The 57225-nt window shown below is 66.6% G+C and carries 57 protein-coding genes, 1 pseudogene and 1 CRISPR repeat array (1 of these 59 only partly in view); of the genes and pseudogenes, 45 read left to right on the plus strand and 13 right to left on the minus strand.

The features are described from left to right. A pseudogene (locus tag ABD333_RS27605) lies at nucleotides 1–257 on the plus strand (hypothetical protein); the annotation flags it as partial. A 59-nt stretch (nucleotides 258–316) separates the two neighbouring features. Here the strand turns inward: ABD333_RS27605 and ABD333_RS27610 are convergent. The 3 genes from ABD333_RS27610 to ABD333_RS27620 all read right to left on the minus strand — a co-directional run bounded on the left by ABD333_RS27610 (nucleotide 317) and on the right by ABD333_RS27620 (nucleotide 3834). Then, nucleotides 317–451, minus strand: coding sequence for a hypothetical protein (locus tag ABD333_RS27610; RefSeq protein ID WP_344545419.1), 135 nt, complete (start codon nucleotides 449–451; stop codon nucleotides 317–319). A 1308-nt stretch (nucleotides 452–1759) separates the two neighbouring features. Then, a complete protein-coding gene (locus ABD333_RS27615; protein ID WP_344545420.1) occupies nucleotides 1760–2680 on the minus strand; it encodes a phosphotransferase in 921 nt (306 codons plus the stop codon). 20 nt (nucleotides 2681–2700) lie between these two features. Then, a complete protein-coding gene (locus ABD333_RS27620; protein ID WP_344545421.1) occupies nucleotides 2701–3834 on the minus strand; it encodes an NsdA family TPR-like regulatory protein in 1134 nt (377 codons plus the stop codon). A gap of 1051 nt (nucleotides 3835–4885) precedes the next feature. Here ABD333_RS27620 and ABD333_RS27625 point away from each other — a divergent pair. The 7 genes from ABD333_RS27625 to ABD333_RS27655 all read left to right on the plus strand — a co-directional run bounded on the left by ABD333_RS27625 (nucleotide 4886) and on the right by ABD333_RS27655 (nucleotide 9451). Beyond that, entirely contained in the window at nucleotides 4886–5797 is a 912-nt protein-coding gene (locus ABD333_RS27625) for an SAM-dependent methyltransferase (RefSeq protein ID WP_344545422.1), read from the plus strand. Then, nucleotides 5794–6624, plus strand: a complete 831-nt coding sequence (locus tag ABD333_RS27630; RefSeq protein ID WP_344545423.1) for an SAM-dependent methyltransferase — start codon at nucleotides 5794–5796, stop codon at nucleotides 6622–6624. Before ABD333_RS27625 ends, ABD333_RS27630 begins: the two co-directional genes overlap by 4 nt. A 38-nt stretch (nucleotides 6625–6662) precedes the next feature. Then, nucleotides 6663–7217, plus strand: a complete 555-nt coding sequence (locus tag ABD333_RS27635; RefSeq protein WP_344545424.1) for a hypothetical protein — start codon at nucleotides 6663–6665, stop codon at nucleotides 7215–7217. Next, a complete protein-coding gene (locus ABD333_RS27640) occupies nucleotides 7183–7512 on the plus strand; it encodes a hypothetical protein (protein WP_344545425.1) in 330 nt (109 codons plus the stop codon). Before ABD333_RS27635 ends, ABD333_RS27640 begins: the two co-directional genes overlap by 35 nt. 142 nt (nucleotides 7513–7654) lie before the next feature. Beyond that, on the plus strand, nucleotides 7655–8200 hold the full coding sequence (locus ABD333_RS27645; RefSeq protein ID WP_344545426.1) for a glycine-rich domain-containing protein: 546 nt from the start codon (nucleotides 7655–7657) through the stop codon (nucleotides 8198–8200). Nucleotides 8201–8225: 25 nt separating this feature from the next. Further along, on the plus strand, nucleotides 8226–9029 hold the full coding sequence (locus ABD333_RS27650; RefSeq protein ID WP_344545427.1) for a phosphotransferase: 804 nt from the start codon (nucleotides 8226–8228) through the stop codon (nucleotides 9027–9029). Nucleotides 9030–9034: 5 nt separating this feature from the next. Then, a complete protein-coding gene (locus tag ABD333_RS27655; protein ID WP_344545428.1) occupies nucleotides 9035–9451 on the plus strand; it encodes a hypothetical protein in 417 nt (138 codons plus the stop codon). A gap of 106 nt (nucleotides 9452–9557) precedes the next feature. Here ABD333_RS27655 and ABD333_RS27660 read toward each other — a convergent pair whose 3' ends face one another. Then, nucleotides 9558–10199: a hypothetical protein gene (locus tag ABD333_RS27660; RefSeq protein WP_344545429.1), complete on the minus strand. Its 642-nt coding sequence runs from the start codon at nucleotides 10197–10199 to the stop codon at nucleotides 9558–9560. 273 nt (nucleotides 10200–10472) lie between these two features. On the opposite strand from ABD333_RS27660, the gene ABD333_RS27665 reads away from it, so the two are divergent. From ABD333_RS27665 to cas7c, 7 genes are all read left to right on the plus strand, one after another. Next, nucleotides 10473–11468, plus strand: a complete 996-nt coding sequence (locus ABD333_RS27665; RefSeq protein ID WP_344545430.1) for a LuxR C-terminal-related transcriptional regulator — start codon at nucleotides 10473–10475, stop codon at nucleotides 11466–11468. 28 nt (nucleotides 11469–11496) lie between these two features. Next, nucleotides 11497–13299: a S9 family peptidase gene (locus ABD333_RS27670; protein WP_344545431.1), complete on the plus strand. Its 1803-nt coding sequence runs from the start codon at nucleotides 11497–11499 to the stop codon at nucleotides 13297–13299. Next, nucleotides 13296–14495 (plus strand): MFS transporter, encoded by a 1200-nt coding sequence (locus ABD333_RS27675; RefSeq protein ID WP_344545432.1) that lies wholly within the window; start codon nucleotides 13296–13298, stop codon nucleotides 14493–14495. Before ABD333_RS27670 ends, ABD333_RS27675 begins: the two co-directional genes overlap by 4 nt. A gap of 1662 nt (nucleotides 14496–16157) precedes the next feature. Next, on the plus strand, nucleotides 16158–18359 hold the full coding sequence (gene cas3, locus ABD333_RS27680; RefSeq protein ID WP_344545433.1) for a CRISPR-associated helicase Cas3': 2202 nt from the start codon (nucleotides 16158–16160) through the stop codon (nucleotides 18357–18359). A gap of 32 nt (nucleotides 18360–18391) precedes the next feature. Next, entirely contained in the window at nucleotides 18392–19057 is a 666-nt protein-coding gene (gene cas5c, locus ABD333_RS27685) for a type I-C CRISPR-associated protein Cas5c (RefSeq protein WP_344545434.1), read from the plus strand. Nucleotides 19058–19061: 4 nt separating this feature from the next. Beyond that, the gene (cas8c, locus tag ABD333_RS27690) at nucleotides 19062–20837 is read left to right on the plus strand and encodes a type I-C CRISPR-associated protein Cas8c/Csd1 (RefSeq protein ID WP_344545435.1); all 1776 of its coding nucleotides are present in this window, start codon (nucleotides 19062–19064) and stop codon (nucleotides 20835–20837) included. A 25-nt stretch (nucleotides 20838–20862) separates the two neighbouring features. Next, nucleotides 20863–21738 carry a type I-C CRISPR-associated protein Cas7/Csd2 gene (gene cas7c / locus ABD333_RS27695; RefSeq protein ID WP_344545436.1) on the plus strand — a complete coding sequence of 292 codons (876 nt, stop codon included), beginning with the start codon at nucleotides 20863–20865 and terminating at the stop codon, nucleotides 21736–21738. A gap of 157 nt (nucleotides 21739–21895) precedes the next feature. Next, nucleotides 21896–22747: a CRISPR direct-repeat array (repeat unit 37 nt; unit sequence GTGGCGCCCGCCCTCACCGGCGAGCGAGGATCGCAAC). Nucleotides 22748–22921: 174 nt separating this feature from the next. On the opposite strand, the gene ABD333_RS27700 is transcribed toward cas7c, so the two are convergent. Both ABD333_RS27700 and ABD333_RS27705 read right to left on the minus strand, forming a co-directional pair. After that, a complete protein-coding gene (locus ABD333_RS27700) occupies nucleotides 22922–24139 on the minus strand; it encodes a damage-control phosphatase ARMT1 family protein (RefSeq protein WP_344545835.1) in 1218 nt (405 codons plus the stop codon). 11 nt (nucleotides 24140–24150) lie between these two features. After that, nucleotides 24151–27582 carry an NB-ARC domain-containing protein gene (locus ABD333_RS27705; RefSeq protein WP_344545437.1) on the minus strand — a complete coding sequence of 1144 codons (3432 nt, stop codon included), beginning with the start codon at nucleotides 27580–27582 and terminating at the stop codon, nucleotides 24151–24153. Between the two features lie 505 nt (nucleotides 27583–28087). Here ABD333_RS27705 and ABD333_RS27710 point away from each other — a divergent pair. The 6 genes from ABD333_RS27710 to ABD333_RS27735 are packed head-to-tail and all read left to right on the plus strand — an operon-like array spanning nucleotide 28088 to nucleotide 32712. Further along, complete coding sequence (locus ABD333_RS27710) at nucleotides 28088–28834, plus strand: AAA family ATPase (protein ID WP_344545438.1); 747 nt, start codon at nucleotides 28088–28090, stop codon at nucleotides 28832–28834. 4 nt (nucleotides 28835–28838) lie between these two features. Next, the gene (locus ABD333_RS27715; protein ID WP_344545439.1) at nucleotides 28839–30149 is read left to right on the plus strand and encodes a diaminopimelate decarboxylase family protein; all 1311 of its coding nucleotides are present in this window, start codon (nucleotides 28839–28841) and stop codon (nucleotides 30147–30149) included. Continuing rightward, nucleotides 30146–30541: a hypothetical protein gene (locus ABD333_RS27720; RefSeq protein ID WP_344545440.1), complete on the plus strand. Its 396-nt coding sequence runs from the start codon at nucleotides 30146–30148 to the stop codon at nucleotides 30539–30541. The genes ABD333_RS27715 and ABD333_RS27720 overlap by 4 nt, the downstream gene beginning before the upstream one ends. Further along, nucleotides 30532–31479, plus strand: coding sequence for a radical SAM protein (locus tag ABD333_RS27725; RefSeq protein WP_344545441.1), 948 nt, complete (start codon nucleotides 30532–30534; stop codon nucleotides 31477–31479). Before ABD333_RS27720 ends, ABD333_RS27725 begins: the two co-directional genes overlap by 10 nt. Before the next feature lie 28 nt (nucleotides 31480–31507). Further along, a complete protein-coding gene (locus tag ABD333_RS27730; RefSeq protein ID WP_344545442.1) occupies nucleotides 31508–32152 on the plus strand; it encodes a class I SAM-dependent methyltransferase in 645 nt (214 codons plus the stop codon). Then, nucleotides 32152–32712 carry a class IV adenylate cyclase gene (locus ABD333_RS27735; RefSeq protein ID WP_344545443.1) on the plus strand — a complete coding sequence of 187 codons (561 nt, stop codon included), beginning with the start codon at nucleotides 32152–32154 and terminating at the stop codon, nucleotides 32710–32712. Before ABD333_RS27730 ends, ABD333_RS27735 begins: the two co-directional genes overlap by 1 nt. Nucleotides 32713–33391: 679 nt before the next feature. Here ABD333_RS27735 and ABD333_RS27740 read toward each other — a convergent pair. Continuing rightward, entirely contained in the window at nucleotides 33392–33589 is a 198-nt protein-coding gene (locus ABD333_RS27740) for a hypothetical protein (RefSeq protein ID WP_344545444.1), read from the minus strand. A 4-nt stretch (nucleotides 33590–33593) separates the two neighbouring features. Further along, nucleotides 33594–33896 (minus strand): ATP-binding protein, encoded by a 303-nt coding sequence (locus ABD333_RS47600; RefSeq protein WP_410557507.1) that lies wholly within the window; start codon nucleotides 33894–33896, stop codon nucleotides 33594–33596. A gap of 198 nt (nucleotides 33897–34094) precedes the next feature. Between ABD333_RS47600 and ABD333_RS27745 the strand changes: the two genes are divergently transcribed. The 4 genes from ABD333_RS27745 (at nucleotide 34095) to ABD333_RS27760 (ending at nucleotide 36057) form a co-directional block, all read left to right on the plus strand. After that, nucleotides 34095–34898 (plus strand): helix-turn-helix domain-containing protein, encoded by an 804-nt coding sequence (locus ABD333_RS27745; RefSeq protein WP_344545445.1) that lies wholly within the window; start codon nucleotides 34095–34097, stop codon nucleotides 34896–34898. Next, a complete protein-coding gene (locus ABD333_RS27750) occupies nucleotides 34895–35080 on the plus strand; it encodes a DUF397 domain-containing protein (RefSeq protein ID WP_344545446.1) in 186 nt (61 codons plus the stop codon). The genes ABD333_RS27745 and ABD333_RS27750 overlap by 4 nt, the downstream gene beginning before the upstream one ends. Nucleotides 35081–35194: 114 nt before the next feature. Beyond that, nucleotides 35195–35380, plus strand: a complete 186-nt coding sequence (locus ABD333_RS27755; protein ID WP_344545447.1) for a hypothetical protein — start codon at nucleotides 35195–35197, stop codon at nucleotides 35378–35380. Then, nucleotides 35377–36057 (plus strand): RibD family protein, encoded by a 681-nt coding sequence (locus tag ABD333_RS27760; RefSeq protein WP_344545448.1) that lies wholly within the window; start codon nucleotides 35377–35379, stop codon nucleotides 36055–36057. The genes ABD333_RS27755 and ABD333_RS27760 overlap by 4 nt, the downstream gene beginning before the upstream one ends. 266 nt (nucleotides 36058–36323) lie before the next feature. Here ABD333_RS27760 and ABD333_RS27765 read toward each other — a convergent pair whose 3' ends face one another. From ABD333_RS27765 to ABD333_RS27780, 4 genes are all read right to left on the minus strand, one after another. After that, a complete protein-coding gene (locus ABD333_RS27765) occupies nucleotides 36324–36545 on the minus strand; it encodes a helix-turn-helix domain-containing protein (protein WP_344545449.1) in 222 nt (73 codons plus the stop codon). Between the two features lie 75 nt (nucleotides 36546–36620). Next, nucleotides 36621–37514, minus strand: a complete 894-nt coding sequence (locus ABD333_RS27770; protein ID WP_344545450.1) for a phosphoadenosine phosphosulfate reductase — start codon at nucleotides 37512–37514, stop codon at nucleotides 36621–36623. Next, nucleotides 37515–38504 carry a C40 family peptidase gene (locus ABD333_RS27775; protein WP_344545451.1) on the minus strand — a complete coding sequence of 330 codons (990 nt, stop codon included), beginning with the start codon at nucleotides 38502–38504 and terminating at the stop codon, nucleotides 37515–37517. It abuts the gene before it with no gap. Between the two features lie 30 nt (nucleotides 38505–38534). Next, a complete protein-coding gene (locus tag ABD333_RS27780; protein ID WP_344545452.1) occupies nucleotides 38535–38897 on the minus strand; it encodes a helix-turn-helix domain-containing protein in 363 nt (120 codons plus the stop codon). Between the two features lie 213 nt (nucleotides 38898–39110). On the opposite strand from ABD333_RS27780, the gene ABD333_RS27785 reads away from it, so the two are divergent. The 17 genes from ABD333_RS27785 (at nucleotide 39111) to ABD333_RS27865 (ending at nucleotide 55019) form a co-directional block, all read left to right on the plus strand. Beyond that, nucleotides 39111–39581: a hypothetical protein gene (locus tag ABD333_RS27785; protein ID WP_344545453.1), complete on the plus strand. Its 471-nt coding sequence runs from the start codon at nucleotides 39111–39113 to the stop codon at nucleotides 39579–39581. Nucleotides 39582–39779: 198 nt separating this feature from the next. After that, nucleotides 39780–39998: a hypothetical protein gene (locus ABD333_RS27790; RefSeq protein ID WP_344545454.1), complete on the plus strand. Its 219-nt coding sequence runs from the start codon at nucleotides 39780–39782 to the stop codon at nucleotides 39996–39998. 53 nt (nucleotides 39999–40051) lie between these two features. Beyond that, the gene (locus ABD333_RS27795) at nucleotides 40052–40771 is read left to right on the plus strand and encodes a DUF8175 domain-containg protein (protein ID WP_344545455.1); all 720 of its coding nucleotides are present in this window, start codon (nucleotides 40052–40054) and stop codon (nucleotides 40769–40771) included. A gap of 5 nt (nucleotides 40772–40776) precedes the next feature. Then, nucleotides 40777–42207, plus strand: a complete 1431-nt coding sequence (locus ABD333_RS27800) for a hypothetical protein (protein WP_344545456.1) — start codon at nucleotides 40777–40779, stop codon at nucleotides 42205–42207. After that, entirely contained in the window at nucleotides 42197–43672 is a 1476-nt protein-coding gene (locus tag ABD333_RS27805) for an SCO6880 family protein (protein ID WP_344545457.1), read from the plus strand. The genes ABD333_RS27800 and ABD333_RS27805 overlap by 11 nt, the downstream gene beginning before the upstream one ends. A gap of 80 nt (nucleotides 43673–43752) precedes the next feature. Further along, nucleotides 43753–45174, plus strand: coding sequence for a hypothetical protein (locus ABD333_RS27810; RefSeq protein ID WP_344545458.1), 1422 nt, complete (start codon nucleotides 43753–43755; stop codon nucleotides 45172–45174). 349 nt (nucleotides 45175–45523) lie between these two features. Then, on the plus strand, nucleotides 45524–46297 hold the full coding sequence (locus ABD333_RS27815; protein WP_344545459.1) for a hypothetical protein: 774 nt from the start codon (nucleotides 45524–45526) through the stop codon (nucleotides 46295–46297). 81 nt (nucleotides 46298–46378) lie between these two features. Beyond that, on the plus strand, nucleotides 46379–47203 hold the full coding sequence (locus ABD333_RS27820; protein ID WP_344545460.1) for a hypothetical protein: 825 nt from the start codon (nucleotides 46379–46381) through the stop codon (nucleotides 47201–47203). Next, nucleotides 47200–49041: a type IV secretory system conjugative DNA transfer family protein gene (locus tag ABD333_RS27825; RefSeq protein WP_344545461.1), complete on the plus strand. Its 1842-nt coding sequence runs from the start codon at nucleotides 47200–47202 to the stop codon at nucleotides 49039–49041. The genes ABD333_RS27820 and ABD333_RS27825 overlap by 4 nt, the downstream gene beginning before the upstream one ends. A gap of 106 nt (nucleotides 49042–49147) precedes the next feature. Next, nucleotides 49148–49681, plus strand: coding sequence for a DUF4913 domain-containing protein (locus tag ABD333_RS27830; RefSeq protein WP_344545462.1), 534 nt, complete (start codon nucleotides 49148–49150; stop codon nucleotides 49679–49681). After that, the gene (locus tag ABD333_RS27835; protein ID WP_344545463.1) at nucleotides 49678–50097 is read left to right on the plus strand and encodes a hypothetical protein; all 420 of its coding nucleotides are present in this window, start codon (nucleotides 49678–49680) and stop codon (nucleotides 50095–50097) included. Before ABD333_RS27830 ends, ABD333_RS27835 begins: the two co-directional genes overlap by 4 nt. Nucleotides 50098–50195: 98 nt before the next feature. Then, a complete protein-coding gene (locus ABD333_RS27840) occupies nucleotides 50196–51092 on the plus strand; it encodes a hypothetical protein (RefSeq protein ID WP_344545464.1) in 897 nt (298 codons plus the stop codon). Between the two features lie 48 nt (nucleotides 51093–51140). Continuing rightward, nucleotides 51141–51602 carry a hypothetical protein gene (locus ABD333_RS27845; protein WP_344545465.1) on the plus strand — a complete coding sequence of 154 codons (462 nt, stop codon included), beginning with the start codon at nucleotides 51141–51143 and terminating at the stop codon, nucleotides 51600–51602. A gap of 158 nt (nucleotides 51603–51760) precedes the next feature. Beyond that, the gene (locus tag ABD333_RS27850) at nucleotides 51761–52633 is read left to right on the plus strand and encodes a hypothetical protein (RefSeq protein WP_344545466.1); all 873 of its coding nucleotides are present in this window, start codon (nucleotides 51761–51763) and stop codon (nucleotides 52631–52633) included. 28 nt (nucleotides 52634–52661) lie between these two features. After that, entirely contained in the window at nucleotides 52662–53069 is a 408-nt protein-coding gene (locus tag ABD333_RS27855) for a hypothetical protein (protein ID WP_344545467.1), read from the plus strand. 7 nt (nucleotides 53070–53076) lie between these two features. Beyond that, the gene (locus tag ABD333_RS27860; protein WP_344545468.1) at nucleotides 53077–54642 is read left to right on the plus strand and encodes a hypothetical protein; all 1566 of its coding nucleotides are present in this window, start codon (nucleotides 53077–53079) and stop codon (nucleotides 54640–54642) included. A gap of 17 nt (nucleotides 54643–54659) precedes the next feature. Beyond that, nucleotides 54660–55019, plus strand: a complete 360-nt coding sequence (locus ABD333_RS27865) for a hypothetical protein (protein WP_344545469.1) — start codon at nucleotides 54660–54662, stop codon at nucleotides 55017–55019. A gap of 53 nt (nucleotides 55020–55072) precedes the next feature. Here ABD333_RS27865 and ABD333_RS27870 read toward each other — a convergent pair whose 3' ends face one another. Then, on the minus strand, nucleotides 55073–55555 hold the full coding sequence (locus ABD333_RS27870; protein WP_344545470.1) for a hypothetical protein: 483 nt from the start codon (nucleotides 55553–55555) through the stop codon (nucleotides 55073–55075). Nucleotides 55556–55694: 139 nt separating this feature from the next. On the opposite strand from ABD333_RS27870, the gene ABD333_RS27875 reads away from it, so the two are divergent. The 3 genes in view from ABD333_RS27875 to ABD333_RS27885 are tightly spaced (at most 4 nt apart) and all read left to right on the plus strand, a layout consistent with a single transcriptional unit that may run on beyond the window. Further along, a complete protein-coding gene (locus ABD333_RS27875; protein WP_344545471.1) occupies nucleotides 55695–56051 on the plus strand; it encodes a hypothetical protein in 357 nt (118 codons plus the stop codon). Beyond that, a complete protein-coding gene (locus tag ABD333_RS27880; protein ID WP_344545472.1) occupies nucleotides 56048–57133 on the plus strand; it encodes a DUF2637 domain-containing protein in 1086 nt (361 codons plus the stop codon). Before ABD333_RS27875 ends, ABD333_RS27880 begins: the two co-directional genes overlap by 4 nt. A 4-nt stretch (nucleotides 57134–57137) precedes the next feature. After that, nucleotides 57138–57225, plus strand: partial view of a toprim domain-containing protein gene (locus ABD333_RS27885; RefSeq protein ID WP_344545473.1) — the 5' portion only. 1967 nt of this gene lie beyond the right edge of the window; 88 of the gene's 2055 nt are visible here — the first part of the coding sequence; it begins with the start codon at nucleotides 57138–57140; its stop codon lies off the right edge, out of view.

The following is a 57225-nucleotide window of genomic DNA, read 5'->3' on the forward strand; positions in this document are numbered from 1 at the left end:
ACTCTGACATCCACCGCAGCCGACCCAACCCCGACGGTCGACTCTTCGGACAAGTCACTTCCCAGACCCGCCACGGCCGACACTACGACATGCACTACGGCGCCTTGACAAACACAGAGGCACCCAAGAACGCCGATCTTTCCGCGTTCACGCCCGAAGACCTCGTGCGGGTGGAGGACCTTCTCAACCATCGTCCCCGGCGCGTTCTCGACTGGGAAACACCCGCCGACTACTTCGCCAGTCGCATGCCATCATGAGCCGTCAGCGTTGCGACGATCACGCGAAACCACCCTTGAACCCACCCGACCTCAGGGGGTCAGGATTGGCGCGCCGTTGACACCTGCCCCTCCGCCTGCAGAATGATCTGCTCGTCGGTGTAGATCGGCTTACCTTGACCAGGGTTGTTCTGGTTCTCGCGCCGCTGGGCCTCATTGCCAAATGAGCTGCTCATGGCGCGGTGGGATGTGAGCTTCTGGAGTGACCAGATCGCTCTGGGGAACGCCGAAGCAGTCCGCGGCTCAATCTGCGATTGACGAGGCGGTCACTACCAGGGCGCATCATCCCGCAGGTGCGGAGCCGACCCCGGCGAGTGCTTGGGGTGGGCGTTTGTTGAGGAAACCATCCCCGCGCGTGCCGGGCCGACAAGCGCTCAGCCAACGTGACCGGCACCTCTCCCGGACCATCCCGCGCGTGCGGGGCCGACGAGGCATAACGTGCGGCAGATCTCGACACCTGGGGACCATCCCCGCGCGTGCGGGGGCGACACGTCCAGACGTCTAGGCGTCGCGTGTCGCTGAGGACCATCCCCGCGCGTGCGGGGTCGACCCGGCCGTGGGGCGGGCGTACATGTACATCGCCGGACCATCCCCGCGCGTGCGGGGCCGACTCTCGAGTCTGGAGGCGGCCAGGCCGTCCTGGAGGACCATCCCGCGCGGGGATGGTCCGATCCCCGGCTACCCGCACGACGGCCTGGGCTAGTCGGCCCCGCACGCGCGGGGATGGTCCCACCCGGGCCGCCTCCTCGTGGCAGCCGCCACCGTCGGCCCCGCAGGCGCGGGGATGGTCCTTCGCCACGGCGGGATGGCGGGAGAACCGGTGCGTCGGCCCCGCACGCGCGGGGACGGGCCGCGGTGACCGCATGAGCACCGTGTTGGAGCTGCGTCGGCCTCGCACGCGCGGGGATGGTTCGCTGTGTGGATGACCCTTGGCTGAGGTCTCACCCTCCATGAGGCGAGCATCAGCTCGGCCAGGCATGGGAGGAACTGGACGGCGAGGCCAGAAAGGGCGAACCATAGTTCACCTTGACTCCGGGGTGTTGTGTCCGCTCCTAACCAGCTGCTTGTAGCAGAGCGATCGAGTGGTTCACCGGTTGGGTGGTCAGATTTGGGTGCGGCGCAACGGGCGATGGGAGGCTGCGGTTAGGGTTGGATCCGTAAGGCCACGTTCCGCGGAGGAGGCCGATCAGTCGAAGGTCGGCCAAGAATTCGATCGTCTGGTGGACTGCGTCCGCGTCGTTCCCGGGATGGCGAACCAGACGGTCCGGTCCGGTCTGGCCTGAACGGCGACGGCCCTGGTCTCGAGGGGCTCGATGGCGTCCCCCACGCCTTCGAACACCTGAAGGCGTCCGTCGAAGTCGTTGAGGAAAACGTGGCTGGCCTGGTCATAGAACGCGACGTCGAGGTCGCGGCGCGTGGTGACGATATCGGGCAGGCGCGGGACGCTGCCCCAGGAGAGTCAACGGAGCCGCGAGACCCGCAAATCATGCGGTTGTTTGTCGTCTTGGTGGGGAGTGCCAGTGTGTCGATGTGTCCGCGTCTTTTAGGGTCTGGAGGCGATGTGTGACCTCGTCGCGTGCCCATTCGTCTTGGTTTGATTTGCGTATGTAGGGGCTGAGGCCGCTTATCTCCCGTATTTCGATGAGGAGGGGGAAGCCGTCCCAGGTGCGTACGTCCCATCCGTAGGTCGTGGTGAAGTCGGCGATCTCTTGTTCGGTGTGGCGGTTGAATCGTCTCTTCATGTAGTGCGGTTGGATGAGATCCCATTCGCGGGGGCCGAGCGCTGTATGGTCCCAGTCGCCCAGCAGCGCTGTGCCGGAGTGGTTGCGGATGATGTTGTTGGAGTGGGCGTCGCCGTGGATGAGACCGGTTGGCAGGGCTGGGGTGAGGCGGGTCCATTGCTGGCGGAGCTGGTTGATGCGGTGCCGCAGCCAGTGGCGGTCATCGTCGGCTAGGCCATGGGCTGCGTTGTCGACCGCGCGGGCGACGCTGCGCAGCGGGTCGTCAAGGGTGGCCAGCGGGAATGGCGGTTTGGGCTGATCGTGCAGCTGTCGCAGCAGCCGGCCGAGCTCGGCTCCGTTGCCTGGTGGACCGTCGGCGACGTCGATCAGTTGCCAGAGCGACACCACCCGTCCGGCGGAGATGAACGGTTCGATGTCGGCCGGGGCTACGCATGGATATCGGCGGGCCGCTAGCCATCGGGTGACCGCCACCGACGCCGTCACCGCCTCAAGCGCGTCGGGGTTGCCTGCGATCCGGACGAGCAGGCCGGACGAGGGCAGCGCGATCGCGGTGTTGCTGTGCTGGTGCAGCAGGTGCGCGCCGCTGACGTCGATGTGGTGCAGCTCGGCCAGCTGCTCAAGGATCTCGGCGGTGCCATCGCGATGCTGACTTCGGTCGGGCATGGTGGCGATGTCCCCGCAGATCAGGCGGGAGAACCTTCGAGGACGGGGGTGGCGGCTTCCCGCACGTCAGCGACGGCCGGCTGGTTCTGGTAGGGCTTGAGGGCTTCTAGCACCTCGACCAGCCGAACGGTGACCCGGCGGGATGAGATCTGGCCGGCGAGCGTGATCATTTGGTGGGCCGTGGTGCAGGCTTCGTCGACCTCGAGGGTCTGAGCGCGTGCGATGGCGAGCAGGCCCAATGAGAACACTCGCGGCCGGGCGGCGGTGCGTACGCTCAGTGCCTCCTCGACGGCGTTGGCGGCATCGCGTCCCATGCCGAGATTGACGTAACAGTGGGCTTCTTCATGGCGCAGGTGGCCCCAGTGATAGGCGCCCATCCAGTCCGGCTCGTTCGTCGATCCCGCCTGATCGTAGGCGTCCCACACCTTGCCTAGGGTTCGCTGCGTTTTGGCACGGTCGCCCGTCATTGAGCAGGCGAGTGCCTGCTTGGTGGTCAGGAATGCTCGGCTGATCGGCGGTGCGGCCCGCGCTACGCCCACCGCGCCCTCGGTATAGGCCAGGGCCTGTTCAAGGTGTGCGCGCCGCTGTGTGCTGTTGGCGCAGAGTGCCGCTCGGTGCATCTCGTGTTCGCCGCGGCGTGACAGTACCCAGGCCGTAAGGCTGATATCGCCGCTCTCATTGGCCAGACCGGCGGCCCGGCCGAGTAGTCCCAACGCGTCTTTGATCCGGTCGGTATCCAGATGCATCGCCGCCAGCCGCATGACGTACTCGGTGGAGATGGCAAAAAGATCACGGCGCAGCGCATCCGGTGCGTGGCCGCGCAGGCGTGGTTCGATGACCTGTCCGAGGTAGGCGGCCGCCTGCTGGCGGATCCGCTCACCGCCGAACTGACGATCCGACAGCATGAAGCCGGTCAGCATCGCTCGGATCGCCTGCACATCACCCTCGCGGGCTTCTGGAGGCGGCGCAGGGGTGTCGTCTGGATCGAACAGTTCATGCTCAGTCATGTTCATGGCCCGGGCGTACAGCAGCCGGTATTCCTCACGAATCCGCGTGACCTCGCCCGATTCCCACCGTTCGATGTTGCGGACCAGGCTGGCCAGCTTGGGCATGGTGTGCGGCTGCTCGGCTGCGTCGCGCAGCTCGCGCGCCATGCGCGGAATGTCCCACCCTCGCGCCCTGCGCTCCGAGCGGAGCCGCTCGCGCACTACTTCCGTCGTCTCATATGCCATGAGCGTGCACCTTCGCGTCATTGGCGTTGTGTCCCGACAACGCGATGTCGGGGTCTGTCGGTCCTTGTCGGCTAGAGGGCGCCTCCTCCCAAGGTATCGACTGGTCGTAGGCAATCAGCAGTATTAAGCGACCCAAGGGCGGCCATGGTGCACGCGTCTCTGCGGAATGAATACCCACTAAAGCACGCACAGGCACCATCCCTCAGGCCCCTACCTAGCGACCACAGGGTGGGTGTGCCGCGCCGTTATCCCAGCACCCACCTCCCACTCGCCGCACAACGGCGAGCCGCGCCGTCTCCCTTCGCATCGGCGGGGAGTCGGCGGGGGCCGTACGGCCGGACCAGGCTGCCGCTGCGGTCCGGCCGTACGGTGCGCCCCTTCAAGTACGCATGCGGCGGCGCGGTGTGCTGCGTAGCCCCGCCCGCCGCATGCCACCACCCTTGGATTTCGCGTGTGGAAAGGCCTGTGATGGCATCCGGCCCTCGTTCCCCGCAACTGCCGATGTCCTGTACATGGGATACTCCGGTCCCTCTGGCTCTGCGGCCTGTTCAGATATCCAGCCTGTCAGGCACCAACGCCAATCCGACCGGACCGCCGAACCCAGGACCTTGGCGGGCTCGGCGCCGCCGACTGCGCTCAGTTGCGCACACGTCAGCGGCGGCGAATGGAGTTACGGCGTGCTGCAGCAGCGGTCGCGGGCCCGGCACACCGAGTGGCGCTTCTGCCCGTGCCTGGATGGTTGGATCGCCCGCCGTGTCGTCGGCTGCCAGATCACGGCAGCCGATCCGCGCCATTTGGAACAGCTCCTCAACGCACCGACATCGCGAGCGTCGATCAACACGAGCGTACGGAACGGGAACTGCTGGTGCGCCCTCCGTCGATCAGCGTCCCTAGCGGCACGGCCGCCATCCAAGGCCTGCGGCGATCCCCAGCCGCTTCGTCGACTCCCCGCTCCCAGAAAGGCCATCTTCGAATGCCCCGGTTCGACGATCTTCCGCCTGACGTTCCCCGGCTCCTGGTGACACCGCGGGCGCTCAGCACGAAGGAGAAGGACGGGCCGGTTGCCGATCCCGCCCGGATGTACAACTTCTACCTGCGGGGCAAGGACAACTACGAGGTCGACCGCGTCGCCGGCCAGAAGGTGATCGACGCAACCGATGGCGAAGCGATCCCGATGGCCGAGGAGAACCTGAGGTTCGCCAGCCGCGCCGCCGCCTACGTGGTGGGCGAGCGCGGGATGCGGCAGGTGCTGGATATCGGCATGGGCATCGTCAACGACCTGCCCGCCGACCTGCCGACGGTGGAACGGGCAATCCGCGCCGCTGCGGACGGGGTGGTGTTGGTCGGGTTCGACCACAGCCCCATCGTGCTGGCCCACAGCCGTGCCCTGCGCAGCGCTCCGGACGACGGTTATGACGCGGTCATCGGAGCCGACCTGCGCGACCTGGACAGCTTGTTCGCTTCTGCGGAACTGGAGGATCTCATCGACCTCGGCCAGCCGGTAGGCGTCGTGTTGGCGGCGGTGCTGCACTTCATCACCGATGATGAGGACCCTGCCGGGCTGCTGGCCGACCTGCACGGACGGCTGGCGCCCGGTTCTTGCTTGGTGCTCTCCCATGCCTGCTCCACCGGCATCCCCCAGCAGGCAGTCTGCGGCATGACCGACGGCTACCGGCGAGCGTCCAGCCAGCTCACCTTCCGCACTGAAGAAGACATCCTCGCCCTGGTCCAAGACGCGGGCTGGGAACCCGTCGATCCAGACATCCCGTTGGATGACGTGCAGTCCTGGGCGCCGCCCGGCCAGGTGCACCAATACACGGGCAAGGCGTTTGGGAAGGTGCGTGTGGTCGGCATGGTCGCGCTCTCCTCCAAGGGGGCGGGATGAGCCTCGTCACCGCCTCGCCCGCCCGGCATCACAAGCTCGACACCACCCGGCCGCATTCGGCGCGGGTGTGGAACTACTGGCTGGACGGCAAGGACCACTACCCCATCGACCGGCAGGCCGGTGATGCCATCGCCGCGATGATGCCCGACATCGTCGATGTGGCCCGGCATAGCCGCGCGTTCCTGGCCCGGGCGGTGCGTCACATGGCCGGTGAGGCGGGGATACGGCAGTTCCTGGACATCGGGACCGGGCTGCCGACCGTGGACAACACCCACGAGGTCGCCCAACGTGTCCACCCCGACGCCCGCATCGTCTACGTCGACAACGACCCGCTGGTACTCGTCCACGCCCACGCACTGCTCACCAGCAACCCCAAAGGAGTCACCGCCTACATCGACGCTGACATATGCGAGCCCGAACAGATCGTCGCCCAAGCCGCCAACACCCTGGACTTCGACCAGCCGGTCGGGTTGATGTTGCTGGGCATCCTGCACCACGTGGTTGATGACGCTCAAGCCCGCACGATCGTCAACACGCTCATCAACGGACTGCCTTGCGGCAGCATGATCGCCATAGCCTGGGCCACCGCCGAGGTCCACGGCGAGCGGATGCACCAGGCGATGAACACCTGGGCACAGATGGGCGGCACGCCGATCGTCGCCCGCCCCGCAGACGAGTTGGAGCGCTACTTCGACGGCCTGGAGTCGCTGGAGCTGCTGGAGCCGGGCGTGGTGTCCTGCTCGCACTGGCGCCCCGACCCGACGCCGTTCGGCCAGGCGCCCCGGGTGTCGCAGTACTGCGGCGTCGCACGCAAGGCACGGCCATGACCGGCGCAGACACTGGCCTGGCGCGTGGCGTCAGCGAGATGAGCAACCATCCCACCCACCCGTTCCACCTCGCCCCAGCCCAGGAACAGATCGCCGGCGAATACGCGCTGCGGCTGGTGGCCCGGCTCACCGCCTACCAGGGCGTGACGGCCACGGTGGCGCGCCAGTGGCGTGGTCTGCCGGAGGTGTCGGTCGGCGCCCGGATCATGCCTGGCGCGGTCGGGTTGCGGATGTATGTGTGGCCGCGGCACCTCAGTGGCGATCTGTCGTGGCACCGCGGCCGGCCAGCCCGTGGCGCGTTCCGCTACTGCGACACGTCGCTCAGGGGCCCGATCTACTTCCAGTACGTGCGACCTGTCGCCGAACTCGACCCTCTCGCCGCAGACCTGGTCGCCAGCCTCCAGCGCCGCGCCGCGGCCAGCGACTTGCTCGAGGGCGCCGCACCGGACGCCCCTGGAACAGCAGGTCACCGACGTACCCACACGATCACAGCATCGCCACACCCCCACGATCCACCCACAGCCCGTGGGCCAAAAGACCACGACGACGGAGCAGTCAATGACGCACGCCGACCAGCTGAACGCACTCCCTGACGCCACTCCTGACGGGCCGCTGGACGCCCTGTGGGCCGCCATCCGCCGCCGTGTCCCCCAGGTCAGCGCCGACCGTGTGCATCAGCTCCTGCCCGGCCTGCAATTGCCCGACGTGCCCGAGGCGTTCATTCGTGCCTCCTACAACAACGGCGAACCCCGCCGCGTCGTGTGGGACGACCAGACCGCGGCGTTCGCCTGGAACAGCGGACCCGACGCCGACGCTGTCATCGGCACCCTCGACGACGTCGACCGGGTCGCCGACACCATCGGCCGCGCCCTGGGCGCAAACCTCTAGCCGTCTGCGCCAGTGCCGACGCCGGGTCCGCTAACTGTGGCTTACCAGCGCCACGAAAAGAGGTGGTCGCTACCCCACTCCGAACCACGCCCATCGGGACTCAACACGGCGAGAACGTCGTGCCACCAGCACGGGAGAAGACATGACCGTCACGTTGGACAACCTCACCCAGACCGGCAGGGACCCGCGCGAGCTGATCCCCACCAAAGCGTTCACGCTCCTAGTGGAGGACTTCCGCAAGGCCACCCATGCCAGCCACGACTACTGCACGCGCGTGGTCGGGCAAAACCTGGTGTTCCTCAAGGCGGTGGGCAACATCCGCCAGGCCGAACGCCGAGACCCCCGCAACTACGTCCGGATCGTGCCGACCCCGCCGGTGGACCAGGCGTGGCATCTGAGCCTGCAACGGACCGAGGTGTACGTTCCGATGAGCTACGTCTTCGCTGAATCGTTCATCCACCACCGCCCTGTCATGGACGATGACATCGCCTCGGGCGCAGCCCTGGCCCGCACCATCCCGCAGCTCCACGCCACGGGCTACTTCGTGGACCCGCAGTTCTGGGACGGCGAGGCCGGCACCAGCTGTTGCCCGCCCGAATGCAACGACCAAGGCGGCCGGGATTGGCGTTCCCTGGTGGACTGGAACGGCTACCTGCCGCCGGACATCCCGCTCACCATCCGCATCTGACCAAGCGACCCGGGAAAGGCCTCACGTGCGTACCGACTGGAGCGACCTGCCTGAGGAACTCCGCAAGCAGATCCAGGCCCAGACCGGCCCGATCTCCGGCATCGTTCCAGCTGCCACGGGCAACCACGCCGACATCGCGGCCACACTGCTCACCAGCCACGGTCGGGTCTTTGTCAAAGCCGCCCGCAAGCTGGCCGACAGGGACGGCCCGGAGGTCATGTCGCTGCGCCGTGAAGCCGCCATCAACCCCGCCGTGGCAGAGTTCGCCCCCGGCCTCCGCTGGACAGCCGAGGCCGGGGGGTGGCTCGCTCTCGGATTCGACTACGTGCAGGGCCGCCGCGCCGACTTCACCCCAGGCTCACCGGACCTGGAGATCTTGGCCAAGACCATCCACGCCATCCACAACACTCCCTGTCCCGACGTCGCGATGCTGTCGGCCGAACGCCGCTGGCACAAATACACCGACAACCCGGCCATGTTCGCCGGCAACGCACTGATCCACACCGACCTCAACGAGGACAACCTGATCATCACCGGCGACGGGCGCGCCTTCGTGGTGGACTGGGCCTTCGTCACCCGCGGCGCGCCCTGGCTAGAGCAGATGATGCTGATCCCGTGGCTGATCGGGGCGAACCACACACCGCACCAAGCCGACGAGTGGATCAGTCAGTTCCCCGCATGGACCAACGCGCAACCCGCCGCCGTCGACGCCTTCACCGCCGGGTTCGCCGCGCAGTGGCGCAACGCCGCCCAAGCCCGGCCCGAAGAGTGGATCACACGCCACGCCGACCTGACCAGCCAATGGGCGGCGTACCGGCTCAAGGAGTAACCCGAGTGACCGACTGGACCCAACACCACCCAACCCAGCAACTCACGACCCCCGACGGCCACCAGGTCGCGATCGACGTCGAGATGGCGCCGCTGGTGACCGAACTGTGGCGGCTCGGGTTCCAGACCAAGGTCGCCTGCCAGGACGCCGGAGAAGCCATCAAACAGGGAGGCACCCGCGCAACCCAAGCCGAACAGGCACGCCTTGCCGCGCGGCTAACGGGCCGGGCATGGCTGGTCATCCGCACCCAACAGGCCCAGCAACTCCTCGACATCTGCGCCGGGCTCACCGAGCCGCAAGCCTGGCTGCTGCGCCCGGTCAAGAAGGACAGCCAACCCCAAGACTGGGCCTCGCTCACCTTCCCCCGCACACTCATCGGCCCCGCTACACGACACCTCCGCTCGATGCCCCACCCTGGCTGATCGACTCAGCGTCATGTCCCGCATCCCGTTGACCGATCTTGCCGATCCCTCATCTGCTGACGAATCTCTGCGCGCATGGGAGATACGCCCGGCGCCCGGCGCAACCCTAGGCGCCTTCCTGAAGGAGGGCGATCGAGTCGTTCACCGGTTGGGCGATGAATACCTGGGTGCGGTGCATCGAACGGTGAACGGGTTGCGGGTGGCGGTTGGGCCCGTATGGCCACGGGCCGCGAAGGAGGGCGATCATGTCCAGGCCGGCCCAGAACTCGATCGTCTGGTTGACCACGTCCGCGTCATTGCCCGGGGTGGCGAACCAGACGGTGGTCGGTCCGGGCTGGCCTGAGCGAACGGCGACTGCTCTGGTTTCGAGGTGCTCGATGGCGTCCTCCAGGCATTCGAACACGCGAAGGCGTTCGTTGAAGTCGTCGAGGAAGGCGTCACTGGCCCGGCCACAGAACATGACGTCCAGGTCGCGGCGTGTGGTGACGATGTCGGGCAGGCGCTCGTCGCTGACGAGCGCCTCGACGAAGGCGACCCGAAGCCAGTCGTTGGCGTACGCGCCCAAGATCCCGCTGTGCACCGGGCGTGTGACGTCGTAGAGCAGCCGTGTCCCAGTCGGCGCCGAAGGAACGATGCGGGGGGCGTCGGCGGACGCTCGCGAGATGTCGGAGCCGAGGCGACTGCAGGTGGTCGAGGTTGGCGAGGAGTGCTCTTGGTTGGAGGGGAATCCTTGGGGGCGGCTGGTCACTGTGGCTCCTGGTGCTCGCTCGTTCACTGGCCCCATGGAACCTGAAACGCCTGGTCGGTGGACCGTCCAAACTGGCCAAGACAAGAAGTGACCCGAGGGCGCGGGTCGCGTGCGCAAGCTGGCGTAAAGAGGCGCCTGGTGAGAGGCCCCGAAGAGCCGTCGTTCTGGCGCTGCGCGTGAGTGGCGACTTCTTGTCACTGGCGATGAGCCGTCACCGCATTGGCAAGACTGTTACAGTCGGTAGCCACTCATTGCTGTCTGTTAGGGGAGTATGTGGCGGAGCCTGACGACGCTTCTGCAGCGCAACTCCTGGACGGGATCGTTCCTGATGAGGTCTATCACGCGTACCGGTCGCTGGTGGAAACACAAGGCTGCGCCCCGGACGAAGCCGCCGATCTCCTCGGCGGCATAGGCGTCGTCACTGCTCTGCTCGAACGTGGCATGGCCTACCGGCGTCCGGAAGCGGGAGGCTCGCCCAGACTGATCCCGGCGCCGCCCGACCTGGCACTGCAAGGCGTGCTGACCGAGATGAATCAGCGGCTGGCAGAGGAGAACGAGCGCTTCCTGACTGGTCGCCGACGGCTCATTGAGGCATCTCCTGCACCGGTTGCCGGTGGGTCCGGTTCGGCGGGAGGGCTCATCCAGGTCGTCACCGAGCCGAACGAGATCACGCAGTTGTCCGGTGTGCTGGTCAACGCGGCCAGGCACGACTGGCTGACGCTAGAGAACTATCTCGCGGAGCGTCCCATCGACGAAACCGCCATCGTCGCCGCGCCACCGGCTCTACGCAACGGCGTGCGCCGGCGCACCATCTACGAGAGCCGTTGCGCCGAGCACCCGGTCGCCGCCAAGCACATCGCGAGTGCCGCTGAACTGGGTGAAGAGGCGCGCCTGCTAGCCAGTATCGGGATGAAGATGAAGCTGGCCGACGGCAGCGTGGCGATGCTTCCACTCGGGCCGACCGGCATGACCGGCGCGGTCCTGGTGCGGTCACCGGTCATCGTTGCGGCGCTCCGTGAGTACTTCGAACTGCTGTGGGAACGGGCGACGCCGATCGGTGCCGTACAACCCGACAGCCCACTGACGGACGAACTGCGCGCGATCTTGGAGCTACTGGCGCAGGGTGCCGACGACGAAGGCATCGCGCGACGGCTGAAGATCAGCGCTACCACCGTGCGCCGACGCATCACCGCCATCCGCGAGGAGCTCGGCGCTCCGTCGCGCTTCGCCGCAGGAGCCGCCGCCGTCAGGCGCGGCTGGATCAAATAGCCACCCACGCGGAAGGGTCTGCCGCTCCATGCCTCCATACGAGGACTTCGTTCCCCGTCAGCGCTTTCAACCCAGCCTCGCGTTCTCGCCCGACTCCGAGTTCGTTGCCTACTCCAGCAACGCCGGCGGCCGGTCCGCGCTCTGGGTGGTGCCCACCGCAGGCGGTGCGCCGCGCAAACTCGCGCAACAGCCCGGCCGCATCGTCAGGCAGGTCGCCTGGTCCCCGGACGGGAAGAGCGTGGTGTTCACCGCTGATCACGAGGGCGACGAACAGTACGAGATCTTCCGCGTTGACCGCGACGGAGGCGAGCCGACGCAGCTCACTACGGGACCAGAGTGCCAGCGCGTGTTGGCGGCGAACCCGTTTGACTCGACCGGCCGTTATCTCGTCTACGCGGCCAACGATCGTGATCGCACCGTTCAAGACTTGCTTGTTCGCGACCTGACCGGGGCGGCCGGAGACGAAAGGCGCATCCAGCCTGAGGAGGGTGTGGCGTTCACACCGACCGGGATCTCACCGGATGACCGCTGGCTGCTGGCTGCTGGCTTTCGTTCGAACACCGAGATCGGCGTCTATCTGATCGATCTCGTTGAGCCGGCGGCCAAGCCGCAATGCATGACCGACCGGTACGGCGTGGCCCTGTTCGAGCCGCAGGCATGGTCACCTGATTCGTCGGGCTTCTACTTGCTCACCGATCTGTGGGGATTCACCGCTGCGGCTTTCTACGACCTCGCCGACGAGGTGTTGAGCCCGGTCGTGCAGCAAGACTGGGACGTCGAACGCCTGGACACAGCCGACGGAACCCTCGCCTGGACCGTCAACGAGGCGGGCCGCTCGATCCTTTACACGCGGCGCAACGACGTCACCATCGCTTGCCCGGACATATCCAACGGTGTGATCTCCACGCTGACTCTCGCGGACGACGGAACCAAAGCAGCGGTGCTGCTGGACACCCCCGGACGCCCTGAGGAGATCGGCGTCCTCGACTTGAACGACGGCGAACTGCGTTACCTCACCGACGCTCGGCCTTCTGCCCTTCACGCGATCGAGCCCATCGCGCCGGAGTCGGTCTCCTACCCCACGGTGGACGAGCGCAGCGTGCACGCGTTCCTTTACCGGCCACGCAACCCCGGCCCCCATCCAGTCCTGCTGTCGGTCCACGGTGGCCCTGAGATGCAGGAACGCCCTCGCTACGCGGCGCTCTACCAGCACCTGCTGAACCACGGCATCGCCGTGTTCGCACCGAACATCGCCGGCTCCACCGGCTACGGCAGTACGTACCAGAAGCTGATCTACCGCGACTGGGGAGGCATCGACCTGACCGACCTGGACCACGCCATGCGCTACCTCGGCACGCACCCCGAGTTCGACACCGAACGCATCGCGGTCTACGGCGGCTCCTACGGCGGCTTCGCCGCACTGTCCTGCCTCGCACGCCTGCCCTACAACTGGGCAGCCGGAGTGTCGATCTGCGGCCCCACCAACCTCGTCACACTCTCCCAAGACGCCCCACCCACATGGCGAAACTACGTCGACACCGTCCTGGGCAACCCCGAGACCGATGCCGAGCTCCTCCTCAGCAGGTCCCCGATCACCCACGCCGACGCGATCAACACACCACTGCTGGTCCTGCAAGGCGCCCGTGACCCGCGCGTACCGCGCGAAGAAGCCGATCGCCTGACCGAACGGCTACGCGCCCGCGGGATCGAGGTGCGCTATGAGGTGTTCCCCGACGAAGGACACGGCTTCACGATCCAAGCCAACGAGATCCGCGCCTACTCCCAAACCGCCGCGTTCCTCATCGCCCACCTCGGCGACAACAGTCAATGACAACGCTTGGCCTCGCCACCAGCCCCACCGTCGCACCACTGCTGGCAGCCCGCCTCATCTCATCGGCCGGCGTCGGCTTCGGACAGGTCGCGCTCGTCTGGGGCCTGAAGGAACTCGGCTACAGCCCCAGCGAGATCGCGATCGTGGTCGCCTGCAAAGGACTGCCAGCCGTGCTCATCCTCGCCGGAGGCGTTCTCGGAGACCGCTTCAAACGCCACCACATCCTGGCCATCGCTGAACTCGCAGCAGGCGCCTCCTGGCTCGGGCTTGCCGCATGCCTGCTGAACGGCCGCGCGCCGCTGGCGATGCTGTGCCTGCTCACACTGCTGTCTGGAACCGCCTACTTCATCTTCCTTCCCACCGTCCGCAGCGTGACCGCCGACCTTCTGCCTCCCGACCGCCGTCATGCGGGGAACGCCCTCGTCGGCCAGACCGAAGCCGTCGGACTACTCACCGGCCTCGCATCAGCCGGCGTAGTGGTCACCACGATGGGTCCAGCTTTTGCCGCCGGCCTGAAAAGCGCCATGTGCGGACTGAGCATGGTGCTTCTCCTGCGGCTCGACACCTCCGTGCGCCGGACAGTGACGCCAGGACCAATCGCCGACCTTGCCGCAGGTTGGCGGTACTTCATCGCGCATCGATGGATGTGGGCCATGACGCTGCAGTTCACGACCGTCGTGATCGCCACCGCGACCTTCGCCGAAATCATCGGTCCGCTCTACATGTCCCAACACCGACATGGCGCCGATGCATGGGGCATGGTCGCGGCATCTGAAGCCCTTGGCGCACTGGTCGGAGCCGCCCTGGTCCTTCGCCTCAAACCACGCCGCCCGATCCCCCTCGCGGTCGGCCTGCTGACTCTGACGGCGCTCCCGATGCTGCTCATCGGCAGCGGCGCGGCGGTGGCGACCATCGCGCTAGGGATGCTCGTCTCAGGCACCGTCAAGGCGATGTACCTCGTCCTCTGGATCACCGAACTTCAGAAGACCCTGCCTATCGAGGCCCTCGCACGGGTCAACGGCTGGAGCATCCTCCCTGCCTACTTCCTCACACCGATCGCCCTCGCCTTCGCCGGACCACTCGTCGAACTCAACGGCCCCGCCACCGCCGCCATCGCGATCGGGACCAACATCCCCATCGCATCCGCAATCGTCTTGCTGTCTAGATCCTGGCACCCAAGACCACGACTAGCCTGACTGCAGTTCCGTGCTCTCGCCTCGCAATGCGGAGACGCCAGTTCTGGCGCAGGAAGTTCGTCCAGAGTCTCGCGGCCGGCAGTGGTCACGGTGCGCGGTCGTGCGCCAGCAACCAATGGCGTGTGGTTCGTGGCTGTGGCCTGAAGATCGCCGCCGTCTGTAGCTGTGTTCGACTCCACCATGTGACGAGTGGCCGTGCCCAGCATGGTGATAACGGACAGGAAGGGCTGCACTCGCCGACGGTTGATCGACAAACTTCCGCTTCGGAACCCCCAGCAGACACCGAATCCGTAGGAGGTTCCGAAGAAGGTATCGACATCAAACAATGACTATGACCGTTTCGAATTGGTGTGGTACCGGTAGCGTAAAGTGAAACCTGCAGATCAACTGCTGTGGCGCCCGCCTTCACCGGCGGGCGAGGATCGCAACCGTGGCGGCGGCGGCTTCATGATGCTGCGATCACAGCGCGTGGCGCCCGCCTTCACCGGCGGGCGAGGATCGCAACATCGACTACGTCAAGCAGAACCTTCCGGCGCTGTCGTGGCGCCCGCCTTCGCCGGCGGGCGAGGATCGCAACCTGTTCCAAGTCACTCCGAACCCCGCGGTCCGGCCCGTGGCGCCCGCCTTCACTGGCGGGCGAGGATCGCAACTACAGCAACCGCTGACCAACCGACTGACCACTCTTTGTGGCGCCCGCCCTCACCGGCGAGCGAGGATCGCAACAACGTCACGACGCAGTTGCGGGAGGGGTACCGGCGGCTGTGGCGCCCGACTTCACCGGCGGGCGAGGATCGCAACATCGAAGACGAACTGCGCAAGCGCCGCCACGGCTGAGTGGCGCCCGCCTTCACCGGCGGGCGAGGATCGCAACCAGTTCTGGGTCGAGTTCAACCTCGCCCACGGCACAGTGGCGCCCGCCTTCACCGGCGGGCGAGGATCGCAACACCTCAGTCCTGGCCCCCTCGTCCTGCTACTCATCGGGTGGCGCCCGCCTTCACCAGCGGGCGAGGATCGCAACACCGAGCAGATCCGCAAGGGCGCCTTCCGCAAGACGTGGCGCCCGCCTTCACCGGCGGGCGAGGATCGCAACGACACCCAGGGTGGCGCGGCCCTGTGGGAGCGCCTGGTGGCGCCTGCCTTCACCGGCGGGCGAGGATCGCAACACCTGCTCGGCCAAGCGTTTCCAGTCGGGCATCAGGTGGCGCCCGCCTTCACCGGCGGGCGAGGATCGCAACTCCTTGGCAACCTCCACCTCGCGAGCTGGCCCGGGTGGCGCCCGCCTTCACCGGCGGGCGAGGATCGCAACCCGTTCGAGGACTGGCTCGGCCATCACGCCACCGTCACGTGGTACATCACCACCCGCCTGCACGGTGAGATTTGCCATGTCCACCCGACGAGTACGAGCCCCTCCACTACTCCCACAACCAGGCAGAATCCCAGGCCACAGCCACAACCTATAGCTGCTACCAAAAACCGGAGTGCTTCAGTCTGGTGGTCAAGGAATCCCGTGGGTCGAGTCTGCTTCTGCTGGTTCGCAACTGATTTGGGATGGTTGGCCGTACTCGGTCACTTCGCCGTGGTGAGTAGGTGATCGGCCCGGCTCTGTCGTACCCAGGTCATATTGTCGGCTCCTGACTGTCGGTATTGCGGCGGGAGCGGGCTGTGATTGATGGGTTGTGGGCCCATAGCGTGAATCCTTCGGAGCAACGTCATGGACTTGAAGATCACCTTCGGGGAACCGCTGCGCTGGCCACGCGCTTTGCCTCGGTGTTTGGGGTTGGCGAGTTGGCCGGTTATCTGGGACTTGTGCATGACGTTGGTAAGGGGGCGTGTTGTTGGCAGGAAGGTCTGCTTCGCGCTGAGGCCAGTGGTGGTCGGGTTGTCGATGCCGGTGGGCGCAGCATCGATCATAAAGAAGCGGGCGCATGGTTGGCTGCGCGTAAGGGGCGGGTCGGGCTGTTCGCGTTGCTGGTGCTGGGGCACCACGGTGGGCTTGCTGCACGGCGTGCGATCAAGGACATGCTGGCGTCAGCGGAAGGTGATGCCGCGGATCGGGTCCAGGAGGCGGTCCAGCGGGTAGCGGAGCTGGTGCCGGAAATCTTGGCGGATCATGGGGCGGCGGTTCCGGGGTGGGCAAGGTCGGCAGATGATCCGTATGCGGCGGAGTTGCTGCTGCGGATGGCGTTCAGTGCTCTGGTCGATGCCGACTTCTTGGATACCGAGTCCCATTTCAAGGGGGTTCGTCGGCCGTCTGGTCCGTCGTTGTCATCGATGGTGCAGGTATTCGAGGGCGCGCGAGAGGACTACCTCCGCAGTCCGGGAGTATCGCCGATTGATGCCGTCCGTACTGAGATTTATGAGCAGGCGGTTGCGGCGGCCGATCAGCCCATCGGGGTTTTCCCTTTTCCCGCGCCGACGGGCGCGGGTAAGACAATCGCCTCGGGTGGTTTCGCGGTCCATCATGCGGCGCGTCATGGGTTGCGACGTGTGATCTTCGCGGTGCCGTTTCTGTCGATCACGGAGCAGAACGCGCGGGTTTATGGTCGCTTGTTCGGGCCGAAGAATGTGCTTGAGCACCACAGTGGTGTGGATCTGCACGATCTTCCTGTGGATCGGCGGTGGCAGCGCCTGGCTGCGGAGAACTGGGATGCGCCGGTGGTGGTGACCACAACGGTGCGGTTGTTTGAGTCACTGTTCAGTCGTCGGCCTTCGGCGATGCGCAGGCTGCACCGTCTGGCCGGGGCGGTGGTCGTGCTGGACGAGGTGCAGTCGTTGCCGGATGCGATGCTGCCGCCGATCCTGTCGGCGCTGCGGCACCTGACGGAGCGGTTCGGGACAAGTGTGGTGCTCGCGTCGGCGACTCAGCCAGAGTTCTTCTCCCTTGAGGTATTCAAGGGCTTGCGGCCGCGGCCGTTGCTTGCTGAGCCGAAGCCGTACTACCGCAGGCTACGGCGTGTGCGGTACGAGTGGCGCTGCGATCCGAAGCCGACGCTGCAAGCGATCGCGCTGGAGGTGGCGGGGCAGGAGCAGGCTCTGACGATCGTGAACACGACCAAGGACGCGGGCACTGTCCACCGGCATCTTGAGGAGGCCGCCCACGGGGATGTGCCGGTGATGCACTTGTCGACACGTATGGCGGGTGGTCATCGCAGAGCTGTGCTGATGGACGTGCGGCAGCGGCTGGAGCGGGGACTGCCGGTCTTGGTCGTCAGCACTCAGCTGGTCGAGGCCGGGGTCGATCTGGATTTCCCGATGGTGTTTCGGGCGTTCGCGCCGGCTGAGGCGTTGCAGCAGGCGGCCGGCCGTGCGAACCGCAACGGGCGCCTAGAGCACGGCCGGGTAGTTGTGTTCGATCCGGCGGACGGGAGCGTGACCGGTACCCGGCTGGTGTATGGGGCGGCGCTGGACAGCACCCGCGCGTTCTTTGGTCCAGACCGTGCCGACCCTGACGACGTGGACGCGTTGAGCGCCTACTACCAGGCCCGTTACGCGGTGAAGGATCTGGAGCGTGCCGGTCCCGGCGCGGAGATCCAGCGGTACCGGGCCGACTTTGATTTTCCCGAGGTGGCCGCGCGGTTCAAACTGATCGACGAGCAAACCGTTGCGGTGCTCGTCCCCTACGGCGACAGCGGTGAGCGCGAGCACCTGCGCAGTCTGTTGATCAGCCCAGCGGGGGCCGACCCGTGGGTGTTCCGCAAGCTGCAGCCCTACCTGGCGACGCTGCCGCGGCGTCTGGCCGCCCGGGCGGTCGGTGACGGCTTGGCCACGCCCCTGCTGGGCGACCTGATCGAGTGGGACGGCGAATACCACCAGGTCCGCGGCCTGGAACTCGCCGACCCGAGTGGAGAGGACTTCGTCTGGTGAGATCGCATCCCCGATATCCGCATCCTCCGCTGGTGGTGGAGGTCAGCGGAGAGTTCGCCTGCTTCACGCGACCAGAGCTGAAGGCCGAGCGGTTCAGCTACGAGGTGATGACGCCGTCAGCCGCCCGCGGCATCTTGGAGGCGATCTTCTGGCGACCCGAGTTCGCGTACGTGATCGTCAAGATCGAGGTGCTCAAGCCGATCCGCTGGTTCTCCATCCGCCGCAACGAGGTCAAATCGATGACGTCTGAGGACTGGGCCCGACGAATGATGTCCAACCCCGCGCTGCGGTACGACGTCGAAACCGACCGTGACCAGCGCAACACTGTCGCTCTGCGTGATGTTGCCTACCGTATCTATGCGCAGGTGCGACTGCGCAAGCAGGTGGCCGAGGGAGAGGCCAAGTACCGCGAGCAGTTCCGCCGCCGGGTCGATAAGGGCGCCTGCTTCTCCCAGCCCTTCCTAGGGACCCGCGAATTCTCCGCTCGTTTCGGCAAGGCCACCGCACTCCAGCCGATCTCCGAGACACGGCCTTTGGGGCCAATGCTGCACACCATCCACTACAGCGACGGCCGCGAAACCTACGAGTGGTTCATGGCCGAGCTGGTGGACGGCGTCCTTGAGGTGACACCCCGCGGCATCGAGCTTCCCTCGGCAAGCGCCGGTAGGCCGGCGAGCGCCGCCAGGTCGAGGAGATGACCGGATGCCCCTCCGACAGTTGGTTGAGCACGCCAAGAACGAAGCGGCCGGTGAGACACCGCGGTATTACCGGAGCCGCGCCGTCCAGTGGGCCATCAGCATCGACCGCAACGGCGATGGAACGCTCATCGATCGGACCGACCCCGGCACCAGAGCCGCAGCTCAGCAGGCGGCACCATATGTGACACGGACCAGTGGGATCGCCGCGATGCTGCTGGTCGACACGCTGGAATACGTCTTCGGCGTGGCCAAGGACGACACTGACCGGGCGCAGACAGCCGCCGATCGCCGCAACGACGCCTACCTCGCGCTTCTGCACGACTGGCGGGCGGCCAGCGGCGACCCGGTCGCAAGCATCGTCTGCGACTTCTTCGACCAAGAAAAGCATCTGCGACTCCCGTTGCCGGACGACGTGGCCTCCTCGGAGATCGTCGGGATCCTGGTCGACAACGAGTGGGCACACAGGCGCCCCTCGGCCATCGAGTTCTGGGCGAGCGAATCACGTAAACGCAAGAGCTCCGGTGCTGAGGGCATCTGCCTGTCCTGCGGCGACCCGGGGCCGTTGCTCAAGACCGTCCCGTACATGATCAAGAGCTCGCTCGTGCCGGTCGGTGTCGACGGCAAGGGACGCCCCAAACGCGGACGTGACGCCGCGCTGGTATCGATCAACACCAGCGCCCAAGGGCGCGGCGGGAACCTGCAACTGGGCAACACACCCTTGTGTGAAGAATGCGGCGCCCAGGCGATGGCCGCCCTCAACCGGCTGCTGTCGGATGAACGGCACCGTCGACGCGGCGAGGACAGCGTGGTGACCTGGTGGCTGCGCGAGGCCGGCGACCTCGACCTCATGGTGATCGACCAGCCCGAACCCGAGGACGTGAACGCGCTGCTGGACCAGGTCCACAAGGGCACCCACCGGACGGCCATCGACACCAACGCCTTCTACGCGCTGACACTGTCGGCCAACCAGAGCCGCATCGTGGTGCGTGACTGGGTGGAGGTTCCCGTCGCCGAGATCAAGGAACGCCTGGCGGCATGGTTCGACGATCACTGCGCGACCGACCGCTGGAGCGACGGTGCCCATTACGTTCCGTTGTGGGCGATGGTACGAGCCAGCGGCCGCTGGGACCGGACAAAGAAGCAGTACGTGGCCGGCAGCACCGTCCACGGCCTCGAACGAGACCTGCTGCGGGCCGCCCTGCACGCAGTCCCGCCGCCATCGAGCCTGGTCTCGCAGTTGCTGCACCGCATCCGCAACGACCACAACATCGACCTGCCCCGGGTCGCCATGCTCCGGCTCACGCTGACCCGCCCTCCTTTCAAGGAGAAGATCATGCCCGGCCTGGACGAGACGGCCACCAACCCTGCCTACGTGTGGGGACGCATCTTCGCCGTGCTGGAAGCGATCCAGCGACGCGCCCTACCCGACGTCAACGCCACAATCCGCGACCGCTACTTCGGGCTGGCCATGACCCAGCCCGAAGCCACCATGCGGATGCTGCGCACCAACGCCAACGGGCACCTGAAGAAACTCATCGGCAAAGACGCAACCCGCGGAGCGGGCCTGGCACTGGACGGACGCCTGGCCAGCCTCAGCCTCCTCTTGGACCCAGACGCCGGACTGCCTGCCCACCTCGACGCACGCGGCCAGATGCACTTCATCCTTGGCTACGACCAACAGCGCGCCACCGACATGGCCGCCGCCCGGGCAGCCAACGCGACCAAACAGGCCAAACAGGCCAACGGTGCCAACACGACTGCCGAGACCGCCCAGATCTGACATCCGAACGACAACGGAGTCCCTCATGACCGAAGCGCCGCATCTCGATCCCGCACGCAAGCACGACTTCGTCTTCCTCTTCGACGTCAAGGACGGCAACCCCAACGGTGACCCCGACGCCGGCGGCATGCCCCGCACCGACCCCGAAACCATGCAGGGCCTGGTCACCGACGTGGCCATCAAGCGGAAAATCCGCAACATGGTCACCCTGCTCGGGGAAGGAAAGCCCGGCTACGACATCTACGTCGAGGCTGGCGTCTCGCTGAACTCCCAGCACGAACGCGCCTACACCGCACTGGGCATCGCCAAGACCAAGGACAAGAACACCGACACCGCCGTCCAGTCCCAGGCACGCGACTGGATGTGCCAAACCTTCTTTGACGTGCGCGCCTTCGGAGCCGTCATGACAACGGGCAAACAGCACGCTGGCCGAGTGCAGGGCCCCGTGCAGTTCACCTTCTCCCGCTCCATCGACTCCGTCGTCCCCCAGGAGCACGGCATCACCCGCGTCACCCGCACCAAGGAAGAAGACACCAAGGAGACCGAGATGGGCGGCAAACACGCCGTCCCCTACGGCCTCTACCGCGGGTTCGGACACTTCAGCGCCCCGCTGGCCCGCCGCACCGGCGTCACCTCCAACGACCTGGCGATGCTCTGGCGTGCGATGGAGCTCATGTTCGAACACGACCGCGCCTCGACCCGCGGCGAGATGGCCCTGCGAGGGCTCTACGTCTTCAGCCACCACGACGCCTTCGGCTCGGCACCTGCCCACGCCCTTTTCGACCTGATCAGCGTCGACCCCCAGGTCGATGGCCCGGCACGGGCCTTCCAGGACTACTCGGTGAAGATCAACGACGGAGGCATCCCCGATGGGGTGACGCTCACCCGGATCGTTGGGTGAACACGGAGCCGGGATCCATCCAGATCCCGCTGTCTGCGCTGGAGCACTACGCGTACTGCCCCCGTCAAGCCGGCCTCATCCTGCTCGAAGCCAGCTACGCCGACGACGCCAGCACCGTCCGAGGCACTATGTCCTGCCCGCGCTGTACGGCAGCCGGGTGGCGCCCGCCCTCACCGGCGAGCGAGGATCGCAACGATCTCGGCCCGGTCCCTGGTGTAAAGATCGATCGAGTGGCGCCCGCCCTCACCGGCGAGCGAGGATCGCAACCACGTCGCATAGCTGTTCGCTGAGGCATCCGCCGCCGGTGGCGCCCGCCCTCACCGGCGAGCGAGGATCGCAACACGGTGGCGCCCGGGTGGGTGTGTGCTCACGGCGATGGTGGCGCCCGCCCTCACCGGCGAGCGAGGATCGCAACGAATGGCGAGCAGCACTACGTGCGGCTACGGTGAACGGTGGCGCCCGCCCTCACCGGCGAGCGAGGATCGCAACGGTTTGCCCGCGCGCCACCAGCGGAAGTAGCAGGCCCGTGGCGCCCGCCCTCACCGGCGAGCGAGGATCGCAACCCGATCGACGTCGTCTACGCCGCCGTGTCCCACATCCGTGGCGCCCGCCCCCACCGGCGAGCGAGGATCGCAACACGCTGCTGAACGTCGGCAATGATCCCGACGTCGTCGTGGCGCCCGCCCTCACCGGCGAGCGAGGATCGCAACTGGAAGGCCGCTGACGCGCTGCGGGAGGCCGAGGAGTGGCGCCCGCCCTCACCGGCGAGCGAGGATCGCAACGCCCTCCCCGTGACGGCGGCCCGGGACCTCATGGCCCGGTGGCGCCCGCCTTCACCGGCGAGCGAGGATCACAACCCACCGCGAACAGGTGCTGACCGACACCCCGACGCGTGGCGCCCGCCTTCACCGGCGAGCGAAGATCGCAACGAGGTCTCCCGCAACACCGTGCGCGCCGCCGTCCGCGTGGCGCGTGGCGCGCGCCTTCACCGGCGAGCGAGGATCGCAACTTTACCGGCGTCCACGGTGGCGCCGGACCAGCACGTGGCGCTCAGCTCGCCATTTTAAAAGCGTCTAATGGCAGGTCCGTGCGTAGGTGATTGGCCACCTGCCAGACCACGTTCGCGGTGATGGAGTCTCCAGCACAGACTCCAGATACTGAACTTCCCAGCCTTGCCGCAGAGTCAGGCGCGGAACTGGATGAGGCCGTGGGTTCCGTTTGTTCGCCAGGCTGGGTCTGTGTTGTCTAGGGCGTTCAGGTCGTCGGGGCGGACGCCTGTGACGATGTCGGACTTGAGGGTTCGGAGTACGGCGACGGGGCTGGGGAAGTAGGCGGCGGTGGTGTTGAAGGGGGTGGTCGGTGGCCAGTGGCGATCGCCGACGAGGCGGCGGTAGTTGAGGTCGCCTTTCATGATCGTGAGTGTGGCGTGTTCGTATGCGCGGGCGAGGTCTGCGGGCATGTGGTGGAAGGACCAAGGGGCGTTGTAGAACCAGTGGGTGTAGAGGCTGAGGCGTCCGTCTGCTAGGGCCTCTGTGAGTCGTTGGGAGATCTTTGTGGCTTCGCCGGGGCAGGCGGCTAGGCGGCGGAGGCAGGCGATGACGTCGGCGGTGACGGCGTCGGAGACGTAGTACGGGTGGGGCTTGACGTGCAGGGTCACCTGGGCTGCGTTGTCGTGGTTGAGCAGGTGGTCGGTGAGGACCAGGTCGGCGAGGAGCTCTCTGCCGGCGTTGTCAGCCACGATGCAGACCCTTGGTGAAGGGCTGCGTTCCAGTCCTGTCCACAGGTCCGCGCTGTCGTCGGCGACAAGGCCTTCTTGCTCTGGGTGTTCGGATCCGGGGGCCATGCCGACGCGGAACCCGAGGTCGGCTCGGTTGCCCCAGAGTGCGGCGAGGAGCTTGGTCTGGGCCTGCTCGTGGATTGGGAGTTGGGCGCCGTGATCGAGTGCGGCTAGGTCGGTGTTGAGGGTGGGATCGCGCAGCTCGGCGGTCTTGAGGTGTTCGAAGGGGTCTACCCAGAACCAGGGGCCGGGGGTGAAGAAGCCGACGGCGTGCAGGAGGCGCCGGTAGAAGTAGCTTTCGGACCACAGGAACGGGGTGTCGGCCCAGGGGAGTCCGTAGTAGTCGGCACCCCATGAATCCCATGCGGCTTTGTCATGGCTGTCTTGGGGGAGCGGTTGCATCGTGCCGTTGGCGATCTCGTCCAGGAGGTCGTTGAGGGCCTGGCGCTGGTGCGGCTCGTAGGGGTGTGCGTCGCGGATCTGGTTGATGAGTTTGGGGGTGCGGTCGTGCAGGACGCCCCAGGCGAAGGAGCCTGGTTCGTTGTTGAGGAGTTCTGGGACGTTGGGTGTCGGTACGGGGCGCTCGTCGGCCAGGAGGCGGGCGTTGGCGTCGGGTACGAGCATCTGCACGTTGGTTACTCCTCGGGCGGCGCCGCGGGGACGGGGACTTTGATCGCCACGCTACCGGCGGGGCTGCCGGCCAGGGCACTGTGGCTGGTGGGGTCGTAGGCGGCGCATTGCAGGGAGGCGTCCACGCGGACTTCGGCGATCTGCTGTTGGAGGGAGATCGACCAGGTGCGCACGGTTCCGTCGGCTGCGGCGGAGATGATGCGGTCGGGATCGGGGGTGAAGCCGAGCATCAGGATCCGGCCGCTGTGGCCGAGCAGTGGGGCGGCGACTTTGCCGTTGCTGAGGTCGTGGACGTAGATGTCTCCGGGGCCGCAGCCGATGGCCAGTTTGGTCCCGGAGGGGTCGAGGGCGACGGTGCGCACCCAGTTGGTCGTGTGAGCGATCTCGATGACTTGTTCACCGGCGGGGATGTTCCAGACACGGGCGGTGCCTTCCCCGCCTCCGGTGGCGAGAAGGTCTCCCGTGGCGTCGAACGTCAGGGACCGGATCCTGCCCTGGTGCGCGTTCTGGCGTTCCCACAACAGCCGTCCGGAGGGTAGTTCCCACACTCGTACGGTGCCGTCGGCCGCGCTTGCGGCCAGCCGTGTCCCGGGATGGTTCATTGTGACGGCCCAGGTGCGAGCCTCGGCCTGGTTGAGGCGGAGCGTCCAGTCGTTATCGAGCGACCAGAGGCGGATGCTGCCGTCTCCACAGGCCGCCGCGAGGCGGTTGGAGGTAGCGGCAAGGTCCCACACGCGGCCTTCGCCTGCCTGCAGATTGCGGACGAGGACGCCGGTGGTGGAATCTCGTACTTCGATGGTGCCGTCACCCCGGCCGAGGAGAGCCAGGTCGGAACCGCCGGCGAAGGCGGCGGACCAGATGGCGTTGGACCCGCTCGCCAGTACGGACGCGGGGGTCTGCTCTGACGCGGTCCATAGGCGGATGCTGCCGTCCTCACAGCCCGCGATCACTGTGCGGTCTGCGGTCAGGGTGAGCGCCCTGATCCATTCCACCGAGGGAGGCATCGGTTGCTCGCCTGCGGGTGCGTCAGCGGTGAATGCGCGAATCGTGGCGTCCTGTCCGGCTGCGACGATCAGATCGCCGGGGACAGAGACGGCAACGGATCGGACGGGAGAGCCGGTGTCGTCGTGTCGGACGGCGGTCAACCGCTTGTCCGCGGTGCTCCACACCCGCACTGACCCGTCGCCGGAACCTGTGGCGAGCAGTGGTGTTTCGGCGGCGAAGGCAACGGATCGGATCCAGTCGCGATGCGCGGCTTTCTCTGCCAGCAGGTCGCCGGTCTGCAGGTCGTACAGGCGTAGGAACTCGTCTTCGCCGGCTGCGGCGATGAGCGAGTCGGAGGCGTCGACTGCGACCGACCACACTGGGCTGCCCGGCGTACGCATGGCGCGGATCAGGCTTGACCGTTCGGTGTCCCACAGGCATATCTGTCCGTCCTCCGCCCCTGATATCAGGAGGGCGCTTTGCCGGGCGAAGGTCAGCGTGCGGATGCGGCGGGCATGTCCGATCAGGACGCCCGAGAGTTCTCCAGTGCTTGTGTGCCAGAGTCGGATGACGCCGTCGTCGCCAGCGGAGGCGATGAGGCGTCCGTCCGGTGAGATCGCGGTGACGAAGACCCAGCCGGTGTGACCGCGCTGGGTGCGTACCAGGGATCGTGAGGATAGGTCCCAGAGTCGTACGGTGCCGTCCTCTCCGCACGAAACGACCCGGTCGCCGTGAGCCGCGACGCTCGTGACCGCCCCCACGTGTCCGGCGACAGCCTCGCCCGGAACGGCAGGGACGTCAGCGGTGGCCCAGCGGATGCCGAGGCCGTCCGGCTCCTCGTAGCTGCGGAGCTGCTCGACGACTTCTGCGCCGCCTTCGGATCGGATCATCGTGGCGAGGAGCGTCGCCGCGATGTCACGTTGCGAGGTCAGGCCGCTCAGCAGGTAACCACTGCCGGTGAGCGCGAGCGCTGCTCGCCACCGCTCGGAGGTCGGGCGGTCCAGGGCTCGGATAGCCAGCTGATCGATTACTAGGGCCTCGTGGCCGAAGCTCGCGGCCTTGTTGACGACGTAGGCAGGAGTGGCGAGCACGTCGACTAGTTCGTCACCCAGGTCTGCTTGGTGGAGGTGGTACGACAGGTAGCGCCACATGTACTCGTGCTCGACGCCGAGTTCAGACCAACCGCCATCCGAGGTCGGCCGGTAGGTGTCGATCAGTGATCGGTGCAGGTGGGGCCAGTCCTCACCGACCAAGTGACGCAGGTGCGAGCGGAACACGTCGTGGAGCAGGATCGCGTCCCGGTCGGCGAGGTAGGCGTCGATCAGCGACCTGTCGGCCAGCACGCGGCAGAGTTGACGTACGGCACTGGCCGTCCAGCCGAAGGCCTCGCCCCACCAAGCCGACAACACCGACAACGGAATCGGCGTCGCCGCTGGAAAGACGGCGAGGGAGAGATATCTGTCGCGTAGGCCATGGCCGCCGCTGATCTCGACGTGTGCTTCCAGGCTGCGGAGGCTGGAGGTGATCGCGTGTCCGATGGCGTCCTTGCGCTGGTCGGAGTCCCAGACGTCGAAGGCGTGTGGTCCGAGCGTGTCCAGCACCTGGCCTGCTTCAGAGACCGCCCTTTCCGGTGGTGCGCCGGCTGCGACGTCCTGGCCGACCGCGGAGCTCACGACTGTTGCAAGAAGAGGCCAGCCGCCGCACAGCTCGGCTAGCCGCATCGTTTCGGCCTGCGCCAACCGGGGCACGCTGCGGCGCAGCAACTCGCGGATCTCGCCTGGAGACATGGGTCCCAGCCGAAGCTGTGTCGTGCGCGACGGGCAGACCCGTGCGTTCCGCGTCGTGACGAGGCGGACGCAGCCTGGTCCGCCCAGGAGGAATGGAGCCAGGTCGGTCGCGGACCACACGTTGTCGATGATCAGCAGAACGCGCCGATCGCCCAGCACCCTGGCAAGGTGGAAGCCCGCCTGCTCGGCGTCGGCGAGGGTCGGACGTGTCCCTTCCAAATGCACGCACAGGTCCGAGATCAGCTGAACGACCCGTGCGGGTGTGCACTGCTCCCCGGTCTCGACCCACAGGATCTCGGGGAACAGCTCGGTGACGCGCGAGTCGTGGCATGCCTGCGTGGCCAATGTCGTCTTCCCGAACCCGCCTGGGCCCGAGACGGCAACGACTCGGCCAGCCGCGGACGCTTCCGCGGTGTCGGCCAGGAATGAGACCAGCGCGTCGAGATCGGATCGTTCGACCATTCCTGGCTCCAGTGGGGGGACGAGCATTGCCCAGGATGCCAGGTCCGTGGGTCTTGCTGGCGCACTGGTCGTGCTGGGCGCCGGGGTCGTATCAGCTTGGGTAGCGACCAGGTCGTGGTAGGCGTCGCGCTCGTCGGCGGGCATCTGGGACAGGTCGGTGAGATCAACCAGCCTGTCCCAGCTGGTGCCGTAGATCTGCGCCAAGACGCGCAGAGTCTTAAGTGTGGGACGTATACCCGCTGTTGGCCATCGCTCGTAGTCCCAGATCCTCCCCTTGCGCATCGGTGCCTTCGGACTTCCCAGCGTGGCGTTGAAGCGCATCGCCGCCTCATCCAGCGACAGCTCGTTCGCCAGCCGCCATGCTTCGCGAGGGCGCCGGCCGCAGTGCTGGATCAGGTCCGCGCTGACTTGCTCGATGATCCGGCCATCATCGAACCCGAGGCCCCGCAGACGTGTCCTCAGCCGATCCCGATAGGCCTTGCTGCCCGGCCTGGGTTCCGCGCTCACAACGACCCCTCAGTTGATCAAGCGCATTTGGCCGAAATCCTAACTCGATCTGACACATGTGGATCAACTTGAGTACGCATTGTGCGGGCTCCTGAGTACATTTCGGCCCGCCGGTCGGGATCAGTGCTGGTCAGCTGACTACAGGCTGCGGACAAATCTTTCGCTTGAGAGGTGACGCCCTGTCGGCCCCTCCAACGTGACCATGGAGATCACGCGGGCGACGCGCCACTTCGATCTCCGTTTCGTCCCGCTGACTTCGTTCGCCGTGCGATCCGACCACCCGAAAGGTTGCTGCGCGCAGATGACACCGCTCGCTCACAGCCGTGACGACCACCGGTTCGCGCAGGCGCCGGGGCCCGCGACCAACGACCCGACACCGCGCTTCATCGTGCTGGAAGGGCTCAGCTGCACTGGGAAGAGCACCATCGCGCCGCTGCTCGCCGAGAGGTTGGGAGCGGTACAGCTGGACACCTTGGTCCCCGACTACGAGCCCGTCCGCAGACACATCGACGCGACCGGGTCCGTGCCTGAGCGCCTGCATTTCTGGCTCATGGCCAACTACGCCATCTCCCGCAAGGTCCGGGACCTGTTGGCCTCCGGTTGGAGCGTGGTCATCGAGAGCTACTTCCACCGCACGCTCGCCACCCATGGCGCGCTCGGAGTACAGGACCTTCCGACGATCGACTGGAGCGAGGCCCAGCGCCCGGATGCCGCGGTGCAACTGACAGTCTCCGAGGAACAGCGTCGGCGCCGCTATCAAGAGCGTGATCTGCACAACGGGGTGAGCCTCTGGTCTCGCCGGATCGAGGCCAATGTTGAGCAGGTTCGCCGTATCTACCTCTCCTTCGGCCTGACCGCCTTCGACACCGACGGGCTAGGGCCGATGCAGGTCGTAGACGGGCTGCAGCAACTCCTGCGGACGAAATTGTGCGGCAGGCACCATGCGTAGCGCCTTGTACGACCGGGCCCTTGAACTTGCCGACATCCACCAGACACCCGTGTTCCTGTTCTCCAGCGAACGCCTTGACCGCGCCGTCGCGGAGTTTGCTGCCTTCACTGCGCGACTACCGTTCCCATCCGAGGTCTACTACTCCTACAAGACCAACTACCTGCCGGCATTGTGCGAGCACCTGTCCTTGCGGGGGTTCGGCGCGGAAGTCACATCGCCCCTGGAATGGGACCTGGCGACCAGCATGCTCACCCCTTCAGAGATCGTGGTGAACGGCATCGGCAAACAAGCCGGACTCCTGGACACCGTGCTCGCCGGCGGCACTCCGCGTCTGATCAACCTCGAAACCGACACTGAGATCGAGCACCTCACAGCCAGGGGGCCAGCCGCCCACGTGGTTCCGGTGGGCCTGCGCGTGACCATCCCAGAGATCTCTGGTGAAGCTGGCCGTGATCCTTCCCTCCACAGGCGTCGTGGAGTCTCGAAGTTCGGCTGGTCCGCGGACGGGACCCCGATCATCCGGGCTGCACGTCGACTTGCCGAACACCCCGCCGTGCGACTGGGCGCACTGCACATTCATCTCGGCGGGCAACTCGTCTCAGCTGCCGTCTACCGGACGGCGATGCTCTCCATCTGCCGCCTTCTGGAACGGCTGCGCGCCGCCGGGGTTTCGATCGGCAGCCTGGATATGGGCGGGGGCCTGGCATCGGGATGGGTGGACAAACGACGAGTCGGCCCGCTCTTCGAGCTGTTGCGCGTCATGGGCCTTCCGGTTCGCGGACGTCCGCAACGAGCACCGGACTTGGATGGCATCGCGGAGGAGTTCGTGCGGTTCGCGCCGCGTCTCCGGAGCTTGGGTATCCGGCAGCTGCTGTTCGAACCCGGAAGGTTCCTCGCCGAACCTTCTCTCATGGCGGTCGCGTCCGTCATCGCCGTGCGCCACGACGGACACCGGCGCCACGCCGTCCTCGACCTGGGGACCAACGCGCTGCACTGCTGGCGACCAGACGAAACCCGTCCCATCTACTTCGAATCTGCAACCGGTCCAGCCGCCGCGTCCACACGCTATGAACTCGTCGGCCCCCTCTGCCACCGCAGTGACACCTATGGCGCCATCACCACGCCGACACCACTTCAGCCAGGGATGAAGGTGTGCCTCGACGCGGTCGGCGCGTACTCGATCGGGGACTGGATCGCCAACACCTGGCAACGTCCGCCGGTGGTGAGCCTGGAGGACGGCACGCTGCTCTGGGACCGCCAGTCCAGCAAGCAGTTCTGGTCGCTGACCTCCAGCCCCATGGGGAAGCCATCGTGACCGTGAAAAGCCGTGATCCCCGCTTGCTGCGTCTCGTGGCCGCAGCACGTTCAGCCCTCGCCGCCGTCCAGAACCCAGACATCAAAGTCGCCGCCGCAGTACTGTCCGGCGACGACCAGATCTTCACCGGTGTCCAGGTCCGTTCCCGATCCTGCGGCCACTGCTCCACCTGCGCCGAGCCGGTGGCACTCGGTGCCGCTTTGGCCGTCTCCACCCATGACTTGGAGGCGTGCGTCGCAGTCGTACGGACTGACAGCGGCATCGATGTCTGGTCGCCCTGCGGCACCTGCCGTGAACTGCTGCGCGACCTGAAGATCACCACCGTCATCGTCGCCGAACACGACGGCGCGATCACCACAGCCACCCCCGAGAAACTCCTGCCGTGGGCGTGACCACCTTCGCCACGGCAACCATGAGGGAGAACCACATGTTGAGCGAGATCGCCGGCATCACTCGCGTACGAATGCTCTACCTACAGCTGCTCTATCGCTGCAACTTCAGCTGCAAGACCTGCTTCCACGGGCAACTCCTCAAGGACCCCGCCCACTACACCTTGCAGGAGGCACAGAGCCTCTTGGCCCACTTCCGCGAGCACTACCGGCTGGACGCCGTCACCCTCCTTGGCGGCGAACCCTTGCTGTACCCGCACATCGTGGAAATCAGCCAGTACGCCAAGAAACTCGGACTCAAGGTCGAGATCTGCACCAACGCCCACCCCGGCTACCGCCGCACCATCGAGGAACTCGCACCGACCCTCGACAAGATGCGGGTGTCCCTCGACGGACTGGAGGCCAGCCACGACCTCATCCGACAACGAGGCAGCTTCCGCGGTGCGCTCCAAATGCTTACCCTCGCACGGCTGAACGGCGTCGACATCGGCGCCACCATGGTCGTGACCAGCCGCAACCTGCAAGAAGTTGTCCCACTGGCCCAACTCCTTGAAGGCTACGGAGTGCGCGAACTCAAACTGCATTGCCTGCGCCTGGTCGGCAACGCGCTCGACAACCCCGACCTCGCCGTCACCGACACCACCGCATACGCCCACCTGCACCGCCAAATCGCGGATGCGGACTTGACCATCCAGATCCTCTACGACTCCGACCTATCGCCCGAACCTCCGGGCCAGGCTTGCCCCAACCTTGTCTCCGGCGGGTGGCTGGACCGCATCGAATCCGACCCGGCAGGAGGCCTCACGGTTTCGTGCAAGGCCGTCGGACGTGACGTCCACGCCTTCCGCTGGGACAAGACGGCCGCACGCATCCTCTACGAGCCCCGCGAGAACGACGAGTTCCAGCTCGGAATCCCTGACGTCGTCTACCAGACCGCCTGAGGCCAGGACGGAACCGGCCATGTCTACCGTGAGCGTCTGGCAGGAAACCAAGACCTTCTTTCCCCTCTTCCTCGAGCAACTCGCAGGAGATGACGCAAAGACCGTCTCCGTCGTCGGCGCATCCGACGGCAAATTCGTCCTTCCGCTCGCCCGCCGCGGTCTGCAAGTCCGAGCGATCGAACGCGACCCGCTAGCCCTCTGCGGCGGCCCTGTCGTGCTTCCCGGCAACCGACCAGCCAACATGCTCGGACTGCGGGGCAGACTCGCCGCAGAAGGGCTGGAGCACATGGTCGAAGTGATCGAAGCGGACCTCCTCGACATCGACGACACGCTAGAGCCCACCGACGCCGTCTGGACCAGCTGCTCCTGGCACTACTCGGCCAATCATCACCGCCCGCTCGCCCAGTTCATCAATAGGATGACGACCCTGTGTCGCACGCCCGGGGGCATCTTCGGCGCGGAGTTCATGATGCCCGTCGAACCCCGCCACCACGCCACCGAGCACTACCTAGAGGCCGGCGAGATCAGGCGCTACCTAACCGGTTGGCCAATCCTCTGGGAGACCTACACACCGGCGTTCATCGAAGCTCCGCACGTCGAACAACTCCAAGAACACATCCACCGCATGGGCCTGGTCATCGCCCGGTGCCCTGACCCTGAAAGAGGATCTTGATGGAGCCCGAGTACGAGGCCCGCTTCTGCGACATCGACGCCCACGCGATCGCCCACCGACTCAAGACCAACGGCGCACAGCAAACCCTGCCCCGGACCCTGATGCGTCGCATCGTCTTCAAAAACGACGACATCACCGCCAGAGGCGGCTGGCTCCGGCTCCGCGACCAAGGCAACGAGGTCACTCTCACCTACAAGCAAACCACCGCAGAACAATCGGCGATCGACAGCATCCTCGAAGCCGAGATCGTCGTCTCAGACTTCCAACAGACTCGCCAGCTACTGGAGGCGATGAACTTCACCGCCCTGCGCTACCAGGAGAACTACCGCGAGGAATGGCACATGGACGGCGTCACCTACGACATCGACACCTGGCCAGACCTACCCACCTTCCTCGAGATCGAAGGCCCCGGCGAACAGTCCGTCCGCAGCGCCGCCGCTGCCCTCGGACTCAACTTCGACGAAGCCACCTACGGCAGCGTCGACGAGGTCTACCTCAACCAACTCGGACGCGACATCCTCAGCGAACCCACCCTCACCTTCGAGACACCCGCACAGTAGGGCCGCCGGTCCCCTCACCGCATGCTCGGTCCGGTACGTAGAGGATGATCGTCCTCACCATCCGTATTGATCGATGTTCAATCCGTTCTTCGGGCGTTGAGCGAGGCACTCAGCGGGATCGGAAAGAAGCCAAACCAGCAGACAGTAGAGCTCTATCAGCGCTTGATCGACGAGTCGGGATGACGGTGGTCCCAGATAGGAAACCGTCGCGCCACGCAGCTTGAGGAAAAGGCCTCGGCGTCTCCCTCTGCCTTCCAGCCTGGGCCTCTGCGGAGGCGTAGCGGCCAGCTTCAGGAACATCGACCGCCAAGCCCGTTACGGGGCGGCGGCTTGGACAGGAGTACCGCAACGGCGCGCCTAAGCATCGAGCCCAGGCGACGCTTTTCCCGCCGACGCCTGCTCCGGCACCGACCGGAGCATTCGATGACATGCCATGTGGACATTCCGCCGTCCCTGGTGTCGCAGGCAAATGACGCGTTGGGCGATGAGGGAGACGCGTCCAACCTGGCGAACGATTCGAGCCGCTTAACCTCAGGGTGGCGCATCACGATGTCATCCATCATCGCTTGGCATGCGTCGCCAACGGCGAACTTGTCGAGCGCGAAGAAGAAGTCAAGGTCAATGGCGCCATCGGCGGAGGCGTGTCCGGGGGCGGTCAGGCGCCAAAAGTGGAAGTGAGTCATCGGATCAACTCCCATATCTCGGGATGTGCAGCGGTAGCAGCTGGGTCGGCGAAGGCGAGCAAAAGCAGCAGCTCAGCAAGGTTGGTTCCGGTAAGGATCACCGGCCCGTTGGCACGCCACACTTCTTGCTCGCGCGTGAACGTCCATCGCGGAAATGCCTCTGTGAGGACACTGAGGATCTCGTCGGGGCTCACCGCGCTACGCCACCTGCTTGATGACGGCGTAAACACACTTCCCGCCACCTGCGCATGCGTTCCAGCCGACTTCGGCCGCTAGTAGCTTGATCATGGCGAGCCCTCGCCCGGAAACGGAGGAGGAGTCGAGGGGACGGACCACAGGGAGCTCTGGAGAACTGTCCTCGACTTCCACGACGGGTCCGGCATCGGCTAGGTAGACCCGGACAACCACCTCCGTGACGTCGGTGTGTTGGACGACATTCCCGACCAGCTCAGAAACGATCAGCTTCCCCAGGTACGGATCCAGGCCCCAAGACTCGAAGATCTTTCCGGTCCAGTCGCGGCCGCCTTCAGGGCGCCCGCCTCAGCCTTGATCACCAAAGTTGCGGGTTTCGACACTGGCTCACTTCGCTTCGTCTCACTGTCCGTCCGTGGCTCGTGACACATTGCTCCGATGGGCTTAAGTTGTCCCTGGTTGCGCTCTCTCAACGCAAAAACAGCGATCAAGAAACCGAAGGGTGAGATGACCAACAAGCCCCCTGATCCACGTGCATCAATGTGGGACTGGATCGCCAACAACCTGCGGTTTCAGCGCATGGAGCGAGGACTCTCCGGCGACGCAGTCGCGAAGATCCTCGGGTGCGCGCGCAGCACAATTACGCGACTGGAGTCCGGCGAGATCAGGCTCAAGGACGCACACGCCGCAAAACTGGACCAGGCTTGGCGCACCGGCGGCTTCTTCACAATCGCGATCTGGTACGCCCGACTTGCCCCCAACCCCGGATGGCTGGCCAGCTACACCGAGTTCGAATCTCGCGCGACGATCATCCAGGCATACAGCGCCCAGGCCGTCCCTGTACTGCTGCAAACTCCGGACTACGCGAAAGCCGTTCTGCTGGCCGGACACAACACCGACGTTGAAGGCGGCCTCGCCCGACGACTCGCACGACAGGAACGTCTCACTAGGCCCAGACCACCGGAACTGTGGGTGCTGCTGGCTGAGTCCGTCCTCACCTGGCCTGTAGGCGGGATGGACGTGCAGCGACAGCAACTGCGCTTCCTACTTGAACTGGCAGAGCGCCCGAACGTCTTCCTGCGCATCATCCCGCGCTTGTCCGGCGCCTCCGAGGCGCTCGACGGCAGTTTCAAGGTCATCACGGTGAAGGAAGGTCTGATCGGGTTCGTAGAGGCGCCGATCGGGGGACGTCTGGTGATGGACTCGGACGGCGCGCACTCGCTCCAAAGGCGCTTCGAGCGCATCGGGGCGAAAGCGGCACCCGTAGACTCCACCCCCGAGTTGATCTCCAGGGCTATGGAGGCTCTATGAGCAGTGACCACCTTGTGTGGCGAAAGTCCAGCCGTTCGGCCGAGGGCACAGATGCGCAGTGTGTGGAGGTTGCCGCGCTCCCTGGCATCGTTGCTGTGCGCGACAGCAAGGCACCTGAGGCTGGACACATCAGTTTTAGCCGGAGCGGCTTCCGAGCACTCACGGCCAAGCTCAGGCAGTAAAGGCCCCCCAACGAGGACAGGACCCCCGGCCGTCGTGACCGGGGGTCCCGTGCGTCTCAACTCTCTTTAGGCTTCTCGTCCCAGATGGTGGCCCCACCGCCGACCGGGACTCCGGTGACCAGCCATCCGCAGGCACGGCCCGACGCACGCTTCTACCACCAAACCGCCCGAGCCAAGCGCCTTCGCCACTGGATGGCCGATGAGCACTTCGCCGCCCTCAACGCCTGCGAAGACCCCGGGGAAGACTTCGTCCGTATCGTCGAGCAACTGATCACCAATGACCGTGGAGCCCCCGAATGAGCGAACGCCCGTACGTGCTGCTTTCCTGCGCCGCCTCCATCGACGGATACATCGACGACACCACCGATGAGCGGCTCTTGCTGTCCAACGACGAGGACTTCGATCGCGTCGACGAGGTACGGGCCGACTGCGACGCGATCCTGGTCGGCGCCAACACCATCCGACGCGACAACCCCCGCCTTCTAGTACGCGCCCAGCAGCGCCGCCAGGACCGGGTCAACCGCGGCCTTCCCGAAACACCGATCAAAGTCACCTTCACCAACCGCGGTGACCTGGACCCCGACGCCAAATTCTTCGCGACCGGTGACGTCGAGAAAATCGTCTTCTGTGCCAGCTCCGCGGCCGACAAGTGCCGTGAACGTCTCAGCAAAGTAGCCACGATCGTGGACGCCGGAGACCCGGTCGACCTGACCGCAGTCCTGGCACAGCTCGCCGCCCGAAAAGTCAGACGACTCATGGTGGAAGGCGGCGGCACCGTCCACACCCAGTTCCTCACAGCCGGGCTCGCCGATGAACTACAGCTAGTGATCGCCCCGTTCTTCGTCGGCGACCCCAAGGCCCCCAGCTTCGTCGGCCCGGGCCAATTCCCACATCACCCCGGCCACAGGATGACCACCGCCGAGGTACGCCAAATCGGCGACGTCATCCTTGCGCGCTATCTCCTGCCCACCACGTAGGACCCATTTCGCTAGGGAGCCAACGAAGCTCGGTAGGCAGATTACGGATGCGAAGAACCTTGAGGGATGGCGCGCTGGTAGTGAGGTCGGGCGTCGGGACGGGACATTGTTGCTCCCGCAGGTCAGCAAGGGCTGCATCGGGCTGAGGGTGCGGCCATCGGATGACTCTGGCCGTCCCGCGTCGTCCGCGACTTCACGCCCGTGGAAAGCCGAGCAAGGCCGAACTGAAGCCCGGCCTTGCCTGCCAGCGCGTCAGTCGTGCGGTGCTAGCGCGGTGGTGGCTGCGTTCTGTCGGCTCCAAGCAGGGTCAGCAGGCTCTCCGTTGGTACTCGGTAGCAGGTGCCGATGCGTAGGACGCGGCAGGGGAATTCTCCGCGTTTGGCGAGTTCGTAGGCGTATGTGCGGGAGAGCCCGAGGGCGCGGGCCGCCGTCATGATGTTGACGACGCTGGGCAGTTCGGCGAGTTCGGAGTGCTTGAGGGTGTCCATGGAAGGCCTCCTGGTGCGTGGTTGCGGATGGCTGCGGCCATGCGGTGTGCGAGGTGGGTCGGTTGGCGGATGGACTCAGGTGAAGCACCAGCCGCCGTCGCAGGTTCCGTCGGAGTCATCGATTGGGAGGGGTTGTTCGAGTGGGACGACGTCGGCGAGTGGGGCGTTGTAGCGGGTGAGCCAGACCGGGTCGCGGTCCAGGAGGCGGCGGCGGGCGTTGAGGGTGTCTTCGAGTTGGCAGGCTTTGGCGAACAGGTCAGGTTGGTTGCGGCGCATGTCCTTCCAGGCACTCAGCCTGTGGAACGGGCAGAACCAGCAGGCGCTCTTGGGAGGTACGGGGAGGCCGGCGGATTGGATGATGCGGGGGCAGTCGGTGCGGCGGATGCCCAGATCGAGGAGCGGGTAGACGATGCGTTCGTACGGTTCGCTGCGGCGGTTGTTGGCGCGGTGGATCTCGTCGACGCTGATGCCGATGCCGATCGTGGCGGGATTGGTGGCGCTGGCGCCGTGGGCTTTGAGGTAGCGGCCGATGACTCGGATTTTGAAGTCGGCGGTGCAGCTGCGGGTGCCCGGGGCGCCGTTGCTCATGCGGACGGGGATGGGGATGGATCGCGAGCCTTCGCGCATGAGGCGGCCGTAGAGGGTTTCGGTGCTGCCGTCGCGTTTGATGCGGGGCAGCAGGCGCAGGTCGATGTTGTGGTGCGCGGCGTACGGCAGTGCGTGTTGGTGGAGGTAGTGCAGGGTGGCGGGGTGTTCGCTGTCGTCGCCGACGTTGGCGAACAGGAAGAGCTTGAAGTCCAGCTTGCCTTGGGCGGCGAGCACCAGGGCGGCAGTGGACTGCCAGCCGCCGCCGTAGCTGAACGCGCGGATCGGGCCGCAAGGCACCTTGGTTTTCGGAGGCTTGGTGGAGCGGTGGTTGCGGCGGCGGGGTGAGCTGGCGGGATCGGGATGTCGGGTGTGAGGCGGCATTCAGACTCCCTGGGGCGGCTTGAGGGCGGCTCTTGGTGCTGGGCGGGTGGCGCCTGCCCATTGCCGTTCGCGGTAGGGGTCGCCGACGAAGCGGGACACGCGGACGACGTCGCCGGTTTGTGGGGCGTGGACCATGCGGCCGCGGCCGAGGTAGATGCCGACGTGGTGAATCGTGCGGGTGTTGCGCGGGTTGGTGGCGAAGAAGACCAGGTCACCGGGCTGGAGTTGGCTCCGGGGTATGTGGACGCCGTATTTGTATTGGTCGGCGGCGACGCGGGGCAGGGTGACTCCGGCCTTGGCCCAGGCGTATTGCGCTAGGCCGGAACAGTCGAAGCCCTTGATGTTGGCGCCGTGCTGGATGCCGTAGGTCGGGCCTGAGGGGCCGCCGCCTCCCCACGAGTAAGCGGTGCCGAGCCAGCGGAGGGCGGCGCGGACGACGAGGGCGCCGCGGTTGTTGGCGGTGGGGGTGGCGTAGCGGTCGGCTTGGGCGAGGACTTTGCGGACGTACCAGTCGGCGTGGTTGTAGTGCCAGATCGCCCGGCTAAGGTGCTTGCCACCTTTGCTGGCGTGGTTGGCGCACAGGTAGTTGGCTGCGCCGTGGATGGCGTCGGCGGGGTTGTAGCGGTCTTTGCGGCGGTCGTGGTCGCCGTCGGCTCCGTAGGCGGCCCAGGTGGCGGCCAGGAATTGCATGGGGCCGCCGGCTCCGGCGTGGTTTTCGCCGGAGCGGATGCCGGGGAGTTGGGAGCGTCCGTGGTCGGACTCCACTTTGCCGATGGCGGCGAGTACCGCCCAGGACAGGCCGGGGCAGGTGTGCGCGGCGCCCATGTACCAGCGCAGGTAACTAGGTGGGATGTCTTTGCGGGCGTAGGCGGTGGGCGCTCCCGCAGAGGCTGTGTCGGCGCTCGCGGAGGGTCGGGCGGTTAACGCCAGGAGGGGGAGGGCCAGGACCAGGGCGGATAGGGCGGCGCACGCGCCGATGACGGTTTTCACCGCGTGCGCCGCCGGGGTGTGGCGGTCGGATCAGCTCTGGTCGGCGTCTTGGGTGTCGGTCTGGTCGGCGCGGCGGGCGCCGGTGCGGGCGCGACGTTGGGCTCGATAGCCCGCGCCGGTCTTAGGTGGTGCTTCGGGTTGGTCATCGGCGGTTACCCCTGGTTCGCGGTGGGGCTGCCGCAGCACCTGGCGGACCGCTTCCCAGGAGTACCGGAAGTCCTTGCCGGTCTTGAGCGCCGGGATCTGTCCCGCGTTGGCCATCCGGCGGACGGTCTGGGCGGACAGGCCGAGCTTGGCGGCGAGTTCGGCGGTGGTGAGCACGTCGGGGTCGCGGCCGGTCTGCTCGGGTGCCTGCTCGTCGGTCATGGCGGTGGCTCCTGGGGTGGTGGTCATGTCGCCTCTCCAGTGTGATGGATGGGTGCTGCGGAAGCATGCTCTTCGGTTGGATGACTTCTTCAGAAGTGCTTTGACGATGCTTGCGCTCTGCCATTGTGACACGTACGGTGACTTCACCACCACCCAGCGAAGCGAAACGGGGGTTACCGGGTGAGTCGACGAAGTAACCGGCATCTCGAACGGGCGCTCCTGGCGCCCGAGCACCGGTCTGTGAACCGGCGCGAGCAGGCGGCGGCCATTCAGTCCAGCGGGGAGTTGGTCGTGGTCGGTGCGCACGGCGGGGCGGGTACTTCGACGCTGGCGGCTCTGCTGGCGCCGAGCTGGGACCTGGGCTCGATCACCGTGTTGGACCTTCGGCATCCACAGGTCCTTCCAGCGACACGTCCGCTGGTTCTGGTCTGCCGGAACACTGCGGCGGGCACGCGGGCGGCGACGCTGGCGGTTACTGCGCTTGGTGATCGCGGTCAGCCCGTAGCGGCGCTGGTGATCGTCAGCGACGGATGGCCAGAGCCCAAGGGCGCTGCTGCTCGGCTGACGATGCTGCACGGCCGGGTCGGCGCCATGGTGCGCATACCGTTCATCGCGTCTCTGCGTGCGGTCGACGACCCCACCTCGGTCCGGCTTCCGACCCGAGCACAAACTGCCCTGGCCACGGTCAGAGGCCTGACGACAACCCGTTGATCAACCGCGCACGCGACCTGCGGAGGAACCATGCCAGTCCACCCCATCGCCTTCACCTATGGCGTCCTAGCCCGACTCCTGGAGCTCCATGGCGGCAACATGCCGTGGCACGTGCCACGCGACGTGCGAGTTCGCGCGACCGAGACTCCCCGTCCTCAGGTTCCCGTCCCGGATCCGCCTCCGGTGGCTCCTCCTGGCTTGGACAAGAAGATGGAGCTGCTCCTGAGCTGGGGAAAGTATGCGGTACTGATCTGCGGGCTGGCCGGCCTGTTCATCTGCGCCGGTCAGATGGCGATCGGCCGCAAGAACCGCTCCACGTTCGCTGCCGACGGCGCTACCGGCATTCCGTGGGTGTTGGGTGGGCTGAGCCTGGCGGTGTCCGCCGCCTCCATCGTGGGGGTGTTCTTCAGCAAATGAAGCAGCAGCAGACGCCCAGAACGAATCGGCTCGTGATGAGGGTGCCTGGTCGGGTGCGCTGGCGGGGAGGTGCTGGGCTCGGCATTGCGCTCTCGTTCTCCGTCAGCGCGGCATTGCTGTGCGTCGTGGTCACCGGCACCGACGACCGCCCGGCATCTGACCAAGGCCACGTCGCTGGAAGCAAGCCGAGCGAGAACGTGATCCAGGTGCAGACGGCCCCGCGGATCTCACTTACTGACCTGTCGCGGCAGGACTACGGAGGCATTCGGCTTCCATGGTCTGCCAGTGATGGCCCACACAACACGAAGGAGGGGGCGGCGAGCGGATTCGCCCAGAGCCCGCGTGGAGCGCTGCTCGCCGCGATCCACATCACGGTTCGGGCGAACGCGGTGTGGGGACCGCAGGTGTTCGAGCAGACCATCTCCCGGCAGGTCACCGGCCCCGAGGTCTCCGAGTTGTTGACCCAGACTCGGGAGGCGTACGAGCAGCAGCGGCAACGTGGGCGCCTGCCGTACGGGCGGGCGCTGGGCCGGGCGTACGTCGCCATCGAGGCGTTCCGGTGGTTGGGCTACACCCCGACCATCGCCAACCTCGATCTGCTCACCGCCGGTCCCGGGGACAGCGACGTCACCGTCCGCGCCGTCACCCGAGTCCAGTTGCAGTGGCTCCATGGCGATTGGCGCGTCGTGGGTCCGCCGGACGGGGACTGGGCAGCAACGGCCACCCCGATCACCTCGACCAACGGCTACTCCTACTTCCCGGCAAACGGGTGAGCGCCATGTCGACCACTCCCTTCCGTCCGACGCCGTGCTCGGCCGTCCTCGATCCTCAGTGCGTTCAACCCATCGACAGCGACGATGACGGCGGCAACCCCTTCAAGCCACCGCTGCCGGACCTGGGCGAGATCGGCGGCAACGTCCTGGACGACATCGCCAAGGCATTCCGGGACGCCGTTGGCTGGCTGATCTCCAACACCTCGTCATGGTGGGTACAGGTCTCCGCCCCCAACCTGGAGCAGGAACCGGCGATCGGCCTCCTCCAGAGCCTCACCCAGCCACTGACGATCGCCGTGGCGATGATGGCGCTCTTCGTCGCGGCCGCGAAGATGGCGCTCACGCACAAGGCCAACCCACTGATCGACGTCGGACGCGGTCTGACGGTACTGGCTGTGGTGACCACGATCGGTGCCGTGCTGCCCAACAAGCTTCTGCAATGGGGCAGTGAATGGACGACCTGGGTGCTGAGCGCCTCCTCGCAGGGCGACTTCGCCACCAGGATGGCCAAGATCGTGGCCTTTCCCAGTGGAACGCCGGCCGTCATGGTCATCCTGTTGTGCCTGGTCGCCCTGGTCATCGGCCTTATCCAGGCGTTCTTGATGCTGTTTCGGGGAGCAGCCCTGATCATCCTGGCCGGAGTCCTCCCGCTCGCCGCCGCCGGGTTGATCACCCCGGCTACCCAGCCCTGGTTCAAGAAGGTGACGGGCTGGGGGCTGGCGTTGATCTTCTATCAGCCTGCTGCGGGCGCCGTGTACGCCACCGCGTTCATCCTGATCGGTGACGGGCAGAGCATGCACGCGGTCCTGATGGGGTTCACGATGATGCTGATCAGCTTGATCGCGTTCCCGGTCCTGCTGAAGTTCTTCAACTGGACCACCAGTGCCGCCGAGTCCAGCAACGCTGGCGGCATCCTCGGCACGGTGCTCAACGGAGCGATGACGTTGGGAGCGCTGCGCTCCTACACCGCCTACAGCGGTTCGCGCGATACCCAGAACGGTTCCGCCGGCGAGCACGCCAAGTTCCTACGGCAACAGCTCGGCGAACAGAATCCCGAGCACCAGAATCCACACCACCAGGGCAACGAGAATCCGACCGGAGCTGACAGCCGTCTCGACTCGACCGGTATGGGCCAGGACGGCGATGCGCCGACAAGGACAACCGTTCGCCAGCCGTCCACCACTGAACAATCCCAAGATCCCACCGCACCGACAGGAAGCGGCGCTCAACCTCACGGCTCCCACTCGACCGGCCAGCAGAGCGGGCAGGCCAGCACCGCTGACGGAAGCGAGCCGGTAGGCCCGGCTGGACTTGGCGCCTGGGATCAAGGACGCCGCGCATCAACAGACTCGATTCGCTGGATGGGCGAACCGACGGGCTCAGGCAACGCAGGCGGTCCGACCGGCGCGGGAGGAGGTGGTGGCGGTGGCGCATGAGATCCGCACCTATGGAGGCTGGCGCCGCCGACGCGGCATCGGACTGCTCGGCATGGACACGGTGGCCACGTTCGCCGCCCTCGGCGGCGCGATGGGACTGTTGCTGCTCGGCGCGTTCGCACCCGCCGCTCTCCTCTACACCGCACCACCAGTCCTCGCGGTCGCAGCACTCAGCCTTATCAAGGTCGGTGGAGTGGCGGTCGGTCGTATCGCGTTGGCTCGATGGCGCTGGTGGTGGGGCCACACCCTCGGTCAGACCCGCTACAGCGCCGGCGTTGTCGTGGACCATCCGCGGGCGTTCCAACTGCCCGGCGTGCTCGCGCCGCTGACCCTGCTCAGCGCCGAGGACGGCCGTGGCGACAGATACGGCATCGTGTGGGACCGCCGCACCGGACGACTCACCGCAACCTTGCGCGTCGTCCCCGCCTCCACATGGCTGGCCGACCGTGGCGACGCCGACGGTTGGGTGGCGTCCTGGGGCCAATGGCTGGCAGGGCTGGGGCACATTCCCGCCGTGAGCTGGGTGACGGTGACGGTGGAGACCGCACCCGAGCCCGGCTCCACCCTTGCCGATTCGGTCAGCAGCTCGCTCGCGCCCCAGGCTCCCGGCGCTGCCCGCCACATCATGGAGGAGCTGGTGCGAACCGCTCCGGGCGCAGCCGCTGACGTGGACACCCGGGTCTCGATCACCTTCGACCCCAAAGCCTCACCGGCCGCACCCCGCGATCTGACAGCGGCCGTCGCCGAGTTCAGCCGGTGCTTGGACGGACTGACGTCCGCGCTCAGCGGATGCGGCATCAGCGTCCTGGGACGCGCCAGTGCAGCCGAGATAGCCGGGATCGTACGGATGGCGTACGACCCGCACGCACGCGGCGAGGTCAACCGGCTGCTCGCCAATCCGGGCAACGACGAGCCACTCGCGTGGAGCGACGCCGGCCCCGTCCACGCCGTCGAACACACCGACCACTACGAACATGACGGCGGCGTCAGCGTCTCCTGGGCCTGGCACGAACCGCCCCGCCAAAACGTGCACTCCGACGTCTTGTCGCGCCTGGTCGCACCCGGCCCGTTCCCCAAGCGCGTGACATTGCAGTACCGCGCGCTCCCTGCGTCAGCCGCCAGCCGCGTCCTGCAACAGGAAGTGAACGCCGCGTCGTTCCGCGCGCAGTTTCGCCGCAGGACCGGCCGGGACGAGACCGCCCGCGACAGCTGGGACACCGCCCGCGCCCGCCAAGCCGCCGCCGAAGAAGCGATGGGCGCCGGAGTGTGCCTGGTGTCGATGTACGCCACGGTCACCGTCACGCAGGAGGACGAGCTCAAGCGCGCCCTAGCGCACGTTGAGTCCGCCGCGGCTTCGGCACGCATCAGGCTGCGGCGCCTGTGGGGTAGTCAAGCCGCAGGATTCGCCACCACCCTGCCGTGCGGCATCTGCCCACCCGAGCTGTCCCACCGCGCCGTCCTGTAAGGGAGCAGACGATGCCAACCATCCACCACCAACGACCACGTCGCCGATCCGACGCACCTGAACGGGTTGAAGACCAGGCCATGAGCCAACCGTTGGCATCCGCTTGGGGCTGGCGTCACCGTGGAGCGGGCCGCGCCGTCCATGTGGAGCACACACCGGAATTCCAGGCCACGACGAGCCAGGTATGTGGCCTCTATCCCTTCACCGCAGGATCAGGCACCCCGACGGCCGGCACACCAGTCGGACGACACCAGCTCTGGGGCGAGGTCGTCTGCCTCGACCCGCTCGCCTGGCTGCGCGCCGGACTGGTCACCAACCCCGGCATGTTCGTCCTCGGCCAACCCGGCACCGGCAAATCCACCCTCGTCAAACGCCTGGTCACCGGCGCGGTCGCCACCGGCACCACACCGATCATCCTGGGCGACACCAAACCCGACTACACCATGCTCGTCGAGTACCTGAACGGCCAGGTCATCCGCGTCGGCCGAGGACTGGACAGCATCAACCCGCTAGACGCCGGCCCGCTCGCCGCCGTCCTGCACAGCCTCACCGGCGCCGAGGCCAACACCCGGCGCTGGGAAGTACGGTCCCGGCGCCTGTCGCTGCTCATGGCACTGGCCACCCTCATCCGCGAAGCCCGCATCACCAACGCCGAAGAAGTCGTCCTCGGCCGCGCCATCGACCTCCTCGACGACCGGCTCGACCACGAACCCACCATCCCCGACGTCCTCCACGTCCTCGAACAAGGCACCGACGAGCTACGCGCGGCCTCTCGCGCCGACACCGACACCGCCTACCGGCAACAAACCCGCGACCTGATCTTCACCCTCGACCTACTGCTCACCGGCTCGCTCGCAGGCGTCTTCGACAGCACCACCACCAAGCCACTCGACCTGGACGCACCCGCCATCAGCGTGGACATCTCCCGCATCCGCGCCGCCGGAGACAAACTGCTCACCGCCGCGATGCTGTGCACCTGGGCGTACGCGTTCGGCATGGTCGACGCCTCCGCCGCCCTCGCCGACCTGCACCGCGGACCACGACGCTCCTACCTCGGCGTGATGGACGAGCTATGGCGAGCTCTGCGCGGCGCACCCGGCCTGGTCGAACACGCCGACGCCCTCACCCGCCTCAACCGCGCCAAAGGCATGGCCTCCATCATGATCACCCACTCACTCGCCGACCTGGACGCCCTGGCCACCGAAGAAGACCGCGCCAAAGCCCGCGGATTCGCCGAACGAGCAGCCATCACCGTCCTGGCAGGACTACCGCCCCGGGAGCTGACCCGCATCCACCAGATCACCCCACTCACCGGCCCCGAACAACGCCTAGTCACCTCCTGGTCCGCACCCGACTCCTGGCAACCCGGCTCCCGCCACCCCGGCCGCGGCAAATACCTCATCAAAACAGGCGAGCGCCTCGGGATTCCGGTGGAGCTCTCGCTCGTCGGACCCGAGGCCGAGCTCTACGACACCGATCAAGCCGTCCGGGGCAACTCATGACGCGCCGGCTCAGAACGTCGTACCTGCAAGAACGTGCACCTCCGAGCCACGCACAGAACGTCCAGCCCGAACAGCACTGACACCCCAACCCCGATCCCACAGCCACAGCGAAAGGACGTCGCCCATGAACCGTCACCCGTCCGCACGGAGGAACCATGCCCGCCACCTGTCTCACAGGTACGCCCGCCACCATCTACGCCCGAGACGACCAGGCCGCCGTGGCCATGCCGCGTTCTGTCCAAATGGACATCGACGAATGCCACGCGAACCGGCGCAGCCGCCCCGCTGAGAGGTCCTGTCGCAGCGGCGTCTCCTGGATATGCCTCTTCGCCCACGGTGAGGAGCGGAAGTGACGATGCCCGATCCGAACCTCGACTCGGGCACGCCCGCCAGCGATTCCGAAGCACGCGAGCACGCAACCCGGAACGAATCGAGCTGGCTTCGTATCGGCGCGGAAGTACGCATCCGTCCGGATACGGCCCCCGGTGATGCCGCGATCCGCAACCAGACGGCGCGCGGATTCATCGCTCTGATCAATGCACCAGCTCCCACCGGCTCAACGCACGCCACCGTTTCGGGGAGCCGACGCACAGAAAGCGATCGCGATGCAGGGCCTGACACGACCTGCATCGTGCGATTCCCCGGCATCGGCGAGTACCGTTTCGCGGCTCGAAGCCTAGAGCCAGCGCCGTCCTTCCCGGTGACGCGACTGCAGACGCTCGTTGCGGTCAACGCCGCCGACGCGGACGCCACCCTCGTGACGACAGCCGCCCGGATTCTGCGCAGTCATCAGGCCGGAACCCGGCCTGACCCTGCCCTCGTCGCCGACCGGGATCATCTCGCGGCGGCGCTGGGCGCCTGGGCCGGTACGACCGGGGAGCGTGTGCTCTTCGCCCTCGGCTCGCGGATTCGCCGGACCGCGAGCGGAATGAGCGCCGCGCCGGTCCAAGCTCGTCATCCATCCTCACAGAACGCGGCCGGGTTGGCCGCGCAGGGCTTCCCCAACAGCATCGCTGACAGCGTCAACGACTCTCCTGGACGGAGCCGTTCGAGCGACGCCGCCGGTCCCTCGCCGACCTCCACCCGCCCGAGCGCACCGAACCCCTCACCACGGCCGACGTGAGCACTCTCGGGGCTGCGCATGTGCGGCCCCGAGCAACCCGATCGACGTTTGCCCTTGTCACCGTCGGCTTCCAGGAGACCCATGCCCGACAACATCGACCCCGATCTCATCGAGACCATCGCGGCATTAGTAGACAGCTCCAAGAACCAGCTCGACTATCTCAAGGCGCTCGACCCTCCTGTGGACACGAGGCTCGCCGAGAGCTTCATCAGTGACCTGCTGACCGAGCTGATGCTGTTCGCCCGGACGTGTGCTCTGGACTTCGAGCGGCTACTGGATCGTGTGCGTGACGAAGTATCGACTGTCCCGGTCGGCGGCGCTCGCTACACGGTCGGCTCGCCCGTGACCATGACGGGAGCTGTAGCCCGCCAGTCCGCGGCAGCGGGCCTGCCGACGCGTGGGGTGATCACCGGCGAATACGCCCCGAACGGCTTCTACGTGCGATGCCTCGGAGGTCCCCGCAGCTTCCAACTGGCCGAGAAGTATCTGACGCGAGGGCCGGCGTTCCAACCGCTCAGCATCCACCAGGCGGTCATCGAAGACCCGCTTACGGCTGAGAAGGCGCTCGTGGACACCACCGCCCAAATTCAAGCTGCCTGGATGCGAGGCGTCCGACCCAACGAGAAGGACCTTGGAGACCAGCGCGCGCTGACGAACGTGCTGGCGTCCTGGAACGGCATGGACGCCGAAAGGGTCACTCAGCTTGTCTCCTCGAAGGTGTCGGAGCAGGTCAACCGCCTCGTAGCAGCACCGGCCGATCACCCGGCGCAGCTCGCCGGAGAAGACGCCGTCCTCTCGCTAGATCAAGGCGTGCCACCTCCTGAACGGCAACAAACGGGTCGTGACTCTCCTCCGGGGCCAGCACTGGGCCCTTCCGGCAGTCCGCGCACCAAGGGCGCCACATGACACGGGCGCTGGGGCCTCGCGCTTCGGTCTGGCACACCAACGCCGCCGCCGGATGGATGGTGCTGATCGGATGCTGGGCGCCGATCGGATGCCTGTGGCTGGTGTGGGCAGCGGCGAAAATCGCCGCTCTGCTCACTGGGGGCAAAGTCATGGGCTTCGGCAGCGAGTTCGCGGTCGCGGTCGCACGTCACCAGACACATGCCCTGTGGCCGGGTACCCCGACTCCGCTCGTGCTGCTCGTCTTGCTCATGCTGACGAGTGCGGTGGCCGCGTTGATCTGGCGGGTCTGGCAGCGCGTCGCCGGTTTGTTTCCACAGCCTGGGGATCCGGTTGCCGCGCTCGCCGACAACCCCGCTCTGTCGACGCTCCAACACGGCTCCGCCGCCAGCAGAGCGGTGACGTTGCGTCGATCGCTCACCGGTACGGCGCCCGAGAGTGTGAGGTACGCAGATGTGGGCCTTGTGCTCGGTGACGTCCTAGAACGCGGCCGATCCAGCGGGCCGACCCTGTTCACCTCGTGGGAAGACACGGTGGTGGCGTTCATGGCTCCGCGCTCCGGGAAGACCACCACCCAGTCGATCCCGCACGTGCTTTCGGCGCCCGGGCCGGTCATCGCGACCAGCAACAAAGCCGACCTCTGGGCCGCCATCGCCACCGTCCGCGCCAAGAAGACCGGCGGCAAGGTCTGGCTGTTCGACCCTCAGCACATCACCTACCAGCTCCAAGACTGGTGGTGGGATCCGTTCAGCCGTCTGACCACCGTCGAGGACGCACACCGGCTCGCGGGGCACTTCGTCCTGACCGTCGATGACGGGCAGAAGAAGGACCTGTGGGGGCCAGCCGCCCAAGACCTGCTGTGTGCGCTGTTCCTGGCCGCCGCCACCTCCGGCCGCACCCTCCACCAGGTCGCACACTGGCTCGACGAACCCGCCGTCCCCACTCCCATCGAGCTGCTTGAGCAGGCCGGATTTCAGCTCATGGCCTCCTCGCTCAAGGGCACCCAGAACGGCGCGGTCGAGACCCGCGACGGGATCTACCAGACCGCCCGCACCGCCGCCAAGTGCCTGCGTGATGAGGAGATCCTCGCCTGGGTCACCCCGCGCACAGACCTGCCGGCCTTTGATCCGGACGCCTTCGCCGGATCATGCGACACCCTCTATCTGCTGTCGAAGTCCCTGTCGGCCGCCGCGCCACTGATCGCCGCGCTCACCGACACCACCATGCGCGCCGCCGAACGCCGCGCCGAACAAGCCGGCGGCCGCCTCGACCCACCCCTGGTCGTCGCCCTGGACGAGGCCGCCAACATCTGCCGCATCGCCGACCTGCCGCAGCTGTACTCCCACCTCGGCTCGCGCGGCATCGTCCCGGTCACCATCCTGCAGTCCTACGAACAAGGCGTCACCGTCTGGGGCGAGCCCGGCATGGCCGCACTCTGGGGCGCCGCCACCCGCAAAATCATCGGCGCCGGCATCGACTCACCCCGCCTCGTCCGCGACCTGGCCACCCTCGTCGGCCAACACGACGTCCCCGTCCGGTCCCTCACCTACGGAGACGGCCGCACCAGCGAACAGATCTCCCTCCGCCGCCAAGACATCCTCGAAGCCGCCGACATCCGCGCCTTGCCCACCGGTACGGCGCTCCTTCTCGCCACCGGTACCAAACCCGCCCTCATCCGCCTCAAACCCTGGTACCGCGGCCCATACGCCGACCAGATCAACGCCGCGACCCAGGCCGCCGAGACGGCCATCGCCAAAGCCGCCCGCCAGCACTTCCGTCGCCATGACCGCGATAACGCGGACGACCAAATGCCAGACGACTTCTGGAAGCAATACCCGTGACGTGATCCGCCTTCGACCAGCACCGCAGAACCCACCAGATCAGCACCAGCACTCAACCGGAGAGGAACCCCTGCCATGAACACCGCAACCCTGGAGGAACTGACCTATGTCGAACGCCACGCGCGACGGTCAACCATGCGACACCCAGAACCCAGCGTTCACCGACAACGACACCCACGCGAAGCCCATCGTCCGCGCCGACGACCCCGACGCAAGGCCTGCTGAGGTCACCGAGAAGCAGAACGAACCGCTCCCCAAGCCGCGCTACCCGACCGTCGAAGCATGGGTCACCGAGCACTTCGTCCCGATGTACCGCCGCACCCTCGGCGGCGAATACCGCTGGTGTGCACAGTGGTGGCTCCACGCTGAGGCGATCTCCCGGCTCGCCGCACTCTGGTACGCCTGGGAAGCCATGCGGCTCCAAGGCGCCACCGGCATCGGCCTCTGGTACCGCGACCACCTCGACCATCAACTCCCCGTCCTGCTCGGTGCACGCGGCCCGTTCTACCAATGCACCGAACACCAGCACCTCGAACCGCACCAAGCGATCCTCCAGCCCGTTCCCCCGGGCTGGTGGGGGAGCGAATCCCCTGCCGACGGTACGAGCGAAGTCGCCAGCGACCGCGAGGCGAGCCGGTGAGCGCCAGTGAGCAGCCACCACCCGATGGTGAGCCGATTCCAATGGGTGATGCCGTTCGGTATGCCCGGCGCTGGTCGGAAGCCGTTGGAGATCTGAACCATTCCACCGCCCCCTGGAACGCCTGGCCTGGCCTCGCGAACCCGCAGACGGTGGGCCAGGTGCTCAGCATCCTGAGCGCTGGGTCACTCGGACTCCAACGATCACTGAAGCAGCTCCGCAGCTACCTGGCACACGGCCTGCGAGAGCGTCAGATCGACTGCGACGACGGGCATCCCCAGCAAGCCGTCACGGCCGCCGCGATCGCGCTTTTCAAGGCGGAGGGCGCGGTGACCGACCTCGTTGCCGCGCTGGAACGCGCCCGGACCGCGACCAGCGGCCTCCGCCCTGCCGATCCGCAACGTCACGACCGTCCGTGACAACGATCGCAACACTCGCCGCCCCCCGGCAGGACCACTCGTCGCAGTTCTCGCATTTCCGAAGTTCCTCGCTCCCAGCCACCCCACCGGAGGACCTCATGCCCGACAGCAGCAGCACCGACTTCGCCACTTTCGGAGCCATGGCCCTGGATCTCTATCAGGAGATCTTCGAAGGCGCCCAAGGCCTCGACCATCGCACGAACGACGACCATGCCGGCTCACTCCTCGGCGATCTGCTCGCCGACCTGATGCACTACGCCGACGCCCGCGGCATCAGTTTCGACACCGCCTTGGAGATGGCCAGAAGCGACCACGCGGCCGAACGATCGCAACCGGGCCAGCACCTGATCGGCTCACCCGTCCAACTCATCGGGCTTGACGCTGCCGAACGTGAGTTCGCCGACCTGCCGATTCGCGGACAGGTCACCGGGATTCTCACGCCACCAGACGGGCCGACAACCTGCTACGTCCGGTTTCCGCTGGAGATGAATGGCCACGCGTTCACCGAAGACAAGCTGAGGCCGGCCCCGCCGTTCCCGCCGACCATCACCTCCGCAGGGGTGGTGGAGAGCCCACTCGCCGCTGAGGCGGCACTGGTGGAAACCATCGCCCGGATTGAGTCGGCCGACAATCCCGGGTCCGCTCCTCGCTTCGAAGACATCCGCGATCACCAGGCCCTCCTGGCCACCCTGTCCTCCTGGGTCGGCATGGACGAGCAGCGAACCTCGGAGCTCATCGAGCCCAAGGTCTTCGACCGGATCCGTCAACTTGAAACCGGCCCTGGCCTCGGCTCCAGTCCCGCCCTCGACGTCGGCCGCCACCAGACCGTGGACGAGCTGTCGACCAGGCGGTCTGCTCCAGCCCAGCTGGCCGCAGAGAACTTCCCTCTACACGACGAAGGAGCTCAGCCAGGCAGCAGTGCTGAAGTCGACCGGCATTCCTCCCCGCCGTTCACAACAAACCGGCCCACGACCCCGCCGGGTCCCGTGCGCTGATCCCCGTCACCGCCCTTCCGCCACGTGGTCAAGGAGGCCCGCCCCGGCATGCTCGTCGACTCCATCGATCTGGTTCTCGAAGACCTGTCCAACGCCACATCCCTGTGCGGTCGCCTCGACGCCGTCCGCACAGGACTGGCGCTCGTCGAGGTGGCGGTGCAGGAACTGGCGTTCCTCGATCCGCTCGATCCGCCGCCCGACTGGCCTGAGCTCCATCGCCTCTGCGATCGGACTCGAACGCGGCTGGCCCGCGCGCCATCGTTCCGGTTCCTGTCCGAGCCGTCCTGCGCGGCGAAGGCGGAGCTATCAGAACGAGATGTGCCAAGGCTGACCGAATCGCTCATCGAAGTGTCCAACGCCTTGGTCCTCACATTGCTGGAGGCCGCCAGTCAGGCACGCAACCCGACCGATGAGATCAGCTGCCGTAGTTCCGCGCTGTGCTGCGCCGATCTGCACATTGCGCTGTTGGCCTTGCGCAGCAAAGCCAACAGACCCAGCCAGATGCCCTGAGGCATCTCGAACAACGCACCCGGAAGGAGGTCCCCGATGCCCGACCACCCCGCGTTCATGCGACCGGAGCTTCTCGAACGACCGGCGGACATCAAGACCGCCACACTCACCCACCGGTCCCACGCCAGTCCGTCCGACGAGCGCCGAGGGCAGACTCAATGACCGACCACGACGCCATGAATCAGCGCATCGCCAACGCGACACGAGCGCTCGCCGCCTACGAGCGCGGAGCCTTCCCCGACGCCCCTTCCCTCCTGCCCGGCGATTCGCACTACGCCGAGGCGGTGCTCGGAGCGCTTCTGTGCGATCTGCAGCACTACGCAGACGCTCGCGGCCTCGACTTCGCCGAGGTGTCGGCCAACGGCCGTGCCGTCCACGATGACGAGCTCGCCGAGCAGGCCCGCTACCAGGTCGGTGACCAGGTACGGCTACGTCGCCCGAACGGCAGATCCGGCACCATCACCGGACTGCAAAGTGAGCCGGGGCAAGAACGGAGCTACTTCGTGGAGGTGCCCGGCGTCCCCTACCTGATGGTGGAACCCGCCGCGAGCCTGGAGCCGGCACCACCGTTCCCGCGCGTCAGGACAGCGCTCGGCGAAGTAACGCGAGCGGACGAGGCAGAGAAGGCCCTGATCAAACTCGCGGCTCGCAACCACGATGGCCTGGCCCCTGCAGCCCAGACCGCGCACCGGGCCGACTGCGCCCGTCTCCTGAACGCGCTGAGCGATTGGAGCGGGACTCCCCAACAGGAGCTGCTGCAGCATCTCGGCCCTGGAATCGCCCACCGCATCACCGGCTCCGGCTCCCGTGCACTTGAGAGAGCCGCCCACCCACAGGATGCCGATCACCCTGAGCAGGGGCCTACCGCGTCCGCCGCGCACCAAGGCAACCCTGCGCAGCTCGCCGCACTCGGCTTCCCACACAACATCGCAGATGGTGTCTCTCCTATCACCGCAGCTCTGGCTCCGAACGCCGAGCATGCGCCACCCACCCACACCCGCCCCGGCCCCAATCCGAGTCAGTCGATCTGACCACTTCACCAATCACGGAGGACGTCCAATGACTCGCGCGAAGAAGCTCAACCACCCCAACCTCACCGGCCTCCTCGACGTCGCCCATAGCAGCATCACCCGCACGGCTGCGGCACTGCGCGAGCTCACCGAACGCGACGGTGGTTCGTTGCGCTGGGGAGCCGCTCAGTGCGAAGCGCTGCTCGCGCGAGACGCGCTCGTCCGCGCGCCCTCGCTTGAGGCCGACACCACACCGCCTTCCGAACGGACACCCGCGACGGACACCGACGTCACGGCTGACTTCGAAGAGACGCTGGCCGAAGGGTTCCGCACTGCAGCCACCAACGCCGAACGGGCACTCATCAAGGCCGCCGAGATCACCTCGAATCCCGACGACAAGCCCGCCTGCCTGATAGCGGCTCTGCACTGCGCCAGGCTGCGCGATGCCCTGAGGTAGCTGGCCGATGACCACCTTCGGCGACATGCTCGCGGTCGCCGACGCAAGACGCGAGCGCATCGTGCACGCCTTCGGTCACCTGGACATGCCCGATATCGAGCAGCAAGCCCGACATCCGAGCACGTTAGTCGAGGTCGCCCGCCTGACCCGGGTCCTCGGCCGCTGCGCTGATCAAGTCGCCGCCGGATTCGGTGTCCCGCACGCCGAGGGGACTGACGTGAAGAACAGCGCCCGTCAGACCTCACGTCTGCTCTCCGAGGCACTTCAGCAGCTCGAAGCACCTGAGCAGGCCGACGTTGAAGGCTCAGACATGGCCTTGAATCTGAAGGTGGCAGCTCTCTCACTGGGGTGCGGCCTGGACCTGCTCTCCTCCCACCTGCCGCCCTCTCATCACGACAACGCCAGTTCGCACACCAACGCCACAACCAGCGAGAACGCCGGTGTCATCTCCGCCGCTGACACAGCTCGCTGGCTCCTCTTCACGACAGGGCAACACGCGTCGACAGCTGGCCGGGTGGTGATGCGGACCGGTGATCCCACTTCACGACGGGCCGGGATGTCACTCATCAAAGCCAGCCTTGTGGCGCACATGGCCGGGCAAAAGGAAGCCGCGCCGATCAACGCACTCACTCTCAACCGGCTCCCGGAGCGATCGCGTCCAGCCACCGGAGAGAGCCTCAACGAGACCGTACGCGGAATCGCCATCAGCGCCCAGCGACTGCGCACTACAGGCGCAGCCGAGGCGGTCACCACCTGGCGCTACCTGGCGCACTCCGCCGCCTTCGCTTATGAGGTCGGGACACTACTTACCGTCCGGCTCGCCCAGCGTCTCAAGGATTTCGATGACCTCCCTGCGGCGCTGGCCTTGCACCAGTCCCGGACGAGCCTTAGCGACCTGTCCCGCCGTTGGCGGACGATCGCCCGACAGTGGCGTTCGCTCAGTGACACTGGCGGCGTCCCAACCAGCACCCTCGCGGTGGACGCGAGCGACCTCGTGCTCCGGCTCGGCAGGCTCACCTACGACGATCCTGAGTGGGCCCCGAGCCGCCGTGCTACTCACAAGTTGATCCCGGCCGAACGGTCGATGCCCGGGCCGGTCGAAGCTGGCCTTGTCGGAACGGCGCTGCTACACGCCATAGACGCATGCGCGACGGCGGCGGGCCGTCACCACGGTGCCGTCAACGACATCGCTGCGCTCGGCACACTGCGGTCATCACGTAGTGCATCGGTCAACCGGTTACCCGCACCGGCCCGCGACTTGCTCGACCGCTACACGACCGTTCACCGCGAGGGCCTGGCGGCGGTCGCTCAGCTCGCCACGGCCTTGCAACGATCTACGGCCGTGCTGCCGGATGGCGCCCGCGAGGTCGCCCTGGTGCTCCACCGCGTCCGTGCCGCGGGGCAGCTCGTTCAGGAGGGCTCCGACGTTCCCGGACCAGCGGCACTAGCCCACGCCGACTTTCCCGCTCCAATCGCAACAGCGATCAGTGCCACGCAGCACGCACTCGAAGGCAGCGGCCAGCGCCCAGGGCTGCCATCCAACGAGAACTCTCCACGACAGGCCACCCGATGATCCATCCAGGAGGTGACGTGAAGAACGACCGAACCCTCAACCTCTCCGAACAACTGGAACGCGGTGTCAGGGAGCTCGCCAAGATCTTCATCAACATGCGGGAGCTGGAGCTCACGCATGTCTTCGACCCCAGCGACCGGGACATCACCGACCACTCCATGCTCGTCGACGACATGAGGGTCATCCTCCGCCAGCTCACAGACAGCCTGTCGGCGCATCCTCCTAGTGCCGCTCACCCTGCCGCACTAGCGTCCAGCGACTTCCCGCCGCCCGAGTCCGCCCACCCGGCTGCCTCGAACAACATCCCCGCGTCCGAAACGAACCCGCCCGATCACGCGCACCCTCGGCCCGATGGGATTCTCCCTCCAGGGCGCTGACCAACGATGCGACTCCACTGGCTGAACGGCGTGCGGTCGGCAATGCGTGCCGTTCAGTCAGTGCCTGGCTCGTCGTCCCGGTTAGAAGGGGTACGGTCCGCGCGGGCGGCGGCCAGGATCATCTCCTCGACCACCGATCGCGTCTGCGGTGATAGGTCGACCAAGGCACGCAGCACCTCGGTCCGGATGTCGCCTGCGCCGATCTCGCGCCGCAGCGCCTTGAGCGTCAACTCCTCTCCGATCGGCTCCGACTCGGAGGAGAAGCCGAAGTATCCGATCGGCACGCCGAAGAAGCTCGCAAGGGCAGTCAACGTCTTGAACTGCGGGTTGTCCTGGCGACCGGTGCGCAGCTTCCAGACCGTGGTCGAGGAGATGGCCTCGTCGCTGCCCGCTGCGATCGCGCCGGCGGTCTCGACGTTGTTCCGCGGAGCCGGCACGCCGGACGGCCACATGTTCTGGATCAGCCACTCGATCCTCTCGGCGAGCGAAGCCGATGGCGGCACTTCCTTCGCCGGACCCTGCTCATCCCCGGCCACCCTGCCCTCCATTGCTTAAAAACAATCATTCAGCAGAACGAAGCCTAACATTGACAGCATGTCACCGGATGATGCATCGTCTACTTGGAAACTTTAGTTGATGGACTCCGAATCCGTCGCCTAGGCACGGGGGAACGCGATGCCCGACATCAGCACATCGCCACAGAGGGACAGCAGAACAAACCGAGGGCGGACCAGCGCGACCGGCCGGACGCACACCACCCGCAAGACCGACCTGGAGGAGCGCCGCGCGCGACTGCTTCGCCTCCGCTACGAGCTCTCTCATCTCGGCGCCCAGGTGCGCGTGCAGAGACCGCGCAACGGCCACTGGAAGCTGAAGCTCCGGCACGCCAGGTGGACAGAGACCGTCCTGTGCGCGGGCGCCGACGAGACCTACGCCTACGTCACCGCCGAAGGCCGCCTGCTCGGACCCACCGACGACGTTCGCTACATCGCGCGGGTCCTGATCTGGATGGTCGAAGGGAGACATCGATGAACACAGCCGTGTCCGCCGATGACCTGCTCACGGAAGGCTCGTCCAGCGCCTCGCCCTCGCAGGGAAGTGACGCGCCACCCCCAGCACCTTCCGCCTTAACGCAGCCAGCCGCTCACCCTCCACGGTCACCGCTGGCCTGGTCGTCGCGGAACCCAGGCCAGCAAGCTCAGCTCAGCACGCCGATGCGGACTTACCCCATGGCGGCAAAAGCGGCCGCGATCGCCATCACCCCGCTGATTCTGCTGCTGGCCGCACTCGGAGGCGCCGGCTCGTTCACGACCGTGCGGGACATGGCACGCCCATGGTTCGGCGACCTCGCATGGATCGTGCCCATCGGGCTGGATGTGGGAATCCTCGCGTTGCTCGCCTGGGATCTCCTGGCCGAGTACGTCGGGCTGCCGTGGCCGATGTTGCGCTGGACGGCCTGGGCCTTCATCGCCGCCACCGTCACGGTCAACAGCGCCGCCGCGGGCGGCGACCTGATCGGGATCATCATGCACGCCGCGATGCCCGTGCTGTTCATCATCGTCGTCGAAGGCGTCCGACACCTGATCAGCCGATGGACCGGCCTGGCGGCCGGTACCCGCATCGAGCCGATCCCCAAGGCCCGCTGGCTACTCGCGCCGATCTCCACCGCTCTGTTGTGGCGACGCATGGTGCTCTGGCACATCACCAGCTACCGGCACGGCCTGACCGCCGAATACCGACACCTACTCGCCGTCGCCGAGCTCCAGGAGCAGCACGGCCGGTGGACTTGGCGCTGGCGAGCACCCCTCGGCGAACGCCTCTCGCTACGGCGCCTTCCCGCCGAGACCAACGGGCTCGCCGTCGACGACATCCTCGAACTCGACGAGCCCGAGCGAACCGACCAGTGTTCCGGCAACGACACAGCGCCTATTGCCCGACCCGCGTGGATTACCGACGACCTGCTGACCGCCGCGCGGGACATCCTCGCTGAAACAGGCCATCAGGGCGTACGTCTCAACAAAGTCGAGTTCGGCCGTCGACTACGGGAATCCGGCTTCACCATCGCCAACGACCGGCTTTCCGACCTGCGAGCAGCCGCAGACCTCGGGGATTGAGACCATGCACTCTCCTTCTCCTGCCGAACAGCAACGTGTAGGCGCGGTCCTGCGTGCGATCGCTGATCAGGAGCTCATCCGTCTGCACAACG

Source organism: Actinomadura fulvescens (assembly GCF_039533225.1).
Taxonomy (GTDB): domain Bacteria; phylum Actinomycetota; class Actinomycetes; order Streptosporangiales; family Streptosporangiaceae; genus Spirillospora; species Spirillospora fulvescens.

Excerpts from the sequence above, each read along its gene's own strand:
- ABD333_RS27825 (WP_344545461.1), top strand. The coding sequence starts at position 47,200 with ATGACACGGGCGCTGGGGCCTCGCGCTTCGGTCTGGCACACCAACGCC.
- ABD333_RS27770 (WP_344545450.1), bottom strand. The coding sequence starts at position 37,514 with ATGCCGCCTCACACCCGACATCCCGATCCCGCCAGCTCACCCCGCCGC.
- ABD333_RS27670 (WP_344545431.1), top strand. The coding sequence starts at position 11,497 with ATGCCTCCATACGAGGACTTCGTTCCCCGTCAGCGCTTTCAACCCAGC.
- ABD333_RS27820 (WP_344545460.1), top strand. The coding sequence starts at position 46,379 with ATGCCCGACAACATCGACCCCGATCTCATCGAGACCATCGCGGCATTA.
- ABD333_RS27830 (WP_344545462.1), top strand. The coding sequence starts at position 49,148 with ATGTCGAACGCCACGCGCGACGGTCAACCATGCGACACCCAGAACCCA.
- ABD333_RS27850 (WP_344545466.1), top strand. The coding sequence starts at position 51,761 with ATGACCGACCACGACGCCATGAATCAGCGCATCGCCAACGCGACACGA.
- ABD333_RS27640 (WP_344545425.1), top strand. The coding sequence starts at position 7,183 with ATGACGCACGCCGACCAGCTGAACGCACTCCCTGACGCCACTCCTGAC.
- ABD333_RS27625 (WP_344545422.1), top strand. The coding sequence starts at position 4,886 with ATGCCCCGGTTCGACGATCTTCCGCCTGACGTTCCCCGGCTCCTGGTG.
- ABD333_RS27610 (WP_344545419.1), bottom strand. The coding sequence starts at position 451 with ATGAGCAGCTCATTTGGCAATGAGGCCCAGCGGCGCGAGAACCAGAAC.
- ABD333_RS27620 (WP_344545421.1), bottom strand. The coding sequence starts at position 3,834 with ATGGCGCGCGAGCTGCGCGACGCAGCCGAGCAGCCGCACACCATGCCC.
- ABD333_RS27810 (WP_344545458.1), top strand. The coding sequence starts at position 43,753 with ATGAGCCAACCGTTGGCATCCGCTTGGGGCTGGCGTCACCGTGGAGCG.
- ABD333_RS27760 (WP_344545448.1), top strand. The coding sequence starts at position 35,377 with ATGAGCGAACGCCCGTACGTGCTGCTTTCCTGCGCCGCCTCCATCGAC.
- cas7c (WP_344545436.1), top strand. The coding sequence starts at position 20,863 with ATGACCGAAGCGCCGCATCTCGATCCCGCACGCAAGCACGACTTCGTC.
- ABD333_RS27635 (WP_344545424.1), top strand. The coding sequence starts at position 6,663 with ATGAGCAACCATCCCACCCACCCGTTCCACCTCGCCCCAGCCCAGGAA.
- ABD333_RS27780 (WP_344545452.1), bottom strand. The coding sequence starts at position 38,897 with ATGACCACCACCCCAGGAGCCACCGCCATGACCGACGAGCAGGCACCC.
- ABD333_RS27855 (WP_344545467.1), top strand. The coding sequence starts at position 52,662 with ATGACTCGCGCGAAGAAGCTCAACCACCCCAACCTCACCGGCCTCCTC.
- ABD333_RS27880 (WP_344545472.1), top strand. The coding sequence starts at position 56,048 with ATGAACACAGCCGTGTCCGCCGATGACCTGCTCACGGAAGGCTCGTCC.
- ABD333_RS27630 (WP_344545423.1), top strand. The coding sequence starts at position 5,794 with ATGAGCCTCGTCACCGCCTCGCCCGCCCGGCATCACAAGCTCGACACC.
- ABD333_RS27840 (WP_344545464.1), top strand. The coding sequence starts at position 50,196 with ATGCCCGACAGCAGCAGCACCGACTTCGCCACTTTCGGAGCCATGGCC.
- ABD333_RS27745 (WP_344545445.1), top strand. The coding sequence starts at position 34,095 with ATGACCAACAAGCCCCCTGATCCACGTGCATCAATGTGGGACTGGATC.
- ABD333_RS27615 (WP_344545420.1), bottom strand. The coding sequence starts at position 2,680 with ATGCCCGACCGAAGTCAGCATCGCGATGGCACCGCCGAGATCCTTGAG.
- ABD333_RS27700 (WP_344545835.1), bottom strand. The coding sequence starts at position 24,139 with ATGCTCGTACCCGACGCCAACGCCCGCCTCCTGGCCGACGAGCGCCCC.
- ABD333_RS27645 (WP_344545426.1), top strand. The coding sequence starts at position 7,655 with ATGACCGTCACGTTGGACAACCTCACCCAGACCGGCAGGGACCCGCGC.
- ABD333_RS27845 (WP_344545465.1), top strand. The coding sequence starts at position 51,141 with ATGCTCGTCGACTCCATCGATCTGGTTCTCGAAGACCTGTCCAACGCC.
- ABD333_RS27765 (WP_344545449.1), bottom strand. The coding sequence starts at position 36,545 with ATGGACACCCTCAAGCACTCCGAACTCGCCGAACTGCCCAGCGTCGTC.
- ABD333_RS27875 (WP_344545471.1), top strand. The coding sequence starts at position 55,695 with ATGCCCGACATCAGCACATCGCCACAGAGGGACAGCAGAACAAACCGA.
- ABD333_RS27800 (WP_344545456.1), top strand. The coding sequence starts at position 40,777 with ATGTCGACCACTCCCTTCCGTCCGACGCCGTGCTCGGCCGTCCTCGAT.
- ABD333_RS27750 (WP_344545446.1), top strand. The coding sequence starts at position 34,895 with ATGAGCAGTGACCACCTTGTGTGGCGAAAGTCCAGCCGTTCGGCCGAG.
- ABD333_RS27735 (WP_344545443.1), top strand. The coding sequence starts at position 32,152 with ATGGAGCCCGAGTACGAGGCCCGCTTCTGCGACATCGACGCCCACGCG.
- ABD333_RS27710 (WP_344545438.1), top strand. The coding sequence starts at position 28,088 with ATGGAGATCACGCGGGCGACGCGCCACTTCGATCTCCGTTTCGTCCCG.
- ABD333_RS27860 (WP_344545468.1), top strand. The coding sequence starts at position 53,077 with ATGACCACCTTCGGCGACATGCTCGCGGTCGCCGACGCAAGACGCGAG.
- cas8c (WP_344545435.1), top strand. The coding sequence starts at position 19,062 with ATGCCCCTCCGACAGTTGGTTGAGCACGCCAAGAACGAAGCGGCCGGT.
- ABD333_RS27675 (WP_344545432.1), top strand. The coding sequence starts at position 13,296 with ATGACAACGCTTGGCCTCGCCACCAGCCCCACCGTCGCACCACTGCTG.